Source organism: uncultured Ramlibacter sp. (assembly GCF_936925435.1).
Taxonomy (GTDB): Bacteria; Pseudomonadota; Gammaproteobacteria; order Burkholderiales; family Burkholderiaceae_C; genus Ramlibacter.
Genome location: NZ_CAKZHQ010000050.1, coordinates 55,485 through 113,155 on the forward strand (window position 1 = coordinate 55,485; position 57,671 = coordinate 113,155).

Annotated in this window: 51 protein-coding genes and 1 tRNA gene (2 of these 52 cut by a window edge); 27 read left to right on the plus strand and 25 right to left on the minus strand. The window is 63.3% G+C overall.

Going from position 1 to position 57,671, the window contains the following annotated elements; genetic code table 11:
- The 4 genes from Q0632_RS20555 to Q0632_RS20570 form a co-directional block, all read left to right on the plus strand.
- Positions 1-294, plus strand: partial view of a glycosyltransferase gene (locus Q0632_RS20555; protein WP_298933738.1) — the 3' end only. Its footprint begins 606 nt before the window's first position; 294 of the gene's 900 nt are visible here — the last part of the coding sequence; the start codon falls outside the window, past its left edge; its stop codon occupies positions 292-294.
- Positions 295-359: 65 nt separating this feature from the next.
- Positions 360-1,445, plus strand: a complete 1,086-nt coding sequence (locus Q0632_RS20560; RefSeq protein WP_298933740.1) for a hypothetical protein — start codon at positions 360-362, stop codon at positions 1,443-1,445.
- A 5-nt stretch (positions 1,446-1,450) separates the two neighbouring features.
- Positions 1,451-2,542 carry a glycosyltransferase family 4 protein gene (locus Q0632_RS20565; protein WP_298933742.1) on the plus strand — a complete coding sequence of 364 codons (1,092 nt, stop codon included), beginning with the start codon at positions 1,451-1,453 and terminating at the stop codon, positions 2,540-2,542.
- Between the two features lie 2 nt (positions 2,543-2,544).
- A complete protein-coding gene (locus Q0632_RS20570; protein WP_298933744.1) occupies positions 2,545-3,471 on the plus strand; it encodes a glycosyltransferase family 1 protein in 927 nt (308 codons plus the stop codon).
- A gap of 74 nt (positions 3,472-3,545) precedes the next feature.
- Here Q0632_RS20570 and Q0632_RS20575 read toward each other — a convergent pair whose 3' ends face one another.
- The 9 genes from Q0632_RS20575 to Q0632_RS20615 form a co-directional block, all read right to left on the minus strand.
- Entirely contained in the window at positions 3,546-4,349 is an 804-nt protein-coding gene (locus Q0632_RS20575; protein WP_298933747.1) for a galactosyl transferase, read from the minus strand.
- Positions 4,350-4,358: 9 nt separating this feature from the next.
- Positions 4,359-5,339: a polysaccharide pyruvyl transferase family protein gene (locus tag Q0632_RS20580; RefSeq protein ID WP_298933869.1), complete on the minus strand. Its 981-nt coding sequence runs from the start codon at positions 5,337-5,339 to the stop codon at positions 4,359-4,361.
- Between the two features lie 61 nt (positions 5,340-5,400).
- Positions 5,401-6,879 carry a lipopolysaccharide biosynthesis protein gene (locus Q0632_RS20585; RefSeq protein ID WP_298933749.1) on the minus strand — a complete coding sequence of 493 codons (1,479 nt, stop codon included), beginning with the start codon at positions 6,877-6,879 and terminating at the stop codon, positions 5,401-5,403.
- Complete coding sequence (locus tag Q0632_RS20590; RefSeq protein WP_298933751.1) at positions 6,876-7,757, minus strand: polysaccharide pyruvyl transferase family protein; 882 nt, start codon at positions 7,755-7,757, stop codon at positions 6,876-6,878. The genes Q0632_RS20585 and Q0632_RS20590 overlap by 4 nt, the downstream gene beginning before the upstream one ends.
- A gap of 219 nt (positions 7,758-7,976) precedes the next feature.
- Positions 7,977-8,966, minus strand: coding sequence for a hypothetical protein (locus Q0632_RS20595; RefSeq protein ID WP_298933753.1), 990 nt, complete (start codon positions 8,964-8,966; stop codon positions 7,977-7,979).
- A gap of 190 nt (positions 8,967-9,156) precedes the next feature.
- Positions 9,157-11,400, minus strand: coding sequence for a polysaccharide biosynthesis tyrosine autokinase (locus Q0632_RS20600; RefSeq protein ID WP_298933755.1), 2,244 nt, complete (start codon positions 11,398-11,400; stop codon positions 9,157-9,159).
- A gap of 11 nt (positions 11,401-11,411) precedes the next feature.
- Entirely contained in the window at positions 11,412-11,843 is a 432-nt protein-coding gene (locus Q0632_RS20605; protein WP_298933756.1) for a low molecular weight protein-tyrosine-phosphatase, read from the minus strand.
- Complete coding sequence (locus Q0632_RS20610; RefSeq protein ID WP_298933757.1) at positions 11,843-13,003, minus strand: polysaccharide biosynthesis/export family protein; 1,161 nt, start codon at positions 13,001-13,003, stop codon at positions 11,843-11,845. The genes Q0632_RS20605 and Q0632_RS20610 overlap by 1 nt, the downstream gene beginning before the upstream one ends.
- 150 nt (positions 13,004-13,153) lie before the next feature.
- Complete coding sequence (locus Q0632_RS20615; RefSeq protein ID WP_298933758.1) at positions 13,154-15,481, minus strand: YjbH domain-containing protein; 2,328 nt, start codon at positions 15,479-15,481, stop codon at positions 13,154-13,156.
- On the opposite strand from Q0632_RS20615, the gene Q0632_RS20620 reads away from it, so the two are divergent.
- On the plus strand, positions 15,480-16,121 hold the full coding sequence (locus Q0632_RS20620) for a hypothetical protein (protein WP_298933759.1): 642 nt from the start codon (positions 15,480-15,482) through the stop codon (positions 16,119-16,121). The genes Q0632_RS20615 and Q0632_RS20620 overlap by 2 nt on opposite strands.
- Before the next feature lie 189 nt (positions 16,122-16,310).
- Here Q0632_RS20620 and Q0632_RS20625 read toward each other — a convergent pair.
- Positions 16,311-16,395: transfer RNA gene (locus tag Q0632_RS20625), tRNA-Leu, on the minus strand.
- A gap of 88 nt (positions 16,396-16,483) precedes the next feature.
- On the opposite strand from Q0632_RS20625, the gene Q0632_RS20630 reads away from it, so the two are divergent.
- Positions 16,484-16,888: an acyltransferase gene (locus Q0632_RS20630; protein ID WP_298933760.1), complete on the plus strand. Its 405-nt coding sequence runs from the start codon at positions 16,484-16,486 to the stop codon at positions 16,886-16,888.
- A gap of 1,181 nt (positions 16,889-18,069) precedes the next feature.
- Here Q0632_RS20630 and Q0632_RS20635 read toward each other — a convergent pair.
- The gene (locus Q0632_RS20635; RefSeq protein WP_298933761.1) at positions 18,070-19,950 is read right to left on the minus strand and encodes an acyltransferase family protein; all 1,881 of its coding nucleotides are present in this window, start codon (positions 19,948-19,950) and stop codon (positions 18,070-18,072) included.
- Between the two features lie 134 nt (positions 19,951-20,084).
- On the opposite strand from Q0632_RS20635, the gene cysM reads away from it, so the two are divergent.
- From cysM to Q0632_RS20650, 3 genes are read left to right on the plus strand one after another with little or no spacing between them, the layout of a single operon-like run.
- Positions 20,085-20,987 carry a cysteine synthase CysM gene (gene cysM / locus Q0632_RS20640; protein WP_298933762.1) on the plus strand — a complete coding sequence of 301 codons (903 nt, stop codon included), beginning with the start codon at positions 20,085-20,087 and terminating at the stop codon, positions 20,985-20,987.
- On the plus strand, positions 20,984-21,514 hold the full coding sequence (locus tag Q0632_RS20645) for an NUDIX hydrolase (RefSeq protein ID WP_298933763.1): 531 nt from the start codon (positions 20,984-20,986) through the stop codon (positions 21,512-21,514). The genes cysM and Q0632_RS20645 overlap by 4 nt, the downstream gene beginning before the upstream one ends.
- A 33-nt stretch (positions 21,515-21,547) precedes the next feature.
- On the plus strand, positions 21,548-21,775 hold the full coding sequence (locus Q0632_RS20650) for a sulfurtransferase TusA family protein (protein WP_298933764.1): 228 nt from the start codon (positions 21,548-21,550) through the stop codon (positions 21,773-21,775).
- Positions 21,776-21,779: 4 nt separating this feature from the next.
- Here the strand turns inward: Q0632_RS20650 and galU are convergent, their stop codons facing one another.
- Positions 21,780-22,664, minus strand: coding sequence for a UTP--glucose-1-phosphate uridylyltransferase GalU (gene galU, locus Q0632_RS20655; protein ID WP_298933765.1), 885 nt, complete (start codon positions 22,662-22,664; stop codon positions 21,780-21,782).
- Positions 22,665-22,770: 106 nt separating this feature from the next.
- Here galU and Q0632_RS20660 point away from each other — a divergent pair, with 106 nt between their 5' ends.
- Entirely contained in the window at positions 22,771-23,790 is a 1,020-nt protein-coding gene (locus tag Q0632_RS20660; protein ID WP_298933766.1) for an NAD(P)-dependent oxidoreductase, read from the plus strand.
- A 64-nt stretch (positions 23,791-23,854) separates the two neighbouring features.
- On the opposite strand, the gene Q0632_RS20665 is transcribed toward Q0632_RS20660, so the two are convergent.
- The 8 genes from Q0632_RS20665 to Q0632_RS20700 are packed head-to-tail and all read right to left on the minus strand — an operon-like array spanning position 23,855 to position 32,826.
- Positions 23,855-26,701, minus strand: a complete 2,847-nt coding sequence (locus Q0632_RS20665; protein WP_298933767.1) for a valine--tRNA ligase — start codon at positions 26,699-26,701, stop codon at positions 23,855-23,857.
- A gap of 33 nt (positions 26,702-26,734) precedes the next feature.
- Positions 26,735-27,289, minus strand: a complete 555-nt coding sequence (gene rfbC, locus Q0632_RS20670; protein WP_298933871.1) for a dTDP-4-dehydrorhamnose 3,5-epimerase — start codon at positions 27,287-27,289, stop codon at positions 26,735-26,737.
- The gene (gene rfbA, locus Q0632_RS20675) at positions 27,286-28,185 is read right to left on the minus strand and encodes a glucose-1-phosphate thymidylyltransferase RfbA (protein ID WP_298933768.1); all 900 of its coding nucleotides are present in this window, start codon (positions 28,183-28,185) and stop codon (positions 27,286-27,288) included. The genes rfbC and rfbA overlap by 4 nt, the downstream gene beginning before the upstream one ends.
- Positions 28,186-28,196: 11 nt before the next feature.
- The gene (gene rfbD, locus Q0632_RS20680) at positions 28,197-29,120 is read right to left on the minus strand and encodes a dTDP-4-dehydrorhamnose reductase (protein ID WP_298933769.1); all 924 of its coding nucleotides are present in this window, start codon (positions 29,118-29,120) and stop codon (positions 28,197-28,199) included.
- The gene (gene rfbB, locus Q0632_RS20685) at positions 29,117-30,187 is read right to left on the minus strand and encodes a dTDP-glucose 4,6-dehydratase (RefSeq protein ID WP_298933770.1); all 1,071 of its coding nucleotides are present in this window, start codon (positions 30,185-30,187) and stop codon (positions 29,117-29,119) included. Before rfbB ends, rfbD begins: the two co-directional genes overlap by 4 nt.
- 52 nt (positions 30,188-30,239) lie before the next feature.
- On the minus strand, positions 30,240-30,440 hold the full coding sequence (locus Q0632_RS20690) for a DUF2783 domain-containing protein (RefSeq protein ID WP_298933771.1): 201 nt from the start codon (positions 30,438-30,440) through the stop codon (positions 30,240-30,242).
- Positions 30,437-32,158: an FAD-dependent oxidoreductase gene (locus Q0632_RS20695; protein ID WP_298933772.1), complete on the minus strand. Its 1,722-nt coding sequence runs from the start codon at positions 32,156-32,158 to the stop codon at positions 30,437-30,439. Before Q0632_RS20695 ends, Q0632_RS20690 begins: the two co-directional genes overlap by 4 nt.
- Positions 32,159-32,208: 50 nt before the next feature.
- Entirely contained in the window at positions 32,209-32,826 is a 618-nt protein-coding gene (locus tag Q0632_RS20700; RefSeq protein WP_298933773.1) for a VOC family protein, read from the minus strand.
- 219 nt (positions 32,827-33,045) lie between these two features.
- Here Q0632_RS20700 and Q0632_RS20705 point away from each other — a divergent pair, with 219 nt between their 5' ends.
- The 3 genes from Q0632_RS20705 to Q0632_RS20715 are packed head-to-tail and all read left to right on the plus strand — an operon-like array spanning position 33,046 to position 35,425.
- A complete protein-coding gene (locus Q0632_RS20705; protein ID WP_298933775.1) occupies positions 33,046-33,468 on the plus strand; it encodes a rubrerythrin family protein in 423 nt (140 codons plus the stop codon).
- A 14-nt stretch (positions 33,469-33,482) separates the two neighbouring features.
- Complete coding sequence (locus Q0632_RS20710) at positions 33,483-34,835, plus strand: heterodisulfide reductase-related iron-sulfur binding cluster (protein WP_298933776.1); 1,353 nt, start codon at positions 33,483-33,485, stop codon at positions 34,833-34,835.
- On the plus strand, positions 34,835-35,425 hold the full coding sequence (locus Q0632_RS20715; protein WP_298933777.1) for a DUF3501 family protein: 591 nt from the start codon (positions 34,835-34,837) through the stop codon (positions 35,423-35,425). Before Q0632_RS20710 ends, Q0632_RS20715 begins: the two co-directional genes overlap by 1 nt.
- Before the next feature lie 71 nt (positions 35,426-35,496).
- Here the strand turns inward: Q0632_RS20715 and ugpQ are convergent, their stop codons facing one another.
- The 5 genes from ugpQ to ugpB form a co-directional block, all read right to left on the minus strand.
- Positions 35,497-36,231 (minus strand): glycerophosphodiester phosphodiesterase, encoded by a 735-nt coding sequence (gene ugpQ, locus Q0632_RS20720; RefSeq protein ID WP_298933779.1) that lies wholly within the window; start codon positions 36,229-36,231, stop codon positions 35,497-35,499.
- A gap of 2 nt (positions 36,232-36,233) precedes the next feature.
- Complete coding sequence (locus Q0632_RS20725; protein ID WP_298933781.1) at positions 36,234-37,238, minus strand: sn-glycerol-3-phosphate import ATP-binding protein UgpC; 1,005 nt, start codon at positions 37,236-37,238, stop codon at positions 36,234-36,236.
- A 10-nt stretch (positions 37,239-37,248) separates the two neighbouring features.
- Entirely contained in the window at positions 37,249-38,103 is an 855-nt protein-coding gene (gene ugpE / locus Q0632_RS20730; RefSeq protein WP_298933783.1) for a sn-glycerol-3-phosphate ABC transporter permease UgpE, read from the minus strand.
- Between the two features lies 1 nt (position 38,104).
- Complete coding sequence (gene ugpA, locus Q0632_RS20735; RefSeq protein WP_298933785.1) at positions 38,105-38,986, minus strand: sn-glycerol-3-phosphate ABC transporter permease UgpA; 882 nt, start codon at positions 38,984-38,986, stop codon at positions 38,105-38,107.
- Between the two features lie 63 nt (positions 38,987-39,049).
- On the minus strand, positions 39,050-40,354 hold the full coding sequence (ugpB, locus tag Q0632_RS20740) for a sn-glycerol-3-phosphate ABC transporter substrate-binding protein UgpB (RefSeq protein WP_298933787.1): 1,305 nt from the start codon (positions 40,352-40,354) through the stop codon (positions 39,050-39,052).
- A gap of 183 nt (positions 40,355-40,537) precedes the next feature.
- Between ugpB and Q0632_RS20745 the strand changes: the two genes are divergently transcribed.
- The 14 genes from Q0632_RS20745 to Q0632_RS20810 all read left to right on the plus strand — a co-directional run.
- The gene (locus tag Q0632_RS20745) at positions 40,538-44,422 is read left to right on the plus strand and encodes an FAD/FMN-binding oxidoreductase (RefSeq protein WP_298933789.1); all 3,885 of its coding nucleotides are present in this window, start codon (positions 40,538-40,540) and stop codon (positions 44,420-44,422) included.
- Positions 44,423-44,579: 157 nt separating this feature from the next.
- Positions 44,580-45,956, plus strand: a complete 1,377-nt coding sequence (locus Q0632_RS20750) for a FecR domain-containing protein (protein ID WP_298933792.1) — start codon at positions 44,580-44,582, stop codon at positions 45,954-45,956.
- A gap of 128 nt (positions 45,957-46,084) precedes the next feature.
- Entirely contained in the window at positions 46,085-47,680 is a 1,596-nt protein-coding gene (locus Q0632_RS20755) for a ShlB/FhaC/HecB family hemolysin secretion/activation protein (RefSeq protein WP_298933794.1), read from the plus strand.
- A 20-nt stretch (positions 47,681-47,700) separates the two neighbouring features.
- Complete coding sequence (locus tag Q0632_RS20760; RefSeq protein ID WP_298933796.1) at positions 47,701-48,111, plus strand: DUF971 domain-containing protein; 411 nt, start codon at positions 47,701-47,703, stop codon at positions 48,109-48,111.
- A 145-nt stretch (positions 48,112-48,256) separates the two neighbouring features.
- Complete coding sequence (gene ubiE, locus Q0632_RS20765) at positions 48,257-48,988, plus strand: bifunctional demethylmenaquinone methyltransferase/2-methoxy-6-polyprenyl-1,4-benzoquinol methylase UbiE (protein ID WP_298933798.1); 732 nt, start codon at positions 48,257-48,259, stop codon at positions 48,986-48,988.
- Positions 48,989-49,009: 21 nt separating this feature from the next.
- Positions 49,010-49,996, plus strand: coding sequence for a Tim44 domain-containing protein (locus tag Q0632_RS20770; RefSeq protein ID WP_298933873.1), 987 nt, complete (start codon positions 49,010-49,012; stop codon positions 49,994-49,996).
- A 50-nt stretch (positions 49,997-50,046) separates the two neighbouring features.
- Entirely contained in the window at positions 50,047-50,583 is a 537-nt protein-coding gene (locus tag Q0632_RS20775) for a hypothetical protein (RefSeq protein ID WP_298933800.1), read from the plus strand.
- Positions 50,580-52,148, plus strand: coding sequence for a ubiquinone biosynthesis regulatory protein kinase UbiB (gene ubiB, locus Q0632_RS20780; protein WP_298933802.1), 1,569 nt, complete (start codon positions 50,580-50,582; stop codon positions 52,146-52,148). Before Q0632_RS20775 ends, ubiB begins: the two co-directional genes overlap by 4 nt.
- A gap of 56 nt (positions 52,149-52,204) precedes the next feature.
- Positions 52,205-53,647, plus strand: a complete 1,443-nt coding sequence (locus Q0632_RS20785) for a sodium:solute symporter family protein (RefSeq protein ID WP_298933804.1) — start codon at positions 52,205-52,207, stop codon at positions 53,645-53,647.
- 72 nt (positions 53,648-53,719) lie between these two features.
- Positions 53,720-54,037 (plus strand): FmdB family zinc ribbon protein, encoded by a 318-nt coding sequence (locus tag Q0632_RS20790; RefSeq protein WP_298933876.1) that lies wholly within the window; start codon positions 53,720-53,722, stop codon positions 54,035-54,037.
- An 8-nt stretch (positions 54,038-54,045) separates the two neighbouring features.
- A complete protein-coding gene (locus Q0632_RS20795; protein ID WP_298933807.1) occupies positions 54,046-54,666 on the plus strand; it encodes a DUF502 domain-containing protein in 621 nt (206 codons plus the stop codon).
- A 48-nt stretch (positions 54,667-54,714) separates the two neighbouring features.
- Positions 54,715-56,502 carry an aspartate--tRNA ligase gene (gene aspS / locus Q0632_RS20800; RefSeq protein ID WP_298933809.1) on the plus strand — a complete coding sequence of 596 codons (1,788 nt, stop codon included), beginning with the start codon at positions 54,715-54,717 and terminating at the stop codon, positions 56,500-56,502.
- Positions 56,503-56,550: 48 nt separating this feature from the next.
- Positions 56,551-56,997 carry a dihydroneopterin triphosphate diphosphatase gene (gene nudB / locus Q0632_RS20805; RefSeq protein WP_298933811.1) on the plus strand — a complete coding sequence of 149 codons (447 nt, stop codon included), beginning with the start codon at positions 56,551-56,553 and terminating at the stop codon, positions 56,995-56,997.
- Positions 56,994-57,671, plus strand: the 5' portion of a protein-coding gene (locus Q0632_RS20810; RefSeq protein WP_298933813.1) for an endonuclease/exonuclease/phosphatase family protein. It continues 51 nt past the right edge of the window; the window shows 678 of its 729 coding nt (coding positions 1-678); the start codon lies at positions 56,994-56,996; the stop codon falls past the right edge of the window. The genes nudB and Q0632_RS20810 overlap by 4 nt, the downstream gene beginning before the upstream one ends.

Below are 57,671 nucleotides of genomic sequence, written 5' to 3' on the forward strand. Positions count from 1 at the left end.
ATGCGAAGCGACCTCGATGAGCTGATTTCCAAGGTTCACCGGATCGTGGGGGGGGCCTACCGACTGCGTCATGTGGATGCCGTGTTTCAAGAGCCGTTTCGCCTCAAGGCGATTCTGAAGTCCTTGGTGGCGCCACTCTATTACGTGTTCAAATTCGTGCCGCACTTACTGCGTGGCCAAATGAGTCTCGCGAATTACCTGAAACTGATCTACGCGATACACGCTCTTCGCTTGCACAGCGTGTATGTCAGAATCGCGTACCGCCTTAAACTGAAGAGCGACTTCGTTCGCTAACGATGCGCCTACCCAAGGTCTTTGCCATTTTCGCGCGCGGGAAATCACGTCCGCTGGAAAGAAGTGTGTCCGTCCTGCTCTGGATGGGAACTTTCCTGATGATGTGTATCCTCGCCTTCGTCAAAGAAGGCGTGCTGCCCGCATACTTCTTTTTCGACTCCTATCAGATCAGCACCTTGATTGCGGGTGGCTCAGTCGATGAATTAGCAGCGGGCGAATCTTTTGGCAGCGCGGCCGCGTTCTACAACATTCTCGGGTTGACCGACCGCGACATTGCGGTTCCAGCAATTTCCGTCTTGGTGATTCTGGGATTTTTCCTGCATTTCATCAAGAGGGCGAAGGCAGACGCGATTGCATTCTCCGACTTCGTGATCTTCGGGTATTTCTGCCTGCTGTTGATCGTTTATGCCACGACCTTCAGCAAGGATTTCATCGTCCTGTTCCTGTTGATTGGATTCGTCTTCCTGGAGCGGCGCGGCGTGATCGGTTTGGCGGCGTGGTCTGCTCTGGCATTGGTCTACGCCTATTACTTCCGGGCGTATTGGTCGCTGGTCATCATTGAGTTTTGGGGCTTGTATTTCGTCATGCGGGTGACCCGGAAGCTGAGGTATGTATTCATCGCCATGTTCTTCTCCTTGCTGGTGCTCTCATTTGCAATGCAGGAGTATCTGGGCTTCAGGGTGGACTATTTCCGCTACGCAGTGAACCAAATGAGGTTGCGGGAGGGGAATGTGAATGCGAATACCATGATCATGCCTTGGCTACCCGGCGGCGATGTACTGACGGGATGGGTCAATGTTTCTTTGACATTGATCACCCTGATCCTGCCCATCCCTCTGCTGCTGCTTTTGACTCCATACTACCTGGTGCTCTTTACCTTGACTATTACGGCGTTCGTCAAGTTCTTCCGTGCGATTCGTGCGTTGTTGCGGCAGGGGGTGCGCGGCGGCTTGATCAACTACGCTGTGCTGATCCTGGCCTTTATGACCATTCAGAGCATTTTCGAGCCGGACTACGGCAGCTATGCGCGGCACTTAGCACCGTTTTACCCCCTATTCATCAGCATCTTGTTCAGTAGAGTCACGCTTGGCCGACGTGACACCCAGCCCGTTCCGTTTGAGACGGCGAATTCAGCGAACACGTGGCGATGAGGATTTTGCATATCGCCGAAACCAGCAAGGGCGGGGTTGGTACGGTGATGGGAGAACTGATTCGCGATCAGTGCCAGCGATACGGCCGCGATCAAGTTTCCTATTTGGTGCCTTCCGAACATGCTGAGGATTTAGGTTTGGACAAGCTGCCTGGCGCATATATCTTCCGACGCACCGGTAGAAACGTCAGATCGTTGCTTCTGCTGTGGCGCGAAACCTTGTCTTTGATCCGCATGCTTAGGCCGGAAATCGTGCACCTGCATAGCACTTTTGCGGGCTTGATCGGGCGCTTGGCCGTACTGACGCTGCCTCGAGATCGCCGCCCGGCGATCATCTATTGTCCGCATGCGTTTGCATTCCTTCAGCATGGCAGCCGCAGCAAACTCACAGCGTATCGCCTTGCCGAACGCATGCTGAGTCCGATGGCTGCGAAGATCATTTGCGTAAGCGAATTCGAACGACAGGAAGGGGTCCAGGCCGGAATCGATGCCGATCGCTTGTGCGTCATCTATAACGGTGTACGCAATGAGGCGGGCTCTGGCGAACAACTTGACCCGTACCTTCCGGGTGTGACGAAGAATTTGCTTTTTGTCGGCAGGTTCGATCAGCAGAAGGGCTTTGATGTCCTGTTGCGGGCTATGGGGGAGTTGTATGGCGCCCCTGTGCGGTTGACGGCGATCGGCGCAGCGGTAGTGGGGAGCACGCAGCCTCCAAATCTGCCGAATGTTACATACACTGGGTGGATCGCCTCTCGCAAACTGGCACCCTATTTCATGTTTGCAGATGCTCTGATCATTCCGAGTCGATGGGAGGGGTTCGCGATGGTTCCGTTGGAGGCGATGCAATATGGTTTGTGCGTGATTGCCAGCGATGCGTGCTCACTGCCTGAGCAGGTGATCTCGGGGGTCAATGGGGAGTTGTTCCCTTCGGGTGACTGGCGCGCGTTGGCGGGGACCATCCAGAATGGCGACCCGGGAGCTTGGCGGAAACTCGGCGCTCAAGGGCGACACATGTACCAGGAAAAATTCACCCCCGAAGTGATGAGCGCGCAGACTGCGGCTGTGTATGAGCAACTTTGTCGGGGGGGGACATGCTAAGAGTGGTCTTTATCCACGATGGCCGGGCGAACTATCCAAGTATCGGTGCATTTCGCGAACTGTGGAGGGCGCGCCTGGCGATCGAAGAAATGACGCTCGAAGCGGCGGGCAAGGCGGACCTGTCAGACGCCATCTGTTGGTACATGATGGGGTTTTATCCCAGAAAACTACCGGCCGCCCTGACCGTGCACGACTACAAATCGCTATCACTCGGCAGATTCAGCGCATTCAAGGATTTCCTGAAGTTTCGGTTTAACGCTAAGCCGGACCTGCGCATACTGAAGCAGGAGATCAAGGCGACGCACTCTTTTCGAGATGACGTACCCGAGGTAATTCAGGATATCGGAGTGCCCGACTCCATCCTGTCTTACCGGCAGGCAGTTGCCAGCGCGGCTGAATACGATTTCTGCTACATCGGCGCGATCAGCCGTGAACGCAGGATTCATTTGATGATCGACAGCTTCCTTTCACGGTTCGCACAGAGCAAGACCCTGTTGATGATGGGCGAGGTCGAGCCCATAGTGCGCGAACGTTATCGCGCGAACACCAATATTATTTTCACTGGCAGGCTGACGCAGCCGGCGCTGTTTGAAAACATGAACAAATGCGCGGCTGTGGCCTGCTATTTCCCCAATCACTTTCCTCACATCGTCCAGACGCCGACCAAATTGCTCGAGGCGGCCGCAATTGGCAGTCGTATTCTTGCGAATGAGCAGCCCATGAACCGGGTCAAGGCAAGCGAATTCGGGATGCAGGTGCGATGGGGCGAAGCGGCAGACATGTTCCGCGACTGTCCCGATCAGCTTGACTGGGCAGATAACCGGCAATTCGATCCTGCGCCGATGCTGACCTCGGTCATGTCGAGTCGCTCTGGACTGACCGGGTACATTGAAAACGTCCTCGCGACAGGGGCGCTTACATCGCGCTGATCGCCTGGATCGTTTTCTATACGTTGAGACCAACCGGGGCGTGGTGTGCTCGGTTCAAGTTGATTGAGGCCGGATCAACGGGAGCCGAAGAACTCCTTGCGTACTGCAGTGTCTACCGGCCGCAGCCGTAGCAGGTTCAGCAATTGCTGCGGGCGCCGCAACGCACCCCAATTCCACACATACTTGCGCAGGATCTTCGGCGCCTGGCTGTGCGAGCCGGCGTGTCCCACTCGGTAGATCGCCCCGCGGAACGGAAGCTGGCGCAGCGGCGTCGCGCGCGCGGTCAGGATGTCGTCGATGCGCCGATGGCTACCCAGCATGGTCTTGATGTAGTCCTGCGAAGCGTCCTCGAATCGCTGCGGCAGCCCGTAAAGGTCGGACCGGACAATCAGGGTCGTACCGCAGACGTGGTTCAGCTTGTCGTGTTGCAGCAAGAGGTTGCCACCGTCGTCCCAGATATAACCCAGGTTGACGGTCCAGCCTGGCGCTTCTGTATGCTGGGCGACGAATCCCGCAAGCCGAGAACTGACGAAGTCGTCGTCGTCCACAATCATGAAGAAACGGCTGTCGCGGCTGCTCAGCATGCCTTTGAGTACCCGCCGGCCTTTGTCGATGCGGAAGGCGTCAAGGAAGTCTTCCGTGGAGCCCCCACCCTTCTCATGCATCAGGTTCGGGCCAAACTGAACCCATTCCACACGGAAGCGGTCCGGTAGATCAGGCAAGTCCGCGCCTTCGTTCGCGACGATGACTCCGTTCCAATCACCATCGGCCTGGTTGGAGATGGAGGCGACGGTCTGCGCCAGGTTGGCCTTCAGTCGCGACCAGTCACGTGCATTGTCCTGGTGGCGTACGGGGATGATGAACGTCAGTGTGGTCATCAGAGAGTCCTACTTCATGGGGTGGGCGGCGCCCGCAGCCTCGTTCGCCCATTGAATGGCGTCAGGGAGCGAGGAGGCACGGTAGACCAAGTCGGTTCCGCCGGAAAATGCGTCCATGAACCGGCGAATCTTTCCATACGAGTTGTCAAGTACCGCGTGTGGGCGCCCCAGCAGAATGGAGATGATGTGCACATGCAGCCGGTCTGTCACGATAGCTTGCGCTCGCTGCAACTGCCTCACACCTCGCCCGAAACGCTGATTGGCAGCCGCGTCAAATAAGCCCTGGCGTATAAGCGCGCCGTCCAGCGTGTGTGCTGCACCCAACGCCCCGAGAAGTTTCGATATGCGGATCGGCAGCCAGGGTTCCGTGATCCAGTCTTCGACCGGCACGTCCGGATACGCCGATAAGTTGTGCTCACCCGCCTTCTCTCGGTCCTCCCGTAGCATGGCCAGCAGTGGGATCGTCGGGGGCGCCGCCTCCAAGGGGCCAATCGAGAACGCCATGTCGGGGCACAAGATGACGCGGCAATCGAACCTTTTTTCGGCGAAGTGCTTCGACTCCTCGTCGCGTACGAGCAGGGTGAAGTTGCCATGCTTGCCGATGATACGGGCCGTCTCGTCTGCTCGTCCCGGGTTGCCGAAATGGATTGACTGGGGAAATTGGATGATGGGACGTCCCGGCCAACGCTTCAGGAGTCGTTCGCGAAATTCCTGGTGGCCGAGCCAGATATCACCGAAATTCCCACCCCCATGGATGAAGATCGGGCCCGAGGGCGCATGCCGTTTCAGTGAGGCTTCCGAAAACGTCCAGCCAGTCGAAACATAGGCCGGTTGCCGACCTATGTGCTTGCGGAAGTAGGCGACTTCCCCGAGCCAGATTGCGGAGTCGCCGACATTGCGAATATTCGGAAAATCGAGAAGCGCAAACGGTTCATCTTTCACGAACGGGGCCAAACATTCGTGAATTCGGGCCTGGAGGCCGTCGATCATGGCCAAGCGGGGAGTGGTGGTCACTGGAATAGGTGTAATGGGTTGGAGATTCAAGTTCATGTCACGCGGCCTTGCGTTTCAGAAGCTTTCTCAGAAGTTCCTGGAACTCCCGTTCAGGGCCGGATGGTTTCCCGCTGGCTAACCACAGCAGGATCATGGTGACCAAGTACGTCGCCAGAGAGGCCATTCCAATTGTGGCGATCTTAAAAGCCAGGGACCACGCGTCCCCTGTGGTTAGGTAGGGGTCTATGAGGAGCGCGATCCCTACCATTGCACAGGAGCTGACGAGGGCGCGCCAATTTGCGGCCAGTTGTTCCAGGAGGCCCAGTCCCGTGAAACGCCGCACAAGGCGCAGGTTGAAGTAGATGGCGATGAGACCCGACACCACGCGCGCGAGCACGATCCCCGTGAGCCCGCCTGCGAGCATCCCGACGACGATGAGCGGGACGCGAATCGCCAACATCTGCGTGCTACGGATGAAAAGAAGCCGGGTCTCACCGAGCGCCATTCCGATTGGTTGCGACAAGGAGGCCAAGGTCTGCACGGCGAATATTGATGCGAGCGCTTGCACGATGAAAATCGCAGGTGCCCACTTGTCGCCCATGGTCAATCGGACAAGCGGGTCGGCCACAAGGGCCGCGCCGATGCCTGCGGGCAGGGCGAAGGCGGTAACGAGTCCCTGGGCGCGCTGATAGGCGGTGGCAAGGCGCGAACGGTCTTCGCGGATGCTGGAAAACCCAGGAAAGAGGACCTTCGTCAGGGGCGCCGTCACTTCCCGCGTCGCCAACTGTGCCAGGTTGTTGCCTACCGAATAGTGACCCAGAGCACTCGTGCCGAGCCCCTTGCCCACCAGCAGGAAATCGAACCTCCAATTCAGCGTGTTGACAATCTGCCCCGCGGTGAGCCACCCCGAAAAGCGGAACAGTTCCTTGCCACCGCTGAAGGAGATGCGGGGACGGTAGGGAACGAAAAGGTACGACAAAACCAGGCTCGTCACTTGCATTGCAATCGTGCCGACCACCAGTGCCCAATAGCTCTTGTATGCCATTGCCCAAGTGATTGACGCCAATACGCCAACGAGCTTCTGCGCTACGCTCAGAGCGAAGTCCTGCCAGAAAATAAGATCGCGCTGAAGCAGCGCCACTTTCGGATTGGTCAGCCCGGTAAGTCCGATTCCAATGCCGAGCACCACCATGACCGCCGCGAGTCGTGGATCACCATAGATATCGGCAGCGGGGCCACCAGCCGCAGCGAACACGCCGCCAATCGCCAGGCTGCGCAATGCGCTCAGTGTCCATGCAGTATCGATGTGCGATCGCGAAGGAGACGCATGTTGCACCAGCGCGGACGCCAGGGAGAGCTCGGTCGCGGCATTGACAATCATCAGCATGGTCGTGGCCAACGCCACCAGACCGAAGTCTTCCGGCATCAGAAGTCTGGCCAGAACGATGGTGCTCAGAGCGGCGAGAGCATTGACGAGGGCCCGGGATGCACCGATCCAGATGCTTCCCTTGATCAACCTGCCGCGAATTTCACTCATGGGGCGCTGGTTGACTGCCTGTGGCCTGGCCGAGCCGCGAGCGGTCCCTTCCAGAGATCCCAGGGAAACGCATCCAGCAATGCTTGCGAATCGAAAGTGGGGTGCTCCATCCCGCCCATCTCTAAAGCCTGGTCCACTGTCTTGGCAAAAACGAGCTCGGTCCGTCCAGTTCCCAGTACATAGTCACGGTATTTGAACAGCGACTCTGTCTGGGAGACGCGCAGGTAGCGCGCTGGAATCCCGAAGGCCTCGGCAATGATCAGGCCATGAAGGGAACTGGCGATGACGAGTTCCGCCTGCAGGATCTCCTCGACGCAGCGATTCCAGCTGTCCATCGGCGAGACCACGGTACCGATTGGAAGCTGCGCAAAGTGACGCAAATCGTGGAGATTGGGAACGACCACGTAAGGCTTCGATGCGGATGCCCGGAACCGCCCGGGAAACAGGCGGGGCAGCAACAAGGCCGGATCGCCGTACACCGGTGGAACCTGGATGCCAAGCTCTTGCAGGAAATCCCTGGTCAAGGGGCCCCGCACTGCGCGGACATCCAGCGATGTAAAGCGATGGGCTGCTGGGGCGATCTTGCCGTTCACGCCGGAACCCCAGATGACATCGCCAGTGTTTGCGAAATGCAGGATGGACCCCACGGCCAGCAAGTTGCGCGTCTTCGGCACCTCCTCCTCCAGCACGCGTCCCTTCCCTGCGAGGATGGCATCGACGACGATCTTTGAAAGGTGGTCCCCGAAGTTGTGACTTTGGGTGTCCGGTCGCCAGAACACAAGGTTGACCATGGGGTAGGGCTGGGCCGGGACCTGCAATCCGCCATGGTGTGCCTTGCGCAGTCGACGAAGCGCTGCAGCGAACGGGGGAAATTGCATGGGTGGCTAGTTTCTGCAGGAATGCAAAATGGTCCTTAAGCTTCGGGAGAGACTATGGGAATATCTTACTCGAACCGCTCGGATCAAACTCGCGTAGTCAGCATGCATGAGGGCCGCCGTCTTGGCCTCGACTCGGCACTGATACGGTGCATCGGCGAGCGCAGAAGCTTGGGCCGGAAGCGATAAGCCGCATAAGTTCCAACAGGATGGAACATTCCACTAGACTCCTAATTTGATGAAAGCCTGCTCGATGTAGTGGCGGCAGGAACTGTCCGACAAGTGTGATAGTAGTTCTGCGTTATCGCGCTTCGCCGCCGGCGCTTTGGCGGCTTGGCTAAGAATTCTGGCCAGGGAGGGCGCGTCCGGCGCGGTGAACATGGCAGCCGCAGGAAACCTGTCCGTCAGCCATTGCGAGAAAGCGCTTCCGACGCAGAAGATGGTGGCTCCCATGGAAACTCCATAGATCAAGCTTCCACTGACAATCATGTCGTCGTCGGAGCTTGCGAGAATCAAGCCCTCGGATTCGGCAACCAGCTTGGCCGCTTCGGCCTCAGAAGTAAACTTGGGGATGAAGCGGACATTTGGACCGGCAAGCTCCCGCAGCCGTTGGAGATAGACGGCATCCGAGGCAGGGCCGCAAATTACGAGCCTGAGATTGCGGTCCAGATGCGGAAGCAGATTGTGGATACCTTTGTACGGAAGTATTCTTCCGAATATGACGTAGTAGGGGGAGTCTCCCGCCAGAGCGGCCACGCGGTCGGTCACTACAGGCCATTCGTAGCGCGGATGCGGAACATACTCGTGCCAAGTATTCGCGAGATGGCCTGAATGAATCCATCGCTGGTGAACGAGGCTTTCCAGTTGGTCCACCCATCTCGTGAGCCGCGCTCTATCGGCTTCTTGCACGTCGTGCGGGTAGACGTTGTGCCGTACGAAAACGACTTTGCGGCTCGCCAGGCGGACAAACAAGATGCGCAGGAGAACTAATACCGCGCCACCATACGATGGATGTCCGGTTTTCTTGTCGATCAGTTCGTTTTCAGTCCAATTCAGGATGGCGACGTCCAGCCGCTTCCAGGGCAACAGATTGACAATCTTCCATACCCGAACCACATTGCCGAAGCTGCTGAGAATATTCAGCATGCGGGCACCATAAGCGTTGCCCGACATGGAGAACGGCGTGTACCCGATGCGAAGATTCTCTTTCATCTTCACAAGTTAGGGCGCCTGTCGTCCCGATCTAGCCAAGTTCCGGTGCACGACGTGAGGGTTGTCAAAAACATGGCAGACTGCAAGAGCAGGCGGCCGGCGAGGGCGAGCCTGGGCCAGAGAGCGCTACCTGCAACTACTTCCGAGCAGCGATTGGGTGTAGGCGATTCTGCAGAATATGTTTCTTGCATCATTGCGGCGCTTGATACGAATAGTGCCGATACCGGTAGCCGCCGTATTTGTAGCCGTAAGCTCCATAGTGGCGCTTGGTCAGATTGATCGCGTTGAAAAGGACGCCGTTGACAGTCCCGCCGGTATGCGCGATCCGTTTGGCACTCTCATGGATTTCGCCCAATTGCGTCTGATCTGCTCGTGCGACCAGTAGCAGTGTACCGGCATGATGGGCAACCGCCACGGTGTCGGCCGCCACGAGCACCGGAGGCGTGTCCATGATGACAAGGTCATAACGTGCGGAAAGATCTTCCAGGATGCGCGCAAACTTGCCGCTTTGCATCAGCTCCGCCGGATTGGGCGGCAACACGCCGGTGGTTAGCAGATCAAGGTTGGGCAGCACTTGCGAGCGCACCACCTCCTCGAAAGACGAGCCGCCCGCGATCAGTTCAGAGACTCCGCGCCCCCGCGCGAGACCAAAGTAATTGTTCAGGTAGCCCTTGCGCAGGTCGGCGTCTATCAATAGCACGCGCTTGCCGGCAGACGCCATGATTGCGGCGAGGTTGGAAGATATGAAGCTCTTGCCAACTCCGGGTGTGGCGCCCGTGATCAGGACCCGGTTGTTGGAGGATTCGAGCATTGCAAACTGCAGCGCTGTGCGCAGGCTGCGCAGGCTTTCGATGGCGGGGTCGTGCGGCTGCAACACGGCCAGCAAGTGAATGCCGTCCACCTTGGTGGCGGCGTTGCGGGCCAGCACCGTCTGACTCGCGCTCAACGGGATGGTGCTGTAGACGCTGATGCCGGTGTAGTCTTCGATTTCCTGCGGATCGCGAATGCCACGCATCAAGGCGTTGCGTACCAGGGCGAACAACGCCCCCAGGAGAAGGCCGACGATAAAGGCGATGCCAATCACAGCCGACTTCTTCGGCTTGACCGGCCTCTCGGGCACAATCGCCTCGTCAATCAGGCGGACATTGCCAATCTTGCCTTCGCGCACCAACTGCAGCTGCAGTACGTTGTTGCGCAACTGCTGGTACAGCTCATTGTTGACCCTGACATCGCGCTCCAGGCGAATGGCGTCTTGCTGCACGGTTGGCAACCCGCGCACGCGGCCGTTCATCGCTTCAATTTCCCGGTTGACTGCCGTGACCTGCTCGTCCAGCGTGCGGATGGTTGGATGCTCCGCCGTGAATCGTGACTCGAGCTCGCGCCTGCGCTGCTGGTACTCAAGCAGCTTGGACTGCAGGTCGACGATGCGCTGCAAGATCAGGCGGGATTCCGTGCTCAGGTCGATGGTCCCCTGCTGGCCTCGGAACCTGCTGTAAGCCTCCTCGGCGAGTTCAAGCTGCTTCTTGAACTGTGGCAGTTGAACATCGAGGAAGGCCAAGGTCTTTTGTGCTTCCGCAGCTCTGCGTTCGATGTTCTGGCGCACGTACTGGCGGCCGATTTCATTGAGCACCACGGTCAGGCGGACAGGATCGACGTTCTGCAAGGTCGCATTGATAACGCCAGACTGTCGGCCCACTTCCGTCAGTTTCAAAGCTTCCTGCAGGCTTTCGATCGTGTTCTGCCGCGAACTGCGGCGCACCTCAAATTCGGCGCCGGGCTTGGCCTCGATCGCGGAGACAAGCAAGGTGAGGGTTCCATATGCACCCGATGCGACAAGCGGCTTGCCGACAGTGCCTGTCAGCGGCTTTTGAAGTATCGGGTGCGCCAGCGTGTAGCGGCCGCCATCCAGCGCTGTCAGGACGAATTTCGCCCCCACTAGGTCCTCGGAAACATTGAAATGAGGCACCGAAATCTTCTCGGTGCCGGTGACGAACCCGCCAAAACCCATAAAGCCGGGATTCGACAGGCCTTTTGCGCTTCTAGCCAGCCAGTTCCCAATCAGGGGAAGATAAACCGGGTCAGCTCTAATAAATAAGGCGGTGTTGTCAACAGCTTGCCCGAGGATCATCCGAGAGCGGATGATTTCGATTTCCGCAGCGGAGGGTGTCTTGATGTCGAACAGGCTGGCCGCTTCGCCCAGCGCGCTTTTAGGACTGCTCGAGGAATCTTCGACCTGGATGAGAAGATTGGATTCGAAGGTCGGTGAGGCGAGATGCGCGTAAGCAGCGCCGATGATGACCGAAAGCGCCGTCACCGCAGCAATGATCCACCGGTGATCGACTAGGATGTCCCAATACTCGATCAGATTGAATTCGTTACTGTCCTCGGCCGCAGTGGCCGGTTGCGGGGGCAGGATGGGAGCGGGTGCGTTCATTGGCTATCAGACTATAACTTTTGTATTCGATGAAGCCATTCGTGCACTCCTTCGTCGATTAGGGTGAGCACGTCGCGGAACGCTTCTTGAGACTGCCGGTATGGATCGGGGATGTCCTTTTTGGAGAACTCACCCAGCCGGAATATCTTGCCACATGCCAGGGGATAGGCCTCCTCCAGGTGGCGCCGTTGCTCAGAGTCCATGACCAGGATGAGGTCGGACTGAGTGCACATCCCTTGAGTGACCTGGCGGGCGAAGTGGCCGCCAATGTCAATGCCGCGCATGCGCATGAGACTTTGCGCCTTATCGTCGGCAGGCATGCCCACCAGCGCGCCGATTCCCGCAGACGACACAGAAACTTGAGGCAGCTGCGTTGCCAAAATTCCCTGCGCCATGGGGCTGCGGCAAATATTACCGATGCAGACCACCAAGATGTTTTTCATCAATTCAAGCGGTTGAAGATGGATGTCCCGGTATTGAAAATGGATGCACTCGGTACGATCAGGCTGATGATGCGGTTCCATTGCACCAGAGGGACGGGATCGATATACACCACATCCCGAGCGCGCAGCGGAAAGTTATCGGCCAGAGCCAGGGCTGTTGGCGAACTGGCGTTCAGGTGGAACACCGTGGGCATGCCACCTGCGTCAGTGTTGCGAATGACGTAGATTTGAGCCGTGTTCGCAGTGGTCAAGTGCGGCCCCCCTGCGTCGCCGAGCGCCTCGTTCAAGCTCAACCGGCCATTGCGCATGAGCAGCGCCGACGGACGCAGAATTTCGCCCATGACATAGACCTTGCTCTCGTCACGATTGCGCACGTTGATCATGTCCCCGTTTTGCACCATGATGCTGCTGGGATTGATGCCGAAATCCTGCATCTGCGTCATGTTGATCAAGGTCGTGCGGCTGTTGCGTGTGAGGGTGACGAAAGACCGATCGCCGGAATTTGTGACTCCGCCTGCACGGTTGATTGCCTCAGGCAGCGTCATGGGAACGTCCGTGATGATCTGAACGCCAGGGCTGCGCACGTCCCCATCGACATAGACGCGACGGCTTCGGAAAGAGACGATGCGAACGGTGATCTGCGGGTTTTTGATATAGGTGCTCAGGCGATTCTGGAGAAGCTCCATGGCCCCGATTTCGGTCAACCCGCCGACCTTGACCCGGCCAATGAACGGGAAGCCGATATAGCCATCCGAATTCACGAGAAAACCAGGCGCTCCACTGATCCCGGTCGGATCCGAGCTCTGGATCGTGACGCCGCCGGCCGAGGGCAGTTCCGGGTGGTCATAGACCACAATGCCGAGCACATCGCTTGGACCGATTGTGTAAGGTTGCGGCTCCGCGAAAAGCTGCGTTACCTCGGGAGAGACTCCGCGCGGTTGCGATCGGCGCATGGCCTGGATCAGCTCTGGCGTGATTGGAACGACACTGCCCTCCGGGGGGCGATCCGGGTCAGATGGCACATACTTGCCCAAGGGAACACTGGTACGTTGCACTGGATCGGCGTAATCGAATCCAGGAACCGTGACGACTCCGCATCCCTGCACCAGGATTGCCAGCGCGCACGCCATGAGCGTTCTGGCCACACGTAAATTCACCATCTTCCCCTTTGTTGCGATATCGCCAGACCGTAGCTGCGTACCAAAAATGTAACGGATGGACTTGCCATTTGCGCGGGTATGCCACGTTCAAATCCGGACAAATGCCCAGTTTGCGGGAAATTCGACGCCAACAAGTATCGAATTGCCACACTAGCGAGCCGCATCCCGAATGCGCCGCATGTTGTCCTCGAAATAAAGCAGGCTCGCACGGTCCGAATTGTGGATCGAGTCGAGATCGGGCACATCAGGAAGTACTCCGTAGCCAGGGCTGACCAGATTGGAGCGTCCGACCACCGTTTCCAGGCTATGACCAAAACGAGGCGTCCCCGTGACCTGGACAAGTTTGCCGGGACTCATGTCTTTGCGCGGGCCCAGAGGCAGGGACAGGGTGACGCCGACGAACTGGCGTGCCGGAATTGGGTCCAGCGTGGTGTGCCGATAGTAGACGCTCACCGCCACATCACTGAACCACTGGGTCATACCGAGTTGGACGCCCGTGTCGCGGTTCATGAAGCGGCCGCCAGTTGCCTCGAAGTCGGTGCGCGTACGCATCAAGCTATATCGATAGGAGGCCAATATCGGCGTCGCCACCTTTGGCTCGTACAAGACCCCGGCGCGCTTGACCGGCTGATGGTAGTCGGCCATGGTGAACCATCCGGCCTGCGCGGCGATGCGATAGCGTCCCTCGCCGGGTTCCCATCGCAACTCGCCCATTGCCCCATCATAGTAATCGTTGATGCGGCCGGCATGGACTTGTGCAACCACAGAGGACAAGCCCCATTTGGTGGCCTGCGCTGGGCTGGCGCCAGTCCACATCCCGATCGGGACACGCACCGCCTGACTGAACAACGCGCGATCGATCCTGCTGCGAATCCGACGGCCGGAATAGATCCCCGTGTCGGAGAAATTGCTGGAATTGGCCACCGGCACTACCTGCCGGATTTCGCCGACCGCGCCCTGCCACAACGGTAGCTGGAAAGCCGCTCGCAGGCCCAGGGAGTAATCAAAAACGCCAACCTCCGTCGCCACCGCAGTGCGCAGGACAGGCGACAAGCCCACTCGCACAGTCTTCCAGCTGCCTGCCTGTTCGCGGATGGTCCAGGTCACCCCGGAATGCAACTCGTCCAGGTCGCCGCTGCCGGCGCTGAACAGCTGCCCGGCAGTGCAGGTGGTCGCCCGTCCGTCGATCCAGTCCTTCAGGCAGTTGGTCTGCCCGGTCACTCCAACGAAGGGTAGCTGGCGCTGGGTGAGCACGATGCGGTAACTGAGCGAGCTGCTCCCGAATTGGCGGGATATCAGACCCAATGCCACGCCCATTGCGTCGAGCGCATTCCAGTTGTAAGTGGCGTTGTTGGCGCGCACGGCAATGCCGCCGTCCGGCAGTCGGCCGACGGAGATGTCTTCAAGCCCCTTTTCCTCAAGCGCGATGGCTAGGACGCGGAAATCTTCCTCGGAGGGGGGCGCTTGGGAAGCGGGCGGAGCAGGTGGCGCCAGTTGCTGCAATACCGGCGGCAAGACGGTGGCTGGGTAACTCGGCTCAGCCGCCTGATTTGGCAACAGCGCTATGGGCTCGGCTTTCGGGCCGGCGTCTGGCAGTCTTGGGACGGCATAAAGAGGGATGGTCAGGCCCACTGTGGCCCAGGATTTTTCGGTGTGACGGTTGTCGTTAAGCCGGAAGTTAACGCCGGCAAAAGCATTCCATCCTTGCGGGAGCCAGCCGGTGGGGGCGAGCAACTTCGCGCCGGCCCAAGCATTGTTGTCCGAGTATTCCAGGTGGCCCTGCAGCCAGGGCAGTGGTTGCGCCACGACGTTGCCAAAGACGCCGTTCAGCGGTGAGCCTGGACGCGCGCGTGTTGTATTCCTGCGTTTGGCAGCCCCCGCGCTGGCGTCGAAGAAGTCCGTTGAGTACGTCAGGACGCCATACACCGTGTTCACGAAGTTGATTTCGCCGCCAGCGTCCGTGGCGCCGCCCGCGATGTGCCATTTGCCATTGGCGTCCAAAGGGAGGGCAATTTTGGCGTTGGCGGACAGGTCCCGTGCCTGGCAACCGGGTGGCGCGAAACAGTTCGAATTCAGATCGTTCGATGCGATCCTGCCGCTGATTTCCAGGCCGGGAAACAGGCCTATTCCCGCGACCAGGTTGTGGCCCTTGGGATTGGGAAAGCCAGGGAGCTGATTGTCATAGGCCAAGCCAAGCGTGCCCCACCGTAGAACGCGCGCGTTGGGTGTGATGCCAACACCAGTGAATCCTGCTTGCACAAGAGTGGTGTCGACGGCATGGGCACTTGAAGCCAAGGCAAGCACGGCTGCAGCTGCGAATCGGAGGGGGTATCTGGACACAGCGAGATAGGTCCAAACGGGCTGCACCATTTTGGACGTCGAAGAAAGAGATTTAGTTACGTCTGGATGGTAGCTGCGTTGGAGAGATAGAGCAACAATTGCACTGTGTATCCAGTTTCTGATTTCAGGGGCTTTCATGCCGGTGTCAATTCTGGGATACTCGCGTTATTCAATTTGTTACGAAACGGAAGGGGTCGCAATGATCAAGAGTATTGGCTGGAAGTGGGCGTTGCTGTCTGCGGTGGTCCCGCTGGTGGTTTCTTGTGGTGGCGGTAGCGACTCTGGCGCTGGCGGTATCACGCCAGCGCCCGTGGCGACGACCAATACCACGGTTGCGGTCAATCCTGCAGTCGCGGATGCCGTCGCGAATGTGCCTTTTTCATTCGAATCGGGCGTGCCCGATTTCGGAACGACCGGGCCGACGACCCTGACGTTCCGGGCCGGCTCGGCATTCACGATCGGTGCTGCTGGCGGCGCGGCCACCGGCGCGACGACTTTCGGCTCCTGCATTTTCACTTTCGGGGCATCTTCGTTCACCGAACCTGGAAGTCCGCTGACGGTGGGAAGCAGTGTCAGAATCAACCCCTGCAGCATCACAATCGAAACGGTAGGCACCGCGGCTAACAATGTTGCCGTGCCTGCGGCCGTTCGGCTTCGCCTTGGAACCCTTTTGTCCTTGCCTGCTACGGTGACCATTGCCATCAGCCCCCTTGGCGTGGTGACGGTGAATGGTCAAGTGGTCGGCACGGTGACAATCACTGCCCCCACCGGTAGCTGATCCCGAGGCTTCGCCCTCTCGCAAAAAACCCGCCATCGGCGGGTTTTTTTATGAGGCTGTGTTGCCAAGATGTGGGCGTGATTCCAGGTTGAGCGCCTGATGCCAAGGCGCCACTACAGGACGTGGCATGGTTCGCAATGGGATTTGCACCGGGTGCCGGGAACGCGGTGGCCCCCGTGACAGATGCGGTGGTGCCGGAGGCCGGAATCGAACCGGCACGCCTTGCGGCGGGGGATTTTGAGTCCCCTGCGTCTACCAATTTCACCACTCCGGCCAAGAGTAAGCGCGCGAATTATCGCATGTGTTGTGGCGAGTTTGACTACCTTAAAAGGGCTCGTGCCTTTTAAGGCAGTCTCAAGCAGATGGATACAAATACCAAGCAGATCAGATCACTGCAAATTTTGCGCGCCGTTGCCGCGCTCGCGGTGGTATGTCACCACGCCGTGCTCGAGGGGCTGCACTTCTACGCGTTGAACGATGACAGCTTTCTCAACCGTATCGCCCAAGGGGGCCAAGCTGGGGTTGATCTTTTCTTCATCATCAGTGGCGTCATCATCACTTGGGCGCTGCAAGCGTCCAGGCCGCGAATCTCGGAGTTCATTCGACACCGCGTGGCTCGCATCGTCCCTACTTACTGGTTCTATACGACGCTTGCCCTGGCCATCGCGCTTCTTGTCCCGGCGCAGCGCCGCAATAGTGCCATGACTGTCGAATACATCGTTAAATCCTACGCATTCAGCCGGTGCTGGGCCTGGGATGGACATTGAACTATGAGGTGTTCTTTTATTGCCTCATGGCAGTCGGCCTCTTGTGGTCTCGCGCGAGTTGGCGGATTACGCTACCGCTACCGCTACCGCTACCGCTACTGCTACTGCTACTGCTACTGCTACTGCTACTGCTACTGCTACTGCTACTGCTACTGCTGGTGTGCGTCTTTGCGGGTAGAGTATTCGAATTCAGCGCCCCGCTCGAGTATCTCTTTTCGCTGATCATCCTCGAATTCGCTTTGGGTATTGTGCTCGCGCAACTACGCCTTCGAGAGTTTTTTCTAAGTGCTTTTGCGTCGAAGGCGCTCATCGCCATCAGTGTTTTTTGATGGGTCACGTATGCGGTGCTTCATCCCGATCCGGTTCGCATCTGGGGGTGGGCCATTCCCGCCCTCGGTCTGAACGCCGCGCTCATTCTTGCGAGACCGCAGGAGGGCAAGCAGGGGGGGGCGTACTCAGCGCTATTTGCGTCGATCGGTGATTGCTCCTACAGCCTGTACCTTGTTCATATGTTCATTGTCAGACCAGTGACCATCGTGCTTGGAAAGCTCTCCGTGCCTCTGACGCCGATGGTGTTCGCTCTGTCTTTCATCTGCGTGATCGGCATGTCGCTTGTAGCCGCCCATTTCTCCTATCGATGGGTTGAGCGACGATCGATGAAGTTCATCTTGAAGATCCAGCGAAGCGCTTGAGCCGTTATTTCAACTGCCCAACTTGGTGGATCGCGGTCAAAGGCCGGCCTCTGCGATGCGGCGGCGGAAATGGCATGGCAAGGATGTCTCGCCAAGTCGCTATTGAATGACGCGGAAATGTGACGCTTGCCTCGATGTACCGGAGCGTTGGCAATGACTTGATCGCAGCCTGAATCCGAGTAGAAAAGGCCGAAAGATCAACTGTTGTGTCTCTGCCTCTCTTGAGCGATGGAGCGTCAGCAGCAGAATCCCGGTGTTCTTCGGCAACGCCTCGATCACCACCATTGTCAAAGCATCCCTGGTGGCTCTGCTGCACACTGGCGCAACAGAAAATGCGCAACGCGGCAACGTCATCTTGGGAAAGCCGGCAGGCAACAACCCAGAGGCTCGAGGCCAATTGCCATGCCGTACGAACGGGAATTTTGAGTCCGCTTCGTTTGCCAACTTCACCAAACAGTTTGCAAGCAAGCCCGCGAGTTGTCGCGTGCGTCAACGGCCCAGAGTCGACTGCCCCATCATGCTTCGTACAACGATTCCCGCGCCATAGCGAGTGAGATGCCCATAGTCGAACTGCAATGGCATGCCATTGTGATCGAGGGTGGCGCACTCTCCACCGATGGGGCAAATCTTGTCGTAGACGGAAATGTAGGTTGCCCCAGATCCGGCAAGGGATGCCTCCATTGAATGGTCCAATATTTTCCGGTCGGGCACCAAAAATTCCTTGTGCAAATCGGGATTCTTGAAGTACACGCCCCGGGCCAGAAGGGACGGAAGGGGCAAGTCATATTCGGCAATGGGGCCAAATACATACACGGTGGGGATGCTTTGCCTGATTTGTTGAATTGTCTCGATCAGGCGGGGTCCGTCTGTAGCCTTCCATCGGCCGGACAGGATGACCGCATCGATCTCCCCTTTGTGTTGCGGAATGAATTTGGAAAAAATCTCCTCCATCAGCGCGGTGCATCGAGGTGCACCGCTTGCTCCCACGACAGGAACACATCCGCTGGCTGTTGCTTGAAGAACGTTGGCGTTGGGCAAAGTGTCTGCCAATCCGGCCCAAAAATGAGCCGCATGGCTGTCACCTATCAAAAGTGTATTGACCCGTCCAGGAACGATGCGCAGGCATGGGCCATTCATCAACTTGCGCATGTCATTTGACTCTGACGTCAAGAAGCAGAACCCTCCCCGCATTGGTTCGCGGGTGTCGGCGTTCGTCTGGCTGATGAGCCGCCGCGCTTCTGGTGGCAAAGGCATGAAGCTCTCTTTTGCGAAGACCATTGCCCCTCCTGCGAGGACTAACGCGGCAAAGATGCCGGCAATCGGCGCCGGGCCGATACCTTTGCGCACTCTCGAATCCGATGCTCTTTGCCGCATCGCATGTTGTGTCGGCAGTTCGACAAATCGGTATGACAGCCAGCCTGCAGCGACGGACAGGAAAATTCCCGCGACAACCAACAAGGGATCATGCAGCTTGGAAAAATAGTGGAGGGCGACAACCACTGGCCAATGCCACAGGTACACCGAATAGGAGATGTTCCCGAGCCACTGGAAGGGCATCGATGCGAGCAGCGACCGCTGGCTGGCAGCAGCCAGCACAAGGACGCACCCGACGACGGGGCCGAGCGCGCGCCATCCGGGCCATGCGTGGTTCGGATGGAACAGGGCGATGCTCGCGCCAATAAGCAGGATGCCGGTGACTTCTACAGGCAGTTTCCAGCGCGGCTTCAGTTGCAACGGGTAGAGGCAGACGAGCCCTCCGGCCAGCATCTCCCAGGCGCGGCTCGGAAGAAGGAAGAACGCCGCGGAGGAGGATCGCGGGGTCATTAGTATGCTGCACGCTAACGAAATTACAAAAAGCAGGCATATCCACATCCGCAGGGCCCGCATGTTGCTTTTGAAGAGCTTTACAAGCGCAGCGATCAGCAATGGATATAGCAGGTAGAACTGCCATTCGAGGGACAGCGACCATGTGTGAAGCAGCCATTTCCCATATGCCGTTTCGGCGAAGTAGCTGGCTTCCGACCAATATGCGATGTTGGAGAGGAAGGTCACGCTGCCTAGGGCGTGCTTTGCCAGGAGCTCGTAGTCCTGAGGCATCAAGTAGAACCACGCCCAGCCCAGAACGAAAAGACACATTGCCAATAGAGCCGGCACGATCCGCACGGCACGTGCCCGGTAGAAATCCAGGACGCCGAAATTCCCCTTCTCGATCCGCCCGACAATGATGCGGGTCATCAGGAAGCCGGAGATGACAAAGAAGACATCGACTCCGATGAATCCGCCTTTGAAGCCCGGTATCTTGAAGTGAAACAACAGGACGGCCAAGACTGCGATGGCTCGCAGGCCGTTGATATCTAGACGAAACTGCATTCCGATTCTCTCTTTGCATACAAGAACTGCCGTGACCTTTTTATTCGAGATCGCGACCCGTACCGCTCAGGTCGAGGTTAACCTGAAATAATCTGAACCAGAATCCTTTCGCCAGGTTATGGCAAAGTAGTGCCATGACTTACCCCACCATCGAAGACGCCATCGGCAAGACACCTCTGGTGGCGTTGCAGCGCATCGGCGCGACAGAGAACACGCAGCGCGGCAATGTGATTTTGGGCAAGCTGGAAGGCAACAACCCGGCTGGCTCGGTCAAGGACAGGCCGGCTCTGTCGATGATCCAGCGCGCCGAGGAGCGTGGCGACATCAAGCCGGGCGACACGCTGATCGAGGCCACCTCCGGCAACACCGGCATCGCCCTGGCCATGGCGGCGGCCATCAAGGGCTACCGCATGGTGTTGATCATGCCCGAGGACCTGTCGATCGAGCGGGCCCAGACCATGAAGGCTTTCGGCGCCGAGCTGATGCTCACGCCCAAGAGCGGCGGCATGGAGTACGCCCGCGACCTGGCCGAGAACATGCAGCGCGAGGGCAAGGGCCGAGTGCTGGACCAGTTCGCCAATCCGGACAACCCGCGCATCCACTACGAGACGACCGGGCCGGAGCTGTGGGAGCAGACCGACGGTCGCATCACCCATTTCGTCAGCGCCATGGGCACCACCGGCACCATCACCGGAGTGTCCCGCTTCCTCAAGGAAAACAACCCGGCCGTGCGCATCATCGGTGCAGAGCCCAGCGAAGGTTCGCGCATCCCCGGTATCCGCAAGTGGCCCGAGGAGTACCTGCCCAAGATTTACGATCCCTCGTGCGTGGACGAGATGGTCCCGGTGCGCCAGGACGACGCCGAGGACATGTGCCGCCGGCTGGCGCGCGAGGAAGGCATCTTCGCCGGCATCTCTGCCGCCGGTGCCTGCTGGGTGGCGCAGCAGGTCGCCAAAAAGGTCGAAAACGCGACAATTGTGTTCGTGGTTTGCGACCGCGGCGACCGCTATCTGTCCACCGGGGTGTTCCCGGCGTGACGCAGGCCTACAAGTTTTGCCCGGCCTGCGCCACTGCGCTGGCATGGGTGGCGCAGCTGGAAGACGGCGGCGAGAAGCAGCGCCTGCGCTGCACCGGTTGCGGCTGGACCCACTGGAACAATCCCACGCCGGTGCTGGCGGCCGTCATCCAGTACCGCGACCAGATCCTGCTGGCGCGCAATGCCGCCTGGCCGGGCAAGATGTATGCGTTGATCACCGGCTTCATGGAGGCGGGCGAGTCGCCCAAGGAAGGCATTGCGCGCGAGATCAAGGAAGAAACCAACCTGGACACCAGCGAACTCAACCTGATCGGCGTCTACGACTTCCAACGCATGAACCAGGTCATCATTGCCTACCACGCGGTGGCCGACGGCGAGGTCAAGCTCTCACCGGAGCTGGTGGATTACAAGCTCTATGCCTATGACGCCGTCAAATGCTGGCCGGCAGGCACCGGCTATGCGCTGGCGGACTGGTTGCGCAGCCGGGGCCAGGAGCCCGCCTTCATCGAGTTTCCCAAGCGCGACTGAGCCCTCCTAGAATCAAGGCCCTGAGGACATACGATGCACATCGACAAGGAAATCGACACCCGCGGCCTGAACTGCCCCCTGCCCATCCTCAAGGCCAAGAAGGCCCTGACGGACATGCATGCGGGACAACTGCTCAAAGTGGTGGCCACCGACGCCGGTTCGGTGCGCGACTTCCAGGCCTTTGCCAAGCAGACCGGCAACGAGCTGGTCGAGCAGCAGAGCCTGGGCGAGGAATTCATTCACATCCTGCGCCGCAGGTAGGCACTCAGCTCAGGGTCTTGAGGTAGGCCTGGAAGTCGGGCCCCACTTCAGGGTGCTTCAACGCAAACTCCACGGTCGCCTGCAGGAAGCCCCGCTTGCTGCCGCAGTCATAGCGCTTGCCCTGGTAGCTGTAAGCATGCACGCCTTCCGTGGCCATCAGGCCGGCGATGCCGTCAGTCAGCTGGATTTCCCCGCCCGCGCCACGCGGCTGCTTGCGGATATTTTCGAAAACCCCGGGCGTCAGGATGTAGCGGCCGGCCACGCCCAGGCGTGACGGGGCCTGGTCCGGGTCCGGCTTTTCCACCATCTGGTTGACCTTGACCAGGTTGTCACCGGCCGGCGTGCCGGCTACGATGCCGTAGCGTTTGACATGGTCCAGTGGAACTTCCTGCACCGCCAGCACCGAAGTGCCGACCCGGTCGTATACCTCCACCATCTGGGCCAGCACCGAAGGGCCTCCATCGGCGCCGGTCATCAGGTCGTCGGCCAGCAGCACGGCGAAAGGCTCGTCACCCACCAGGGGCTGGGCACACAGCACCGCATGGCCCAGGCCCAGGGAACGCGGCTGGCGCACGAAGGTGCAAGCCATGCCTTCGGGCTGCAGCGAGCGCACCAGCGCCAGCAATTCGTGCTTCTTGCCGGCCTCCAGTTCGCTCTCCAGTTCGTAGGCCGTGTCGAAGTGGTCTTCGATGGCACGTTTGTTGCGGCCGGTGACGAAGATCATGTGGCGAATGCCGGCCTCGTAAGCCTCTTCCACAGCGTACTGGATCAGAGGCTTGTCGACGATGGGCAGCATCTCTTTGGGCTGCGCCTTGGTGGCTGGGAGGAAACGGGTTCCCAGCCCCGCCACGGGGAAAACGGCCTTGGTAATCTTTGTGACTTTTGTCATCGACGCTCTCTAGGTTTCTAGTTACAGTTTGCCAAGTTTTTCACAGTTTGGCGGCCACGCGTCAGCATAACCGCTCAACCTTTTGTCAGACAAGGACGAATTCAGGGTGGACATCCTCCTTCTCGATCGGCTGGTTCCTGAGGCTCTTGCCTGGTTGGAGTCCCGCCACTCGCTGGAGTACCGTCCGGAGCTCGCCGCCGACCCGGGCTCCCTGCGCAAGGCCATTTACAAGGTGCAGGCAGTGGTGCTGCCGCGCAAGGCCGTCGTGACGCGAGAGTTCCTCGACTTCGCGCCCATGCTCAAGGCCGTGGCACGCATGCATGTGGGTACGGACAACACCGACCTGGAGGCCTGCCGCGAACGCGGGGTGCGCGTCGTCCAGGCGAGCACAGCCAACGTGCGCTCCAACGCCGAGTATTTGCTGGCCGGTTTGCTGTTGATGTTCCGCCGCGGGATCGGCATGGCGCTTAACGGTGAGCGCCATGCCGACATCCGCATGGGCCGCGAACTCAATGGCAGCGTGATCGGCATTCTGGGCCTGGCGCCCACTGCCCACACGCTGGCCCTGATGCTGCATTCCCTGGGCGCCAAGCTGATTGGTTATGACCCGGCGGTGCACCACACGGCACCGATCTGGTCGCGCCTGCAGGTGCAGCCGGTGAGCCTGCAGGAGCTGATGGCCAGTTCCGATGCCATCTCCGCACAGGTGATGTACGCCTCGCGCTACCAGGGCTTCATCAACGACAAGATGCTGGCCCATTGCAAGCCCGGCCAGGTCTGGGTGGGCATCAGCCGCTCGGGCCTGTTCGACCAAGCGGCACTGGCGCGCGCGCTGTCCGATGGCCGCATCGACGCCTGCATGCTCGATGGTGCAGAAGCGGGTTTCGCCTCCAAGGGCACGCCGCTGCACGAGGCCAGCAACCTGTTTCTGACGCCGCGCCTGGGCTCGCACACCCGTGAGTCGCGCCTGCGGGCCAGCTGGTATGTGGCCCACCGCATCCATGAGACGCTGTCGACGCAACGCCATTCCAGCATCGACCAGTTGCCCAGCGGCCCGATGGAGCTGGCATCAGGCGCCGCTGGCGGCGCCGGCCGGCCGGGTGAGCCGCAGTTCATCATTCGCTGAGGAAATCGGCCCCTGGCCCCCGTTCAATGGACCTGGGTTGCTACTGAAACGATAGCAACCGGAGTCAGCCCAGGCGCTGCAGCTGCTCATGCAGCTTGGACAGGGTGGCGCTGAAGTCGGCGATGCGCTTGCGCTCCTGCTCGATCACCGCAGGCGGCGCCTTGGCAACAAAGGCCTCGTTGGCCAGCTTGCCGTTGGCCTTGGCCAGTTCGCCCTGCAGGCGCGCCACTTCCTTGCCCACGCGGGCTTTCTCCGCGGCCACGTCGATCTCCATGTACAGGCACAGCTTGGCCTCGCCCGCCACCGCCACCGGCGCGGCCTGCGCGGCGGCGGCCCAGAGCGCCTCGTCGTCGAACACCTTGACTTCGCTCAGCTTGGCCAGGGCCTGCAGCACCGGCGCCGCCTGGCGCAGAAAGGCCGCATCGCCGACGGCGTACAGCGGCAGGCGGGTCGATGGCGACACGTTCATCTCACCGCGCAGGTTGCGGCAGGCATCGACCATGGCCTTCAGGCGTGCCACGTGGGCTTCGGCATCGGGGTTGATGGCGGCGGCGTTGCTGACGGGGTAGGGCGCGATGCTGATGGAGTCCCCCTCCTTGCCGGCGACCGGCGCCACCTTCTGCCACAGCTCCTCGGTGATGAAGGGGATGATGGGATGGGCCAGGCGCAAGATGGCCTCCAGCACGCGCACCAGGGTGCGGCGGGTGCCGCGCTGCTGGTCAGCGTCACCGGTCTGGATTTGCACCTTGGCGATTTCCAGGTACCAGTCGCAGAAGCTGTCCCAGACGAACTGGTAGAGCGTGTTGGCGACGTTGTCCAGCCGGTATTCGGCAAAGCCCTTGGCCACATCGGCTTCGGCGCGCTGCAGGGCGGAGATGATCCAGTGGTCGGCTTGCGTCAGCGTGGCGCCGGCCTCGGAGAGGTCATGGCCCTCGCAGTTCATCAGGCTGAAGCGGGTGGCGTTCCACAGCTTGTTGCAGAAGTTGCGGTAGCCCTCGCAGCGCTTGACGTCGAAGTTGATGCTGCGGCCCAGCGAGGCCAGCGATGCGAAGGTCAGGCGCAGGGCATCGGCGCCGAATGCCGGGATGCCTTCCGGGAATTCCTTCTCGGTGTTCTTGCGCACCGTGGGTGCGGTCTCGGGCTTGCGCAGGCCGGTGGTGCGCTTGTCCAGTAGCGGCGCCAGCGAGATGCCGTCGATCAGGTCGACCGGGTCCAGCACATTGCCTTCGGACTTGCTCATCTTCTTGCCGTGCGAGTCGCGCACCAGGCCGTGGATGTAGACATGGCGGAAGGGCACGCGGCCGGTGAAGTGCGTGGTCATCATGATCATCCTGGCGACCCAGAAGAAAATGATGTCGTAGCCGGTCACCAGCACGGTCGAAGGCAGGTAGAGATCGTAGTCCTCAGTTCCGCTACTGGAAGGGCGTTCGGCTGCTTCAGGCCAGCCCATGGTGGAAAACGGCACCAGGGCCGAGGAGTACCAGGTGTCCAGCACGTCCTCGTCACGGCGCAGCTGCTTGCCCGGGGCTTTTGCCTGCGCCTCGGCCTCGTTGCGCGCGACGATGACCTTGCCGTCCTCGTCGTACCAGGCCGGGATCTGGTGGCCCCACCAGAGCTGGCGCGAAATGCACCAGTCCTGGATGTTGTTCATCCACTGGTTGTAGGTGTTGACCCAGTTCTCCGGCACAAAGCTCACTTCGCCGGACTGCACGGCATCGATGGCCTTTTGCGCGATCGACTTGCCCGTAGGATCCTGCTCGCTGACCTTGCTCATGGCGACGAACCACTGGTCGGTCAGCATGGGCTCGATCACCTGACCGGTGCGGGCGCAGCGCGGCACCATCAGCTTGTGCTTCTTGGTCTCCACCAGCAGGCCCAGTGCCTCCAGGTCGGCCACAACCGCCTTGCGGGCAACGAAGCGGTCCAGGCCGCGGTACTTGGCCGGCGCGTTGTCGTTGATCCTGGCGTCCAGCGTCAGCACGCCGATCATGGGCAGCTTGTGGCGCTGGCCGACGGCGTAGTCGTTCTGGTCATGGGCCGGCGTCACCTTGACCACACCGGTGCCGAATTCCTTGTCCACGTAGTCGTCGGCGATCACCGGAATGTCGCGGTCGCACAGCGGCAGGCGCACCAGCTTGCCGATCAAATGCTTGTAGCGCTCGTCTTCCGGATGGACCATGACGGCGACGTCGCCCAGCATGGTTTCGGGGCGTGTGGTGGCCACGGTCAGAGAGCCTTCGCCTTCGACCAGGGGGTAGCGGATGTGCCAGAGGAAACCGTCCTCCTCCTCGCTCTCGACTTCCAGGTCGCTGACCGCGGTCTTGAGTTCCGGGTCCCAGTTGACCAGGCGCTTGCCGCGGTAGATCAGGCCCTGCTCGTACAGCTTCACGAAGGTGTCGGTCACCACCGTGGACAGCTTGTCGTCCATGGTGAAGTACTCGTGCGACCAGTCCACGCTGTCGCCCATGCGGCGCATCTGGGTGGTGATGGTGTTGCCCGACTTCTCTTTCCATTCCCACACGCGCGAGACGAAGTTCTTGCGGCCCAGGTCATGGCGCGACTGGCCGTGCTCCTGCAACTGGCGTTCCACCACGATCTGGGTGGCGATGCCGGCATGGTCCGTGCCTGGCACCCACAGGGTGTTGAAGCCGCGCATCCGGTGGTAGCGCGTCAGGCTGTCCATGATGGTCTGGTTGAAGGCATGGCCCATGTGCAGCGTGCCGGTGACATTGGGCGGCGGCAGCTGGATGGAAAAGGCCGGCTCGCCGGCCTGTGGCTTGCCGCTGCCGCGGTGGCCAGCGCGGGCGTAGCCCTTTTCTTCCCATGCGGGACCCCACTGGGCCTCGATGGCTGCGGGTTCAAAGGATTTGGACAGGCTGTTCAGGCCGGGTTGCTGCGGGGCTTCACTCATGCGGCCGATTTTACCGGTCGCCCCTGGCCGGACTCAGTCGTACAGCTCGCAGCTGGCCAGCGGCAGGGCTGCCAGGTCCTTGGCCGACAGCACAGGCGGGCCGTCCAGCCCGGCGAGCGGCCAGGCTACCGCCACCGTGGGGTCGTTCCAGGCCAGTGACCGCTCGTCGGCCGGCAGGTAGTACTCGGTGGTCTTGTAGAGGAAATCCGCGCTGTCCGACAGCACCAGGAAGCCGTGGGCAAAGCCCGGCGGGATCCAAAGCTGGCGCTGGTTCTCGGCGCTCAGTTCGACGCCGGTCCAGCGGCCCAGCCGGGGCGAACTGCGCCGCAGGTCGACCGCCACGTCGAAGACCCGGCCTGCCACCACCCGCACCAGCTTGCCCTGGGGCCGCTGCAGCTGGTAGTGCAGGCCGCGCAGCACGCCGCGGGCCGAGCGGGAGTGGTTGTCCTGCACGAAGTCCACCACCTGGCCGATGGCCTCGTTGAAGGCCTGGCGGTTCCAGCTTTCGGTGAAAAATCCGCGCTCGTCGCCGAAGACGCGGGGTTCCACCACCAGCACCTCGGGCAGTTCGGTGGCCGTGAGCTTCACCATGCGCCGGGACCCCGGACCAGGGCGCTGAGGTAGTCGCCATAGCTGCTCTTGCCCAGCGGGGCGGCCAGGGCGAGCAGTTGGTCGTCCGTGATCCAGCCGTTGCGCCAGGCGATCTCCTCGGGGCAGGCCACCTTCAGGCCCTGGCGCTGCTCCAGGGTGTGGATGAACTGGCCGGCCTCCAGCAGGCTCTCATGCGTGCCCGTGTCCAGCCAGGCGAAGCCGCGGCCCATGGTCTTGACGCGCAGCTGGCCCTGGTTCAGGTAATGCTGGTTGATGCTGGTGATTTCCAGCTCGCCCCGGGCCGAGGGCCGCAAGGACGCGGCGACGTCACAAACCCCGGCGTCGTAGAAATACAGGCCGGTGACCGCGCAGTTGCTCAAGGGCTGCTGCGGCTTTTCCTCGATCGAGGTGGCGTTGCCCTGGGCGTCAAAGGCCACCACGCCATAGCGCTGGGGATCCTTGACGTGGTAGGCGAAGACCGTCGCGTGCTCGCGGTCGGCATCGGCCTCCTGCAGCAGCTTGACCAGGTCGTGCCCGTAAAAGATGTTGTCGCCCAGCACCATGGCCACCGGCGCGCCGGCGAGGAACTCCCGCCCGATCAGGAAGGCCTGGGCCAGGCCCTCGGGCCACGGCTGCACCGCGTAGGAAAAGCGCAGTCCCCACTGGGCGCCGTCGCCCAGCAGCTGCTCGAAGCGGGGCGTGTCCTGGGGCGTGCTGATGACCAGGATGTCGCGAATGCCGGCCAGCATCAGCGTGGCCAGCGGGTAGTAGACCATCGGCTTGTCGAAGACCGGCAGCAGCTGCTTGGAGATGGCCAGGGTGGCCGGATGGAGCCGGGTGCCGGCGCCGCCGGCGAGGATGATGCCTTTGCGCGGCGGGGCTGTGGTGGGCATGCGGTGCGGGGCTAGTGGTGGGGTGATTGTGCCTGCGCGACGATCTGCGCCACAAGCGCGTGAACACCGTCCTGCCAGGCGGGGAGCGCCACGCCAAAGGCCTGGCGCAGGCGCGCGGTGTCAAGGCGCGAATTGGCGGGCCGTGCGGCGCGCACCGGGTAGTCGGCTGCCGCGATGGGCAGCAACTTGTCCGGCGCCGTGCGCAGGGCCATGCCGCAGGCCAGGCCCTCCTGCACGGCCAGCGTTGCATAGGCATGCCAGTTGGTGAAGCCCTCGGGGGCCAGGTGGTAGACGCCGGCAAGCGTTTGCGGGTCTGGTGTGCTGCCCAGCCGCTGCAAGGCCAGCGCGGTGATGTCGGCGATCAAAGCGGCCGGCGTTGGCGCTCCCCACTGGTCGGCGACCACGCTCAGGCTCCCTCTGGCCTGGGCCGCTTTGAGGATGGACAGCAGGAAGTTGCTGCCCCGGCTGTCGCAGACCCAGCTGGTGCGAAACACCAGGTGGCGTGTGCTGTGCGCGGCGATCGCCAGGTCGCCGGCCAGTTTGCTGCGCCCGTAGGTATTGAGGGGGCCTGTGGGGTCGGTTTCGCGCCAGGGACGCTCGCCGCTGCCGTCGTACACATAGTCGCTGGAGTAATGCACCAGCCAGGCGCCCAGCGCCTCGGTTTCGCGCGCCAGCACCTCGCAGGCCGTGGCATTGACGGCGAAGGCCGCGTCGGGCTCGCTCTCGGCCTGGTCGACCGCCGTCCAGGCGGCGGCGTTGACCACCACGTCGGGCCGCAGCTGGCGCACGGTCTGCGCCAGGGCCTCGGGCCGGGACAGGTCGCCGCACAGATCCTGGCTGCTTCTGGAGAGTGCGGTCACCTCGCCCAGTGCCGCCAGGCTGTGGCGTAGCCGCCAGCCGACCTGGCCATCGGCGCCCAGCAGCAGCAGCTTCATGGCGTGGCGGTGGACGGGTACTGCTGCTCCACCCACTGGCGGTAGCTGCCGCTGGTGACCGATGCCACCCAATCCGGGTTGTCCAGATACCAAGCCACGGTCCGGCGGATGCCGTCCTCGAAGCGCACCGTGGGCTGCCAGCCGAGCTCGCTGGCGATCCGGCTGTCATCGATGGCATAGCGCCTGTCATGGCCCGGCCGGTCCGTCACATGGGCGATCAGCTCAGCGTAGGGCTTGGCATCGCTGCGCGGCCGGACTGCATCCAGGCTGGCGCAGATGGCGTGGACCACGGCCAGATTGGTCCGCTCCGAGCGGCCGCCGATGTTGTAGGTCTGGCCGGGCCGGCCCTGCGCCAGCACGGCACGCAGGGCGGCGCAATGGTCGTCCACATGCAGCCAGTCGCGCACCTGCAGGCCGTCGCCGTACACCGGCAGCGGCTTGCCGGCCAGGGCGTTGTGGACCATCAGCGGGATCAGCTTCTCCGGGAACTGGCGCGGGCCGTAGTTGTTGGAGCAATGCGTGGTCAGCACCGGCAGGCCGTAGGTGTGGTGCCAGGCCCGGACAAAGTGGTCGGCCGCCGCCTTGGAGGCGGAGTAGGGGCTGTTCGGCTCGAAGGGATGGCGTTCGGTGAAGCCGGCCGCGCCGGCCTCCAGCGAACCGAAGACCTCGTCGGTGGAGATGTTCAGGAAGCGAAAGGCTTGCGCCTGCTCCGGCGGCAGCGTCCGCCACCAGGCCAGGGTGACTTCCAGCAGCTTGAGCGTGCCCAGCACATTGGTATGGGCAAAAGCCATGGGCCCGGCGATGGAGCGGTCCACATGGCTTTCGGCGGCGAAGTGGACGATGGCGCGGGGCTGATGGGTGCGCAGCAGATCGGCCACCAGGGCGCTGTCGCCGATGTCGCCATGGGTGAAGTGATAGCCGGGACGGCCTTGCACCGCGGCCAGGTTGCCGGGATGGCCGGCGTAGGTCAGCAGGTCCAGATTCAGCACCGGCTCGCCCGATTGCGCCAACCACTGCAAAACGAAGGCCGAGCCGATGAAGCCGCAGCCGCCGGTGATCAACACCATGGTATGTCCGTCCGTGAAAGTTCCCCGAACGATAGCAAAGACGCAGGAGGCCTCAGGCGGCCGGCAGTTCCCGGGTCTGACGCGCGGCGGCCACGCAGTCCTGCAGCACCCGGGCGTCGCCGACCTGGTTGGCCAGCAGCAGGATCAGGCGCGCGTTGAGAAACTCCGACTGTTCGCGGTTCAGGCCCAGGTGGGCGTCGAGCAGCTGCTCGTAAAAGCCGTCGGCATCCTGGAAGTTCAGACCGGTGTTCATGCTGCCTCCGTTTCCATGGCCGCGCCCAGCGCGGTGGCCACGGCCTGCACCAGTTCGCTGTCAATGTCTGCGCCGGTGGCTGCGACATAGCTGTCGGGGCGCAGCAGGGCCCAGGCGTGGCCCGCCACATGGCAGGCGCCGCGCAGGTGGCCTTGCGGGTCGCGCACATGCTCGCGAGCGGCGGCCCGGTCGCCTTGCGCCAGCACCTGCACACAGCGCAGGGGCGCTGCGCCGGCCAAAGCCTGCAGGTGCTGCAAGGCGGCGCGGCCCGGCGCCTCGAACAGCAGCAGCAGCAATCTGCCACCGGCCCAGCGCAACAGATCGTTGACCACGCCGGCCGAGCCATCTGCCCATTCGAAGGCGACGTTCTGCACCGACTGGCCGGCATGCGTGGCGCAGGCCGGCGAGCGGGTGTAGGGGTTGGCGATGGCCATGCGGCCGGTGTTGACCAACTGGCGGGCGAAGACATGCTGGCGCGCCAGGCTGAGCGCGGCGCTGCGAAACAGCTTTTCCACGCCATCGGCAGGGCGCAGGAAGCGGGCCGTCCGCGCCGTCACCAGCACGTTCTGCAGCGCCGCCTCGTGGCGCTCGGCGTGGTAGCTGTCCAGCAAGGCCGGGGCGGCCCGGCCCTGCAGCACGGCGGCGAGTTTCCAGGCCAGGTTGTCGGCGTCGGCGATGCCGGTGTTGCCGCCGCGCGCGCCGAAGGGACTGACCACCTTGGCCGCATCGCCCATGAAAAAGACGTGGCCATGCCGCATGCGGTCGATGCACTCGCTGCGGTAGGCATAGGGGCCGACCCAGACGATCTCGACCTCGCAATCGCTGCCGAACTGGCGGGCCAGGCGCTCACGCACCACGTCCTCCCGGCTGACCTGGTCGGGGTCGGCATTGGGCGCCATCTGGTAGTCGATGCGCCAGACCCCGTCGCCCATCAGGTGCTGCCAGACGGCGCGGTTCTCGTTGAACGGCGCCTCGATCCAGGTGTGGCGCTCCACCGGCGGGCGCTTGCTGAAGCGCACGTCGGCGATGCACCAGCGGTCGTCGCCCTTTTTCGCCGTGACCGTCGCGCCGGCCCATTGGCGCAAGGGGCTGCGCGAGCCGGTGGCGTCGATCACGTGGTCGGCCCGCATCTTGTAGTCGCCGGCCGGCGTGGTGATGGACAGGGTTGCGCCGTCGGCGTCCTGCTCGAGGGCGGTGACACGGTTGCACCAGCGGATGTCCACCTGGCCCAACTCGGCGATGCGCTCGACCAGGAAGCCCTCGATGTAGAACTGCTGGATGTTGACGAAGGGCGGCTGGGCCGACAGGTTGTAGGCGCCCTGGGCGCGCAGGTCGAAGGAATAGACCTCGTCGGCACCGGCGAAGGTGCGGCCCACGCTCCACTGGACGCCCTTGGCGGCGATGCGCTCGTAAACGCCCAGCCGGTGGAAGATCTCCAGTGACTTCTGGGTGTAGCAGATGCCGCGCGAGGACGCGCCCTTGACGCCGACGGTGTTGTCCTCGTCCAGCAGCACGGCCTGCACGCCCTGCGCCGCCAGCGCGCAGGCCAGGGTCAGGCCGGCCAGGCCGCCGCCGACGATGACCACGGAGTGGTGGCTGGTCTCGCCCGCGGCGATCTCGGCCGGCGAGACAAAAGGGTACTCGGGCAGGAAATAGCCCGTGCCCTGGCTGAACTCATAGCCGTTGCTGAAAGCCGTTTGCGCGTAGCTCGCCGCCATTGTTGTGTCTCCTCTCGTGGCCGGTCACGGGCGCTTGCCCGCCAGGCGGGCTACTGCCTGGCCGTGACTTCGGGTCTGTCGTTGCGCTGGGGCTTGAGCGATTCGGTCTTGCCGGCGGCGCGGTCCCTGCGCCACTGCTGCTTGCGCGCCGTCCATTCGTCCAGGCGGGCGTGGGCGGTCTTGCTCTCTTGCAGCATCTGGAATTCATCGGCCAGCTGGGCAGTGAGTTCCAGCCGCACGCCATTGGGGTCGAAGAAATAGATGCTGTGGAAGATGTGGTGGTCGGTGATGCCCAGCACCTCGATGCCGTGCGCTTCCAGCCTGGCCTTCATGTCCTGAAGCGCCTGGATGTTGTCGACCCGGAACGAGATGTGATTGACCCACTTGGGCGTGTTGGGCGAGGGCTCGCAGGCCTGGTCGTCGCCCAGGTCGAAAAAGGCGATGAAGGAGCCGTCCTGCAGGCGGAAGAAGAAGTGTGTGTAGGGGCAGTACTCACCCGTGCTGGGCACGTGGTCGCTCTGGATGATGTGGTACAGCGGCAGGCCCAGGATGTCTTCGTAGAAGTGGCGCGTTTCCTCCGCGTCTTTGGCGCGGTAGGCGTAGTGGTGCAACTGCTGGATGGGCGCGGGCGCGGGCAGGGCGCTGGGGCTGTTGAGGACGGCGGCCATGGGCTCTCCTGGATTTACCAATGCGTAATGAATTTACTATACCGTAATCGACGGGGCGTCCGGCGCGATGCTTTCACAGGCCGGCCAATAGGACATCTTGATGGCCCCTTATTGACGGACCCTATTAGACGGACCTGTCGGCCGGGACTACGCTGGATCTGTCTTGGCCATCGCAGCCAGAGGGCCAAGTCACCCTCAACCACGATGAAGGAGATCTCCATGGCAGCACTCAAAGGCTCCAGGACGGAAGAGAACCTGAAGGCCGCATTCGCCGGCGAATCGCAGGCCAACCGTCGCTACCTCTACTTTGCCAACAAGGCCGACATCGAAGGCCAGAACGACGTGGCGGCTCTGTTTCGCTCCACGGCCGAAGGCGAGACCGGCCACGCCCACGGCCACCTCGAATGGCTGGAGCAGTGCGGCGACCCGGCCACCGGCCTGCCCATCGGCCCGACCCGCGACAACCTCAAGGCCGCTGTGGCCGGCGAGACCCACGAATACACCGACATGTACCCGGGCATGGCCAAGACGGCGCGCGACGAAGGCCACGACGAGGTGGCGGACTGGTTCGAGACCCTGGCCAAGGCCGAGCGCTCGCACGCCAACCGCTACACCAAGGCCTTGAACGAGCTGGTGGACTGATCAGTCCCACCCCCATGGCCATTCGTGAAGGCAGCCTGGAGGCACCCATCCGCCATCCGATCGCCTGGAAGAATCCGGACTTCTACGACGAAGAGGCGGCGTTCACCGAACTGGAGCGGATCTTTGACATCTGCCACGGCTGCCGCCGCTGCGTCAGCCTGTGCGGGGCTTTCCCCACGCTGTTCGACCTGGTCGACGAAGGCAAGAGCGGCGAGGTCGACGGCGTGGCCAAACAGGATTTCTGGAAGGTGGTCGACCAGTGCTACCTGTGCGACCTGTGCTACATGACCAAGTGTCCCTATGTGCCGCCGCACGAATGGAACCTGGACTTTCCCCACGCCATGCTGCGTGCCAAGGCCATCAAGTTTCGCAAGGGCGAGGTCAGCCTGGGCGAGAAATTCCTGGCCTCCACCGATGTGCATGGGCAGTTCGCCGGCATTCCCGTCGTGGTCCAGGTGGCCAACGCGGTCAACCGCACGGCGCCGGCACGCGCCGCGATGGAAAGCCTGCTGCATGTGGACCGCAAGGCCTGGCTGCCGCCGCTGGCGACGCGCAAGTTCCGCTCCGCAGCGCCCAAGTCAGATGACTTCGCCGTGCGTGACGGCGCCAAGACGCCGGGCAAGGTGGCCATCTATGCCACCTGCTACGTCAACTACAACGAGCCGGGCATCGGCCAGGACCTGCTCAAGGTCCTGCAGCACAACGAGGTGCCCTACGTGCTGGTGAGCAAGGAGAAGTGCTGCGGCATGCCCAAGCTGGAGCTGGGCGACCTGGACTCGGTGGACCAGGCCCGGCAGGCCAACATCCCGGTGCTGGCGAAGTACGCGAAGGACGGCTGGGCCATCCTGGCCGCGGTGCCCAGTTGCACCCTGATGTTCAAGCAGGAACTGCCGCTGATGTACCCCGATGACGCCGACGTGCAGGCGGTCAAGGAGGCGATGTGGGACCCCTTCGAGTACATGATGGCGCGCAAGCGTGACGGCCTGCTCAAGACCGACTTCTCGCAACCACTGGGCAAGATCAGCTACCAGATTCCCTGCCACGGCCGGGTCCAGAACATCGGCAGAAAGACCGAGGAGATGCTCAGGATGGTGCCCGGCACATGGGTGAACACCCACGAGCGCTGCTCGGGCCATGCCGGCACCTTCGGCGTGAAGAAGGCCTACCACGAGATGGCGATGAAGATCGGCAAGCCCCTGTTCAAGAAGATGGCCGAGCACCCGCAGGGCGGGGCGCCCGATGCCATCAGTTCGGACTGCCCGCTGGGCGGCCACCACATTGCCCAGGGCTTCGAGCGCAACGGCCTGGGCGCGCCGCCGCTGCACCATCCGCTGACCCTGGTGCGCATGGCTTATGGACTGCGCTGATGCAGCTGACCGGAAAGATCACCGCCGACAGCCTGATGCCGCTGGAGGCCTACAGCAAGTACCGCAAGGCGCACAAGGCGGACGTCATCGCCCACCGCAAGCTGCGCTCGGTCGGCCTGGGCGAGCACCTCACCCTGCAGTTCGAGAGCGAGCTGAGCATCCGCTACCAGATCCAGGAGATGCTGCGCATCGAGAAGATCTTCGAGGCGGACGGCATCGCCCAGGAGATCGAGGCCTACGCCCCGCTGGTGCCCGACGGCAGCAACTGGAAGGCCACCATGCTGATCGAGTACCCCGACGAGAACGAGCGCCGGCGCGAGCTGGCCCGGCTGATCGGGGTGGAAGACCGCATGTTCATCGAGGTCGAGGGCCACGAGCGCGTCTACGCCATCGCCGACGAGGACCTGGACCGCGAAAACGAGGAGAAGACCTCGGCCGTGCACTTCGTGCGCTTCGAGCTCAGTCCTGCCATGGTGGCTGCCGTCAAGGCCGGCGCCGCCGTGAAGCTGGGCTGTGACCACCGCAATTACCCGGCGCACCGGACGATCCCGGCCGAATCCCTGGCATCGCTGGCCGGTGACCTGCGCTAGGCGCTCTGCTTTCGATAGCGCCTCAGGTCCATTTGATGGGGGTTGGGGGCCGATTCGCCTCTCAAGCCGGATCAAACAGGGGCAAAGAGGTCGACCCGGTCGGTGATGATGCCGTCGGTGCCCAGATCGATCAGGCGCTGCGCCGCCCACTCGTCGTTGACGGTGTAGCTCAGGCAGCGCATGCCGGCGCTTTGCACCTGGGTCACGGTGCTGCGGTCCCACAGGGCGTGGTTGCAGACGATGGCGGCGCACTCGAGCGACAGCGCGGTTTCCAGCCAGCCCTTCCACAGCGAATCGAGCAGCAGGCCACGCGGCAGCTGCGGCGCCACCGTCTGTGCGCCTTGCAGCGACTCGGGCCGGAACGACGTCAGCAGCGGCGGCACGGCAGAGCGCGCCCACAGGCGCGCCGCCTCACGTGCCACGACCTCGCCGGTGTGCTGCTCAACGCCCGGCGTGGGCTTGATCTCGATGTTGAAGAAATGGCCGTTGGCCAGGCAAAAGCGCGCCAGGCCCTCCAGCGTGGCCAGTGGCTCGCCGGCGTAGGCCCGCGAATGCCAGCCGCCGGCGTCCAGCTGCGACAGCGCGCTCCAGGGCAGATCGCCTCCCGTACCGCTGCCGTTGGTGGTGCGTTCCAGCGTGGCGTCATGCATCAGGAAAACCACGCCGTCGGCCGACAGCTTGGCGTCGCACTCGAACATCCGGTAGCCGTGCTGCGCGCCCAGGCGAAATGCTGCCAGGGTGTTTTCCGGCGCCAGCTTGCCCGCGCCCCGGTGAGCGACCCAGCGGGGATAGGGCCAATCACGCATTGTTAAATCCGCTTGCCGCTGGCGGCGTCGAACCAGTGCAGGCGGTCTTCGCGCGGCGCCACGTGGATGATGGAATCGGGCGCCGGCGTGGCCGTGTGCTCCTCGGTGCGCACGATGATCTGCTCACCGCCGACGCGGCCGTAGACCAGGCGTTCGGCGCCCAGCAGCTCGGTGGTCTCGACCCGCACTTCCCAGCCGGTGTTGCCGATGTCCAGATGCTCGGGGCGGATGCCCAGGATGATATTGGCGCGGCCGCCGGGGGCGTTCTTGAGCAGGTTCATGGGCGGCGAGCCGATGAAGCTGGCGACGAAGGTCGATGCCGGCGTGTGGTAGACCTGCTCGGGCGTGCCGAACTGCTCCATGTTGCCGGCGTTCATGACGATCATGCGCTGGGCCAGGGTCATGGCCTCGACCTGGTCGTGGGTGACGAACAGCGAGGTGATGCCCAGCTCGCGGTGCAGCTTCTGGATCTCCAGGCGGGTCTGGGCGCGCAGCTTGGCGTCCAGGTTGGACAGCGGCTCGTCGAACAGGAAGACCTGGGGCTGGCGCACGATGGCGCGGCCCATGGCCACGCGCTGGCGCTGGCCGCCCGAGAGCTGGCGCGGCTTGCGGTCCAGCAGGTGGCCCAGCTCCAGAATGCCGGCGGCCTTGTCGACGCGCTGCTTGATCTCCTCGATCGGCATCTTGCGGATCTTCAGGCCGTAGGCCATGTTGTCGAACACGCTCATGTGCGGGTACAGGGCGTAGTTCTGGAACACCATGGCGATGTCGCGCTCGGCCGGCTCCAGCTCGTTAACCACGCGGTCGCCGATCCAGATTTCGCCGCCCGAGACTTCCTCCAGGCCGGCCACCATGCGCAGCAGGGTGGACTTGCCGCAGCCCGAGGGGCCCACGATCACGATGAATTCATGGTCGGCGATATCGGCGTTGACGCCGTGGATCACCTGCAGTTCCTGCTTGCCCTTGCCGTACTTCTTGACGACGTTTTTCAGTTGGATGGAAGCCATTTTTCTTCTCTTACTTTTCGGTATCGACCAGGCCCTTGACGAACCACTTCTGCATCAGCATCACGACGATGGCCGGTGGCAGCATCGCCAGGATGGCGGTGGCCATCACCACGTTCCATTCGATGTAGACCTCGCCGAAGATCAGGCGCTTGATGCCCATCACGATGGGGTACATGGATTCATCGGTGGTCACCAGCAGCGGCCACAGGTACTGGTTCCAGCCATAGATGAACTGGATCACGAACAGCGCCGCCATGGACGTCTTGGACAGCGGCAGCAGCACGTCCTTGAAAAAGCGCATCGGTCCGGCGCCATCGACGCGTGCGGCCTCGACCAGTTCATCGGGCACCGTCATGAAGAACTGCCTGAACAGGAAGGTGGCCGTGGCCGATGCGATCAGCGGCACCGTCAGGCCCGACATGCTGTTGAGCATGCCCAGGTTGGAGACCACCTCATACGTCGGGCCGATGCGCACCTCCACCGGCAGCATCAGTGTGACGAAGATCATCCAGAACACGATGTTCTTGAACGGGAAGCGGAAGTAGACGATGGCAAACGCCGACAGCAGCGAGATCGCGATCTTGCCGATGGCGATGATCAGGGCGCTGGCCAGGCTGATGCCCATCATGGGCAGGGCCGGTGCGACGGTGGCGCCGGCCTCGGTCTTGCCGCCGAACAGGGCAAAGCGGTAGCTTTCCACGATGTTGCTGCCGGGCAGCAGCGAGATCGGGTTGCTGCTCAGGATCTGCTCGGCGGTCTGGGTCGAGCCGATGAAGGTGACGTAGATCGGGAAGAACACGACGACCACCCCCAGGATGAGGATGGCGTGCGAGATGAAGTCGAGGATGGGGTTGCGCTGAATCATTTCAGTAATGGACTTTTTTCTCGACGAACTTGAACTGGACGACGGTCAGCACCACGACGATCACCATCAGCACCACCGACTGCGCGGCCGCGCCGTTGATGTCCAGCGCCTTGAAGCCGTCGTAGTAGACCTTGTAGACCAGGATCGATGTGTCCTTGCCCGGGCCGCCGCTGGTGGCGGCGTCGACGATGGCGAAGGTCTCGAAGAACGCATGGACGACGTTGATGACCAGCAGGAAGAACGTGGTGGGCGACAGCAGCGGGAACACGATGCTCCAGAAGCGTTTCCACGGCGTGGCGCCGTCGATGGTGGCGGCTTCGATCAGCGAATGCGGGATCGACTGCAGGCCGGCCAGGAAGAACAGGAAATTGTAGGAGATGTACTTCCAGATGGACGCCATGACGATCAGCGCCATGGCGTGCTTGCCGTTGAGCACATGGTTCCACTCAAAGCCCATTTCGATCAGGGCATAGCGGATCACGCCATAGGGCGAGGCGAACATCATCAGCCACAGCACGCCGGCCACCACGGGGGCGACCGCATACGGCCAGATCAGCAGGGTCTTGTAAATGCCCGCGGCGCGCACCACGCGGTTGGCCATGACCGCCAGCAGCAGCGCCAGCGACAGGCCGCCGACGGCCACCAGCGCCGAAAAGATCGCTGTGACACGGAACGAGTCCATGTAGGCCGGATCGGCGAACAGCCGGCGGAAGTTGTCCAGGCCGACGAATTCGCGGGTGGCGCCGAAGGCGTCTTCCTGCAGCACGCTCTGGTACAGGGCCTGGCCGGCAGGCCAGAAAAAGAACACCAGGATGATCGCCATCTGCGGCGCGATCAGCGCCCAGGGCAACCAGGTGGATTTGAAAAGAACTCGTTTTTCCATGGGCTTACAAGAAACAAGGCCCCTCTTGGGGGCCTTGTTTCACTTTTTTGACATGCGCGGAGTTTACGACTTGTTTGCTTTCTGGAATCTCTCCAGCTGCTCGTCGCCGCGGCGCACGATATTGTCCAGGGCTTCCTTGGGCTGCTTGCTGCCTTGCCAGACGCCTTCGAGTTCCTCGTCGATGATGGTGCGGATCTGCACGAAGTTGCCCAGGCGCACGCCGCGCGACTTGTCGGTGGTCTTGCGGATCATCTGGTTGACCGAGACGTCGGCGCCGGGGTTCTGCTTGTAGTAGCCGGACTTTTCGGTCAGCTCGAACGAAGCCTTGGTCACGGGCAGGTAGCCGGTGCGCTGGTGGCTGGCAGCCGCCACCTCAGGCTTGGACAGGTAGTTCAGGAACGCGGCCACGGCCTTGTATTCCTCGGGCTTCTTGCCGGCCATCACCCAGAGGCTGGCGCCGCCGATCACGGTGTTCTGGGGCGCGCCCGGAACATCGGGGTAGTAGGGCAGGGTGCCCGTGCCATAGCCGAACTTGCCGTTGCGCTTGACGCTGCCGGCCAGGGCCGACGAGCCGGTCGCCATGGCGCATTCGCCGGAGACGAAGGTGGCGTCGGCCTTGTTCTCGCGGCCCTTGTAGACGAACAGCCCGCTCTTGGCCATGTTGGCCAGGTTTTCGATGTGGCGCACATGCAGCGGCGTGTTGACTGCCAGGCGGGTGTCGGTGCCGCCGAAACCGTTGTTCTTGGTCGAGTACAGCACGTTGTGCCAGGCCGAGAAGGATTCCAGCTGGGTCCAGCTGATCCAGCTGGTGGTGAAGGGGCACTTGTGGCCGGAAGCCTTGAGCTTGGCGGCGGCCAGGGCCACTTCGGGCCAGGTGGTCGGCGGCTTCTCCGGGTCCAGGCCGGCGGCCTTGAAGGCGTCCTTGTTGTAGTGGAAGACGGGCGTGGAGCTGTTGAACGGATAGCTCAGCATCTGGCCGTTGGGAGCCGTGTAGTAGCCGGCGACGGCCGGCACATAGACGCTGGGATCGAACTTCAGGCCGGCGTCGGTCATGACCTTGGCCACCGGGACGGTCGCGCCCTTGGCGGCCATCATGGTGGCGGTGCCCACTTCGAACACCTGGATCATGTGCGGGGCGTTGCCGGCGCGGTAGGCGGCGATGCCGGCTGTCATCGACTCGGCGTAGCTGCCCTTGAAGGTCGGGGTGACCTTGTAGTCTTTCTGGCTGGCATTGAAGTCCTTGGCCAGGTCATTGACCCATTCACCCAGGGCGCCGCCCATGGAGTGCCACCACTGCACCTCGGTCTGGGCCTGGGCCGGCAAGGCGAAAACGGCGGCCAGCGCCACCGCGGAAATCTGTAGCTTCATGAAAACTCCTGGATGAGATGGGTCACAAAGGGCGTGACTCTACATTCGTTTTGTGACGGAATTTAACCTGCTTGCGTCCGATCCCGGCAACCGGGGTTTCCATACCTCGGCACGGGCTTGCTGCGCTGCGGTAACATCCTCCCTCAGCCGAGTAGCTGTCGTTTGGCTGACATTCAGACCACGATGAACGCACCTACAACGCTGAACCACTTGATCGCCGCCGCAGGGGACGATACGCCCCGCCTGCGTGAGATCCCGTACAACTACACCTCGTTCTCCGACCGCGAGATCGTCATTCGCCTGCTGGGCGAGCGCGCCTGGGAGGTGCTCAACCGCCTGCGCGAGGAGCGCCACACCGGCCGCTCCGCCCGCATGCTGTACGAGGTGCTGGGCGACATCTGGGTGGTCCAGCGCAACCCCTACCTGCAGGACGACCTGCTGGACAACCCCAAGCGCCGCCGCCAGCTGGTCGAGGCCTTGCACCACCGGCTGGCCGAGGTGCAGAAGCGCCGCACGCCGGCCAACGACGCCGCCCGGGACGCCGTGGTGGGCGAGCTGCTGGCCGCGGCCGGCCGTACCGTCGACGCCTTCGACGCCAGTTTCCGGGAAGTCGGCGAGCTGCGCCGGCGCACCCAGCGGGCCCTGCGCCGCCTGACGGCCAGGGACAACATCAAGTTCGATGGCCTGTCACGCGTCTCGCACGTGACGGACGCCACCGATTGGCGGGTCGAGTACCCCTTCGTCGTCCTCACGCCGGACACCGAGGCCGAGATGGCCGGCCTGGTCAAGGGCTGCATCGAGCTGGGCCTGACCATCATCCCGCGCGGCGGCGGCACCGGCTACACCGGCGGCGCCATCCCGCTGACCTGGAAGAGCGCGGTGATCAACACCGAAAAGCTCGAGGCCATGACCGAGGTCGAGCAGGTCTTGATCCCCGGCCACACCGCTCCAGTGCCCACGGTCTGGACCGAGGCCGGCGTGGTCACCCAGCGCGTGGCCGATGCGGCCGAACGCGCCGGCTTTGTCTTCGCGGTCGATCCGACCTCGGCCGAGGCCTCCTGCATTGGCGGCAACGTGGCCATGAACGCCGGCGGCAAGAAAGCCGTGCTCTGGGGCACGGCGCTGGACAACCTTGTGTCCTGGCGCATGGTCACGCCCCAGGCCCAGTGGCTGGAAGTCACGCGGCTGGACCACAACATGGGCAAGATCCATGACGCCGAGGTGGCCAGCTTTGAGCTGAAATATTTCGAGGCCGACGGCAAGACGCCGGTGCGCACCGAGCAGCTGGTCATCCCGGGCCGGAGCTTTCGCAAGGAGGGCCTGGGCAAGGACGTCACCGACAAGTTCCTCTCGGGCCTGCCGGGCATCCAGAAGGAAGGCTGCGACGGCCTGATCACCAGCGCCCGCTGGGTGGTGCACCGTATGCCGGCCCATACCCGCACCGTCTGCCTGGAGTTCTTCGGCAATGCCAAGGACGCCGTGCCCAGCATCGTCGAGATCAAGGACTTCATGTTTGCCGAGCAGCTGCGCTCGGGCGTGCTGCTGGCCGGCCTGGAGCACCTGGACGACCGCTACCTCAAGGCGGTGGGCTATTCGACCAAGTCCAAGCGCCCCAACGCGTCCTCCGTGCCCAAGATGGTGCTGTTTGGTGACATTGCCGGCGACGACGCCGATGCAGTGGCCCGCGTCACTTCCGAAGTGGTGCGCATCGCCAATTCGCGCAGCGGTGAGGGTTTCGTTGCCATCAGCCCCGAGGCGCGCAAGAAGTTCTGGCTGGACCGCAAGCGCACGGCCGCCATCAGCAAACACACCAACGCCTTCAAGATCAACGAGGACGTGGTCATTCCGCTGCCGCGGATGGCCGAGTACACCGACGGCATCGAGCGCATCAACATCGAGCTGTCGCTGGCCAACAAGATCAAGCTGGCCGGCGAGCTGGAAGCCTTCTTCAGCCGCGGCAGGCTGCCTTTGGGCAAGCAGGACGACGCCAGCGAAATCCCTTCGGCCGAGCTGCTGGAAGACCGGGTCGGCCAGGCATTGGAGCTGGTGCGCGGGGTGCGCGCCCTCTGGCAGGGTTGGCTGGACAGCGTCGACAGCCTGTTCGCGCAGCTGCAGGACCACACGCTGCGGGCCAGCTGGAAGACCCAGATCCGCGCGCCGCTGCAGCAGATCTTCGCCGGCGAGGCCTTTGACGCCATCCTGGCCGAGACCAGTGCCATCCACAAGCGCGTGCTCAAGGGCCGGGTCTGGGTGGCGCTGCACATGCATGCCGGCGACGGCAACGTCCACACGAACATCCCGGTCAACAGCGACGACTACGAGATGCTGCAATCGGCCCATAACGCGGTCAAGCGCATCATGGTCCTGGCCAGATCGCTCAACGGCGTGATCTCGGGTGAGCACGGCATCGGCATCACCAAGCTGGAGTTTCTGACCGACGAGGAACTGCAGCCCTTCGCCGACTACAAGCAGCGGGTCGACCCCGAGGGCCGCTTCAACAAGGGCAAGCTGCTGCGCCATGCCCAGGCCGATTCGCCGACCTCGGTCTACGCCGACTTGACCAATGCCTACACGCCCAGCTTCGGCCTGATGGGGCACGAGTCGCTGATCATGCAGCAGTCCGACATCGGCGCCATCGCCGATTCGGTCAAGGACTGCCTGCGCTGCGGCAAGTGCAAGCCGGTGTGCGCCACTCACGTGCCGCGCGCCAATCTGCTGTACAGCCCGCGCAACAAGATTCTGGCGACTTCGCTGCTGGTCGAGGCCTTCCTGTACGAGGAACAGACCCGGCGCGGGGTCTCTATCAAGCACTGGGAAGAGTTCGAGGACGTGGCCGACCACTGCACGGTCTGCCACAAGTGCCTGTCGCCCTGCCCGGTGAAGATCGATTTCGGCGACGTCACCATGAACATGCGCAACCTGCTGCGCAAGATGGGGAAAAAGAGCTTCCGCCCCGGCAACGCGGCGGCCATGCTGATGCTCAACGCGACCAGCCCGGAGACCATCAAGTTCATGCGCTCGGCCATGGTCGGCGTGGGCTTCAAGCTCCAGCGCCTGGCCAATGACCTGTTGCGCGGCCTGGCCCGCAAGCAGACTGCCGCGCCGCGGTCGACGCACGAGAAGGCGCCGGTCAAGGAACAGGTCATCCACTTCATTAACAAGAAGCTGCCGGGCGGCCTGCCCAAGAAGACCGCACGCGCCCTGCTGGACATCGAGGACAAGGACTACGTCCCCATCATCCGCAACCCCAGGGACACGACGTCCGAGACCGAGGCGGTGTTCTACTTCCCGGGCTGCGGCTCGGAGCGCCTGTTCTCCCAGGTCGGCCTGGCAACCCAGGCCATGCTCTGGCACGCCGGGGTGCAGACCGTGCTGCCGCCGGGCTACCTGTGCTGCGGCTACCCGCAGCGCGGATCGGGCCAGTTCGACAAGGCCGAGAAGATCATCACCGACAACCGGGTGCTGTTCCACCGCGTGGCCAACACCCTGAACTACCTGGACATCAAGACCGTGGTGGTGTCCTGCGGCACCTGCTACGACCAGTTGCAGGGCTACGAGTTCGACAAGATCTTCCCGGGCTGCCGCATCATCGATATCCACGAGTACCTGCTGGAAAAGGGCATCACCTTGCAGGGCCAGGGCGGCTACCTGTACCACGACCCCTGCCACAGCCCGATGAAGCTGCAGGACCCGATGAAGACGGTCAAGGCCTTGATGGGCGACAACATCCGCAAGTCCGAGCGCTGCTGCGGCGAGTCCGGCACCCTGGGCGTGACCCGGCCCGACATCTCGACCCAGGTGCGCTTTCGCAAGGAAGAAGAGCTGCGCAAGGACGAAGCGGTGCTGCGCGAGTCCGGCTCGGTCGGCGCCAAGGACAACATCAAGATCCTCACCAGCTGCCCCAGCTGCCTGCAAGGGCTTTCGCGCTACGGCAACGACCTGCAAAACGGCCTGCTGGAGGCCGACTACATCGTGGTCGAGATGGCCAACAAGATCCTGGGCGAGAACTGGATGCCAGATTACGTGGAAGCGGCCAACAACGGCGGCATCGAACGGGTGCTGGTCTGAGCGGCCAGGCCGCCCGCGCTGCCTGAAAAGCACGCAAGTCTGTGAAATCTGCACGTTGTGCCGCCAGGGGGCGCCATCGGCATGGCCTGTTTGCGCTTATTTGTATAAGCTTGCAAAAAGAAGAAAGACAAGGGACAGACTAGGTTCTGGAGGTTCGATGGCTCGCCCGACATTCCCGTATTCGCTCGCACGCCTTGCATTGGCTGCGGGCTTGCTGCTGGCCGGCCCAGCCATGGCCCAGGTTGCAGGCCAGGTGGAGTTCTCCCGTGGCGTCGGCTTCGCGCAGTCACCGGGCGAGACGCCCCGCACGCTGGGCAAGGGATTGCCTCTGCGCCAGGGCGACCGCCTGACCACCTCCGAAGGCGCGTCTGCCATCATCAAGCTCGAAGATGGAACCCGCATGACGGTGCGGCCCAATTCCGAAATGGTGTTGCAGACGTACCAGTTCAAGGAGGACGCGGCCGACAACACCATGCTGATGCAACTGGTGCGCGGCGGCTTCCGGGCCGTCACCGGGCTGATTTCCAAGAACGCGCCGGGCGCCGCGAGGATACAGACCAATACCGCCACCATCGGCATCCGCGGCACCGACTTCGACGCTCGCGTCTGCACCCGCGACTGCGCCACCGAGTCGTCGCGTGTGAGCGAGAACTCCCGGCCCAATACCGTGCAGGCCAGCGCCAAGGTGGTCAACGCCCAGGGTGCGCTCAATGCGGTGGACGGTGCCGGCCAGCGCCGGCGGCTGGTCGACGGCGGCAGCGTCTATCCGGGAGACACCGTCGAAACCGGCGCCGGCACCCGTGCCATCCTGGCTTTCCGCGACGACACGCGGATCACGCTGGGTTCGACCACGCGGTTTCGCGTCGACAACTTCGTCTACGACGAAAGCAACGCTGGCGAAGGCCGCTTCCTGGCCTCCCTGCTCAAGGGCTCGGTGCGGGCCCTCACCGGTCTGATCGCCAAGGCCAACAGCCGCAACGTCGGCTTCAGCACCGCCACGGCGACCATCGGCGTGCGCGGCTCCGGCGCCGACCTGGTCTGCACCGGCGCTTGCGCCGGCGAGCCGGGCGACGGCAATTCGGGCCTGAGCATTTTTTCCTGGCTGGGCGGCTGGACCGTCCAGGAAACCGGCCAGACCGCCATCCAGTTGCTGCAGGCCGGCCAGGGCCTGTTCATCACGCCCACGGGCATTCGCACCATCACCAACCAGCCCGATGCCGAGGGGCAGCGGCCCGACGGCGTGACCCTGCCGCCCAAGCTGTTCGAGCGCGAGGAGATGTCCGGCGCCGAGGAGGGCCTGTTCGTCTTTGTCCGCGACGGCCATATCGAGCTGCTGACGGCCAACGACATCCTCCAGCTGGGCAAGGGCGAGGCCGGCTTTGCCGGCGCCAATGGCGAGACCAAGCGTCCGATCGACGTTCCCAAGTTCCTCGACTTCGACAGGCTTCCCCTGCCGAACTCCAGGAACCCCCTGCTGGTGAGCGTCCTGAACGACAACAACGTCAATCGGGACAAGAACAACCAGTGCAAGTAGGGCGCACGGGGCTGGTGACAAGCTCAGCAGGGTGCGACAATCCGCGCTCATTTGACGCCAAAGAGGGCCAAAGGACTATGGTGAACGGGTTTTTGCCACGCTGTTCGAGCCGGGGCCGGGGCAGTCCCTTGACCGCACTGGCCATCGCCATCCTGGCCGCTTGCGGCGCGGTCCATGCCCAGACGGCGCCCAAGCCCGTTGCCACCCCCATGCCCGCGCCAGCGCCGGCTGCCGTCTTCCAGATCAGGGGCTTCAAGGTCACCGGTGACAACCCGCTGGGCGACGGCGAGACATCGCGCATCCTGGCGCCCTTTCTGCGGGCCAACGCCACGATCGAGACGCTGCAGCAGGCCACGGCAGCCCTGGAAGCGCAGCTGCGCAGCAAGGGCTATGGCCTGCACCGTGTGGCCCTGCCGCCGCAGGAGGTGGGCGACACGGTGACGCTCAACATCGTGACCTTCACCATCAGCAAGGTCGCCATCGAGGGCGCTAGCCTGTACGACGAGGGCAATATCCGCCGCTCGCTGCCCGAGCTGCGCGAAGGCCAGACGCCCAACTTCAAGACCCTGGCCATCCAGTCGGCCATTGCCAACGAAAACCCCAACAAGCAGCTGCAGGTGGGTATCCGTGAGGCCGACGAGCCCGATCGCATCGACGCCACCATCACGGTGAAGGAGGCCCGTCCCTGGACCTTCGGCGTCGGCCTGTCCAATGCCGGCTCCGACTCTTCCGGCCACGACCGCCTCACCATCTCTGGCGGCCACACCAACCTGTTCAACCTGGACCACCAGTTCGTCGGCGCCTACACCACCTCGGTGGAGCGTTCGGACGACGTCAGGCAGTTTGGCTTGTCGTACAAGATTCCGCTGTACAGCCTGGGCGGCGTGGTGGGGGCGACCTACACCAAGTCCGACGTGGTCGGCGACTTCGGCACCTTCAATAGCACCGGCGCCGGCCACACCTTCGGCCTGAACTACACCTGGTATCTGCCGCCCGAGGGCGGGCGCCGCAGCTACGTCATGCTGGCGTTCGACGACAAGGTGTTCGACGCCTCCAAGATCAACGACACCGTGGTCCAGGGCCAGACCGACCGGCGCAGCCGTCCGCTGACCGTGGGCTACACGGCGCGCACCGAGTCCGATGCCTCCGTCTGGGGCTACAACCTGGATTTCGCGGCCAATACCAGCAGCGGCGCCAACAACGACCTCGCGTCCTACCAGGCAGAAGATCCTCGCATCACCACCACCCATTGGATGGTGTTGCATGGCGGCGGAGCCTATACGATGCCGTTCGCCACGGGCTGGCAGTTCGGTGCGCGCGGCAGCTTTCAGTACAGCCCCGACGCCCTGATTTCCGGCGAGCAGTTCGGCCTGGGCGGCCTCAGTTCGGTGCGCGGCACCAGCCTGGACCGGCCGATCTCGGGCGACAAGGGGCTGGTGGCCACGGTGGAAGTCACCACGCCCGAGGTGTTTCCAGGCCTGCGCCTGCTGGGTTTCATCGATGCTGGCTGGCTGGGCAGCAACAGCCCGGAGAGTTTTGGCAAGCCCACCAGCGACCACCTGGCCAGCCTGGGCCTGGGCCTGCGCTACGGCAAGGGCCCGCTGATCCTGTCGCTGGACTATGGCCGTCTGGTCCTGGGCAGCAAGGTCCCCCAGGCCGCCAATTCCGCGGCGCCCGAGAAGGGCGACGATAAGCTTTACTTCAATCTCGCGCTGCGTTTCTGACGCGGCGCCAAGGCAGTTCCATGGCAGGCTTGCGCACCGACACGCCCACTCCCGTTTCACTCACGGCGCATGGCCGCTCGCGGGAGCTGGAAATCACTTTTTCCGACGGCGCGCACTTTCGCATCCCGTTCGAGCTGATGCGCGTGTATTCGCCGTCCGCCGAGGTGCAGGGCCACGGCCCGGGCCAGGAGGTGCTGCAAACCGGCAAGCGCGAGGTCGAACTCACCGCCCTCGAGCCGGTGGGCAACTACGCGGTCCAGCCTTCTTTCTCGGACGGCCACGACACTGGCATCTTTTCCTGGGACTACCTGTACCACCTGGGTTCCCAGCAGGGGCAGCTGTGGGGCGACTACGAGCAGCGCCTGGCCAAGGCCGGTGTCAGCCGCGACGCGCCCATGGCCGGCAAGGCCGACCATGCCTGCGGACACTGAACGCGGATCGCTATCAATTCGGTAGCGTCTGAGGCAGCGGGGGCGGGGCTGGTAGCGAAAATGCATCACAAGCCTGAGTGGATTCCCTGCATTGGTGCAGGGTTGTCCTCTGCGCAGCGCTGATTGCCCGTAGCATCAAGGCTTCATGAGCACAACCCATTTCGGCTTCGAATCCGTCGACGAGCGCGAGAAAGCGCGGCGTGTGCGCGGCGTCTTCGATTCGGTCGCCTCCAAGTACGACCTGATGAACGACCTCATGTCGATGGGCCTGCACCGCGCATGGAAGGCCTATACCGTGCTGGTGGCCAACCTCCAGCCAGGCCAGCAGGTGCTGGACATCGCCGGCGGCACCGGCGACCTGGCCCTGGCGTTTGCCGCCAAGGTGGGGCCGACCGGGCGCGTGGTCCACACCGACATCAACGAGGCCATGCTGCGCACCGGCCGCGACCGGCTGCTGGACAAGGGTGTGGTCCTGCCAACCCTGGTCTGCGATGCCGAGAAGCTGCCCTTTGCCAGCGGCAGTTTCGACCTGGTCAGCGTGGCCTTCGGCCTGCGCAACATGACGCACAAGGACGCGGCGCTGGCCGAGATGAACCGTGTGCTCAAGCCCGGCGGCAAGCTGCTGGTGCTCGAATTCTCCAAGGTGGCCCAGCCGCTGACGAAGGCCTACGACTGGTATTCGTTCAAGGTGTTGCCGCAATTGGGAAAACTGGTGGCCGGCGACGACGCCAGCTACCGCTACCTGGCCGAATCCATCCGCATGCATCCCGGCCAGGAAGAACTCAGAACCCTGATGAAAAAAGCTGGTTTCGGCCACGTGGACTATCACAACCTGACGGGCGGCATCGTGGCTTTGCATGTTGGAATCAAGTGCTGAAACATCGGCGATGAAGGACAAATCATGAAACTCTGGTCTTTGGCCCTGGTGGCCGTGCTGGCCCTGGGTGGCCTCAATGCCGAGGCGGCCAAGCGGATGGGTGGCGGCGGCTCGATCGGCCAGCAGTCGGGCAACGTGACGCAGCGCCAGGCGGCGCCCGCCCAACCGGCAGCGCCTGCCGGCGCGCAGACCCAGGCGGTCAAGCCCGCCACGGCAGCGCCGGCGGCGGCGCCCAAGCGCCCCTGGGGTGCCATGCTCGGCGGCCTGGCCGCCGGCCTCGGCCTGGCCTGGTTGGCCAGCTCGCTGGGCCTGGGCGCAGCGTTCGGTCAGTTCCTGACCATCGCCCTGCTGGTGCTGGTGGTCATGGTGGTGATCGGCTTCATCATGCGTGCCCGCCGCGGCGCGGCCAGCCCCACGGCCGGTGGCCGTCCGCTGGCTTTCGAAGGCGCAGGCGCACCGGCCGACACGGCCACGGCGCCACCACAGTACAGCCCGGACAAGGTGGGCAACGACGCATCGGCCCGGCCCTGGGAGCGCAACTCCATGGCCTTCGAGGCCGGCAAATACGGCCAGAACGGCGTGCAGATCGGCTCGGCGCTCGGCGGTTCGCAGTCCTGGGGGATTCCTGCCGGCTTCGACGCCGAGGGCTTCATCAGCGCCGCCAAGCGCAATTTCGTGTCGCTGCAGGATGCCTGGGACAAGTCCGACATCCCGTCGCTGCGGGCCATGATGACCGATGAGATGCTCAGCGAGATCCGCTCCCAGCTGGCCGAGCGCGAGACCCACATCGGCGGCCAGGTGAACAAGACCGACGTGGTCATGCTCGATGCCCAGTTGCTGGGCATCGAGGACCTGGGCGAGCACTACATGGCCAGCGTGGAGTTCTCCGGCATGATCCGCGAGGAGCCGTCGGCCGGCCCGAGCCCGTTCCGCGAGGTCTGGAACATGACCAAGCCGCGCAGCGGCACCAGCGGCTGGCTGGTGGCGGGCGTGCAGGCGCTGCAGTAGTGCGTGTCCGGCGGGCTCCGCCGGCAAAATCTCTTGAATAATGGGGGACTATGGCAACACAGTCCCCCATTCCGTTTCTGGACGGCCTTTTCGACAAGGTCGCCAGCACCCTGCAGCCGCCAGGCTGGGCGATCGATGAGATCCAGAGGCGCCTGGTCCTGCTGCTCAACCACGTGTTGATGCAGGAGCCGCAAGCGCGCGAACGCCTGGCGCGGCAGTCCGGCAGGGTGGTGGAGGCGCAGTGGCGGGTCTTCGTGGTGCGGCTGGCCGCCACCCCGGCCGGCCTGCTGGAACTGGCGCCGGCCGCGGCCGCGCCTGACCTGACCCTGACGCTCACCGACGAATCGCCGCTGGGCCTGGCGCAGGCGGCGGTGCGTGGCGACAAGCCGCCGATCCGCATTGCCGGCGACGTGCAGTTCGCCGCCGAGATCAACTGGCTGGTGGACAACGTGCGCTGGGACCTGGAAGAAGACCTCGCGCGCCTGGTCGGCGACGCGCCGGCCCACGCCGCCGCGCAGGTGGCGCGGCGCGTGGCACAGGCTTTGCGCGGGTTCGCCGCTCCTGCGGCAGGCCCGGGGCCGGCATGACCCGTATCCTGCGCGGCATCTACATCGTCTGGATCATCCTGCGCTACGGGCTGGATGAGTTGGTGCTCAACAGCTTCCGCCAGCCCTGGCTGCACGGCGTGGCGCGGGTGATCAGCTTCGGCCGCAGGCTGGACGCCCCGCGCGGCCAGCGCCTGCGCGAGGCGCTGGAGCAGCTCGGTCCGATCTTCGTCAAGTTCGGCCAGGTCATGTCGACCCGGCGCGACCTGCTGCCGGCCGACATCGCCGACGAACTGGCCCGCCTGCAGGACCGCGTGCCGCCTTTCGACTCTGCGATCGCCATCGCCACCATCGAGCGGGCTTTCCGCCGCCCGGTGGACAGCGTCTTTGCCAGCTTCGAGCGCGAGCCGGTGGCCAGCGCCTCGATCGCCCAGGTGCACTTCGCCACGCTGCTGGACAAGCACGGCGCCACGCGCGAGGTGGCGGTCAAGGTGCTGCGCCCGGGCATGCTGCCGGTGATCGAGAAGGATCTGGGCCTGATGCGCATGATGGCCGGCTGGGTGGAAAACCTGTCGGCCGACGGCAAGCGCCTGAAACCGCGCGAGGTGGTGGCCGAATTCGACAAATACCTGCACGACGAGCTGGACCTGGTGCGCGAAGCCGCCAACGCCGCCCAGCTGCGCCGCAACATGACGGGACTGGACCTGGTGCTGATCCCCGAGATGCACTGGGACTTCTGCCACCCTGAGGTCATCGTGATGGAGCGCATGCACGGCGTTCCCATCAGCCAGACCGAGCGCCTGCGCCAGGCCGGCGTGGACCTGGGCAAGCTGGCGCGCGATGGCGTGACGATCTTTTTCACCCAGGTCTTTCGCGACGGCTTTTTCCACGCCGACATGCACCCGGGCAACATCCAGGTCAGTCTGGATCCGGCCACCTTCGGGCGCTACATCTCGCTGGATTTCGGCATCATTGGCACGCTGACGGAGCACGACAAGGAGTACCTGGCGCAGAACTTCACGGCCTTCTTCCGGCGCGATTACAAGCGGGTGGCGCAGCTGCACATCGAGTCGGGCTGGGTGCCGCCGGAGACCCGGGTCGACGAGCTGGAGGCGGCGGTGCGTACCGTCTGCGAGCCGTACTTCGACCGGCCGCTCAAGGAAATCTCCCTGGGCATGGTGCTGATGCGGCTGTTCCAGACCTCGCGCCGCTTCCATGTGGAGATCCAACCGCAGCTGGTGCTGCTGCAAAAAACCCTGCTCAACATCGAGGGCCTGGGGCGCCAGCTCGACCCGGAGCTGGACCTGTGGCACACGGCCAAGCCCTTCCTGGAGCGCTGGATGATCGAGCAGATCGGCCCGCAAAAGCTGCTGGACGAACTGCGCGACCAGGCGCCGCGCTATGCCAAGCTGCTGCCCGACCTGCCGCGCCTGCTGCACGACTTCCTGCAGCGCGGCGCCGCTGGCAGCGACGACCGGCACGTCAAGGAGCTGCTGGCCGAGCAAAAGCGCACCAACCGCCTGCTGCAGGCCATCATCTACGGCGGCCTGGGTTTTGCTTTGGGTCTGGTCGTGATGCAACTGGTGGTGCGCGTGCGGCTGTTCTGAGGGCGGCTGATTTTCCGGATAATCCGCGGGCGCCGAAAAAACGAGAGGAGTGAGCCGTGCTTTTGACCCTGGTCTTCGTCTACCTGTTGATCACCATCGCCATCGGCCTGTATGCGGCCAAGCGGGTGAAAAACACAGCCGACTTCGCCATCGCCGGGCGCAGCCTGCCCCTGGTGATGATCGTCACCACCACCTTCGCCACCTGGTTCGGCTCGGAGACGGTGCTGGGCATCCCGGCCAAGTTTGTCAGCGGTGGCCTCAACGGCGTCATCGAGGACCCCTTCGGCGCCGGCACCTGCCTGATCCTGGTCGGCCTGTTCTTCGCCGGCAAGCTGTACCGCATGACGCTGCTGACCATCAGCGACTACTACCGCGAGCGCTACGGCCGCACGGTGGAAGTGGCCTGCTCTCTGATCATCATGCTCAGTTACCTGGGCTGGGTATCGGCCCAGGTCACGGCCCTGGGCCTGGTGTTCCACGTGCTGTCCGGCGGCGCCATCAGCGTGCCCGTGGGCATGGTGATCGGCGTGGTCTCCATCCTGGCCTACACCCTGTTCGGCGGCATGTGGTCGGTGGCGATCACCGACTTCATCCAGATGATCGTCCTGGTGGTCGGCCTGGCCGTGCTGGCGGTGTTCGCCGCCGACATGGCCGGCGGCGCCGACAAGGTGATCAGCCTGGCCCTCAGCAAGGATCTGTTCAAGTTCTGGCCCGAACCCAATCTCAAGGACATGATCTTCTTCTTTGCCGCGGGCATCACGATGATGCTGGGCTCCATTCCCCAGCAGGACGTGTTCCAGCGCGTGATGTCGGCCAACAGCGAGAGCGCCGCCCGCAAGGGCCCGGTGATCGGTGGCATCTGCTACATCCTGTTCGCCTTCGTGCCCATGTTCCTGGTGGCCAGCGCCCTGATCATCATGCCGGAGCAGACCGCCGCCCTGCTCAAGGACGACCCGCAGAAGGTGCTGCCCACCCTGGTGCTCGAGAAGATGCCCTTCGTCATGCAGGTGCTGTTTTTCGGCGCGCTGCTGTCGGCCATCAAGTCGACCGCCTCGGCCACCCTGCTGGCGCCCAGCGTGACCTTCACCGAGAACATCTGGCGCCAGTTCCGCCCGCGCACCAGCGACCGCCAGGAGCTGCGGACCATGCGCATCACCGTGCTGGTGTTCAGCTGCTGCGTGCTGGCTTATGCCATCTACATGCAGGGCACGTCGATTTACGAAATGGTCTCCGGCGCCTACCAGGTCACCCTGGTGGGCGCCTTTGTGCCGCTGGTCTTTGGCCTGTACTGGAAGAAGGCCACCACCCAGGGCGCGATCTTCTCCATCGTGCTGGGCCTGCTGGCCTGGCTGCTGTTCATGGTGACGCCGGCTGGCGAGGCCTTCCCGGGCCAGCTGGCTGGCCTGCTGGCCAGCTTGGCGGGCATGCTGATCGGCTCGCTGGGGCCGCAGGCCATTCGCAACAGCCAGGGTTCGCACCACAGGCTGGCCGGCGCCTGAGCGGGCCGGGAGGCGGGGGTCGACCCCCGCCTATAATTGAGGGTTTTGCAGTCGCGAGGCTTCTTCGACGCCATGCCCATTTACGCTTACAAATGCAGCTCCTGCGGCCATGCCAAGGATGTCCTGCAAAAAATGTCCGATGACCCGCTGACCGTTTGCCCGGCCTGCGGCGCTGCTGCTTTCAGCAAGCAGCTGACCGCCGCTGGCTTCCAGCTCAAGGGCTCGGGCTGGTACGCCACCGATTTCCGCAACGGCCCCAGCCCGGCACCGGCAGCTTCGAGCGCGCCCGCCGCGGATGCTGCCAAGCCGGCCGAGACCGCAGCCCCCAAGCCCGCCGACAGCAAGCCGGCGACCAAGACCGACACGCCCTCGGCCTCGGCTGGCGACTGAAAGACCCCATGGCCGCCCTGCGCAAATGGCTGTTCGCCGGCCTCCTGGTCATCGTGCCGGTGGCCATCACCATCTGGGTGCTGCAGTGGATCATCGGCACGTTGGACCAGACCCTGCTGATCCTGCCAGCTGCCTGGCGGCCGGACCGCCTGCTGGGGTTCTATCTGCCGGGCTTCGGCGTGCTGCTGACCTTCGCCATCTTGCTGGTGGTGGGCGCCGTGGCCAGCAATTTCCTGGGCAAGCGCCTGGTGGTCTGGGGCGACGCCATCGTCAGCCGCATCCCGGTGGTGCGCTCCATCTACTCCAGCGTCAAGCAGGTCTCGGACACGCTGTTTTCCGAAAGCGGCAACGCCTTTCGCACCGCGGTGCTGGTGCAATGGCCGCGCGCCGACGTCTGGACCATCGGCTTTGTCACCGGCGTGCCCGGCGGCGAGGTCAGCAAGCACCTGGTGGGCGACTATCTGAGCGTCTACGTGCCGACCACGCCCAACCCCACGGGCGGCTATTTCGTCATGCTTCGCCGCAGCGACTGCATCGAGCTCAAGATGAGCGTCGACGAGGCCCTGCGCTACGTGATTTCCATGGGTGTGGTCGTCCCGGGCGGCCCCGCCAATCCCCTCCTCAAGTAACGCGCCGCCAACAGGGCGCTGGAAGCTGCAGCCATGTCATCCCAAATCATGCGAACGACCTATTGCGGGCTGGTCACCGAGGCCCTTCTGGGCCAGACCATCACCTTGTGCGGCTGGGTCAACCGCCGGCGCGACCACGGCGGCGTGATCTTCGTCGACCTGCGCGACCGTGAAGGCTATGTGCAGGTGGTGTGCGATCCCGACCGCGCCGACATGTTCAAGGCCGCCGAAGGCCTGCGCAATGAGTTCTGCGTGCAGATCAAGGGCCTGGTGCGCGCGCGCCCGGCCGGCACCACCAACGACAAGCTCAAGAGCGGCCAGATCGAAGTGCTGTGCCATGAGCTGACGGTGCTCAACCCGTCGGTGACGCCGCCGTTCCAGCTGGACGACGACAACCTGTCGGAAACCACCCGCCTGATGCACCGGGTGCTGGACCTGCGCCGCCCCTACATGCAGAACAACCTGATGCTGCGCTACAAGGTGACGATGGAGGTGCGCAAGTTCCTCGACGCCAACGGCTTCATCGACATCGAGACGCCCATGCTGACGAAGTCGACGCCCGAAGGCGCGCGCGACTACCTGGTGCCCAGCCGCGTCCATGACGGCATGTTCTTCGCGCTGCCGCAGTCGCCCCAGCTGTTCAAGCAGCTGCTGATGGTGGCCGGCTACGACCGCTACTACCAGATCACCAAGTGCTTCCGCGACGAGGACCTGCGCGCCGACCGCCAGCCCGAATTCACCCAGATCGACGTGGAAACCTCCTTCCTGACCGAGGAAGAGATCCGCACCATGTTCGAGGGCATGATCCGCAGCACCTTCCAGCATGCCATCGGCACCGAGCTGCCGGCCTTCCCGGTGATGAAGCATGCTGAAGCAATGCGCCTGTACGGCTCGGACAAGCCCGACCTGCGGGTCAAGCTGGAGTTCACCGAAATCACCGACGTGATGAAGGACGTGGACTTCAAGGTCTTCTCCGGCCCGGCCAATGCCGAAGACGGCCGCGTGGTCGCCCTGCGCGTGCCCGGCGGCGCCGAGATGAGCCGCGGCGAGATCGACGGCTACACCGAGTTCGTCAAGATCTACGGCGCCAAGGGCCTGGCCTGGATCAAGGTCAATGACGTGGCCACGGGCCGTGAGGGCCTGCAGTCGCCCATCGTCAAGAACATCCATGACGCTGCCATTGCCGAGATCCTCAAGCGCACCGGCGCCGCCAACGGTGACCTGATCTTCTTCGGGGCCGACAAGGCCAAGATCGTCAACGACGCCATCGGTGCCCTGCGGGTGAAGGTCGGCCACAGCGAGTTCGGCAAGGCCCGAGGCCTGATCGACGGCCAGTGGAAGCCGCTGTGGGTGGTCGACTTCCCCATGTTCGAGTTCGACGAGGACGGCCAGCGCTGGAACGCGGTCCACCATCCCTTCACCTCGCCCAAGGACGGCCACGAGGACTGGCTCGAGACCGACCCCGGCCGCTGCATCGCCAAGGCTTACGACGCCGTGCTCAATGGCATCGAACTGGGCGGCGGCTCGGTGCGTATCCACCGCGAGGAGGTGCAGAGCAAGGTGTTCCGGGCGCTCAAGATCGACGCCGAGGAAGCCCAGCTCAAGTTCGGTTTCCTGCTGGACGCGCTGCAGTACGGCGCCCCGCCGCACGGCGGCATCGCCATCGGTCTGGACCGCTTCGTCATGCTGATGACCGGCGCGGAAAGCCTGCGCGACGTCATCGCCTTCCCCAAGACCCAGCGCGCGCAAGACCTGCTGACCCAGGCCCCGGGCCCGGTCGACGAGAAGCAGCTGCGCGAGCTGCACATCCGGTTGCGCAGCACCGAAAAGGCCTGAGCCGGCTGTTCGGGCACAATGAAAAGAGCGCTGCGGCGCTCTTTTTTCATGGATGCCCGCCCCTTCAAGATTCCCCAGTCCGTGCTGGTCGTGGTCCACACGCCGGCCCGTGATGTCCTGTTGCTCAAGCGGGCCGATGCGCCGGACTTCTGGCAATCGGTCACCGGCGCCAAGGACCACGAGGGCGAGGACTTCGCGGCCACGGCCCTGCGCGAGGTGGCCGAGGAAACCGGCATCAGCAGCGGCACGCTGCGTGACTGGGCTCTGGAGAACGTCTACGACATCTACCCGCGCTGGCAGCACCGCTACGCACCCGGCGTCACGCGCAACACCGAGCACGTGTTTGGCCTTCAGGTGCCCGCCGGCACGCCGGTGCGCCTGAGCCCGCGGGAGCACACGGCCTACAGGTGGTTGCCCTGGCGCGATGCGGCGCATGCCTGCTTCTCGCCGTCCAACGCCGAAGCCATCCTCTTGCTGCCACAATTTCTGACATGACAGTTCTGCGGGTCGCCACCTACAACATCCACAAGGGCGTGCAGGGCTTCGGCCCGGCGCGCCGGCTCGAGATCCACAACCTGGGCCACGCGGTGGAGCAGCTCGACGCCGACATCGTCTGCCTGCAGGAGGTGCGCAAGCTCCATCGCCGGGAGGAGCGCTACTTCAACCGCTGGCCCGAGCTGCCGCAGGCCGAGTTCCTCTGCCCCGAAGGCTATGCGGCGGTCTACCAGACCAACGCCACGACGCGCCACGGCGAGCATGGCAACGCGCTGCTCTCGCGCTGGCCTGTGGTCTCGCAGGGCCACGAGGACATGTCGGACCACCGCTTCGAGCAGCGCGGCCTGCTGCACGTGCAGATCAAGGTCGAGCGCAAGCTGGTCCACGTCATCGTCATGCACCTGGGGCTGATCGCCGGCAGCCGGGTGCGCCAGATCGCCCAGCTGCGGCGCTTCATCGAGCGCGAGATTCCGCGGCGTGACGCGGTCATCGTCGCCGGCGACTTCAATGACTGGGGCGGCAAGCTGCGCGCGGCGATGAACGCCATGGACCTGAAGGACTTTGTCGGCGAGCGGGCCCTGACCTATCCCTCGCGGCTGCCACTGACCCAGCTGGACTACGTCTACGCAAGAGGCTTGAAGCCGCTGGGCCTGCAGATCCCGCGCGGTCGCATC

Bases quoted from the DNA above. Each gene is read 5' to 3' on its own strand.
- Q0632_RS20575 (WP_298933747.1), bottom strand. From the start codon at position 4,349: ATGACCACACTGACGTTCATCATCCCCGTACGCCACCAGGACAATGCA.
- Q0632_RS20580 (WP_298933869.1), bottom strand. From the start codon at position 5,339: ATGATCGACGGCCTCCAGGCCCGAATTCACGAATGTTTGGCCCCGTTC.
- Q0632_RS20585 (WP_298933749.1), bottom strand. From the start codon at position 6,879: ATGAGTGAAATTCGCGGCAGGTTGATCAAGGGAAGCATCTGGATCGGT.
- Q0632_RS20590 (WP_298933751.1), bottom strand. From the start codon at position 7,757: ATGCAATTTCCCCCGTTCGCTGCAGCGCTTCGTCGACTGCGCAAGGCA.
- Q0632_RS20595 (WP_298933753.1), bottom strand. From the start codon at position 8,966: ATGAAAGAGAATCTTCGCATCGGGTACACGCCGTTCTCCATGTCGGGC.
- Q0632_RS20600 (WP_298933755.1), bottom strand. From the start codon at position 11,400: ATGAACGCACCCGCTCCCATCCTGCCCCCGCAACCGGCCACTGCGGCC.
- Q0632_RS20605 (WP_298933756.1), bottom strand. From the start codon at position 11,843: ATGAAAAACATCTTGGTGGTCTGCATCGGTAATATTTGCCGCAGCCCC.
- Q0632_RS20610 (WP_298933757.1), bottom strand. From the start codon at position 13,003: ATGGTGAATTTACGTGTGGCCAGAACGCTCATGGCGTGCGCGCTGGCA.
- Q0632_RS20620 (WP_298933759.1), top strand. From the start codon at position 15,480: ATGCCGGTGTCAATTCTGGGATACTCGCGTTATTCAATTTGTTACGAA.
- Q0632_RS20615 (WP_298933758.1), bottom strand. From the start codon at position 15,481: ATGAAAGCCCCTGAAATCAGAAACTGGATACACAGTGCAATTGTTGCT.
- Q0632_RS20630 (WP_298933760.1), top strand. From the start codon at position 16,484: ATGGATACAAATACCAAGCAGATCAGATCACTGCAAATTTTGCGCGCC.
- Q0632_RS20635 (WP_298933761.1), bottom strand. From the start codon at position 19,950: ATGCAGTTTCGTCTAGATATCAACGGCCTGCGAGCCATCGCAGTCTTG.
- cysM (WP_298933762.1), top strand. From the start codon at position 20,085: ATGACTTACCCCACCATCGAAGACGCCATCGGCAAGACACCTCTGGTG.
- Q0632_RS20650 (WP_298933764.1), top strand. From the start codon at position 21,548: ATGCACATCGACAAGGAAATCGACACCCGCGGCCTGAACTGCCCCCTG.
- galU (WP_298933765.1), bottom strand. From the start codon at position 22,664: ATGACAAAAGTCACAAAGATTACCAAGGCCGTTTTCCCCGTGGCGGGG.
- Q0632_RS20665 (WP_298933767.1), bottom strand. From the start codon at position 26,701: ATGAGTGAAGCCCCGCAGCAACCCGGCCTGAACAGCCTGTCCAAATCC.
- rfbA (WP_298933768.1), bottom strand. From the start codon at position 28,185: ATGCCCACCACAGCCCCGCCGCGCAAAGGCATCATCCTCGCCGGCGGC.
- rfbD (WP_298933769.1), bottom strand. From the start codon at position 29,120: ATGAAGCTGCTGCTGCTGGGCGCCGATGGCCAGGTCGGCTGGCGGCTA.
- rfbB (WP_298933770.1), bottom strand. From the start codon at position 30,187: ATGGTGTTGATCACCGGCGGCTGCGGCTTCATCGGCTCGGCCTTCGTT.
- Q0632_RS20690 (WP_298933771.1), bottom strand. From the start codon at position 30,440: ATGAACACCGGTCTGAACTTCCAGGATGCCGACGGCTTTTACGAGCAG.
- Q0632_RS20695 (WP_298933772.1), bottom strand. From the start codon at position 32,158: ATGGCGGCGAGCTACGCGCAAACGGCTTTCAGCAACGGCTATGAGTTC.
- Q0632_RS20700 (WP_298933773.1), bottom strand. From the start codon at position 32,826: ATGGCCGCCGTCCTCAACAGCCCCAGCGCCCTGCCCGCGCCCGCGCCC.
- Q0632_RS20705 (WP_298933775.1), top strand. From the start codon at position 33,046: ATGGCAGCACTCAAAGGCTCCAGGACGGAAGAGAACCTGAAGGCCGCA.
- Q0632_RS20710 (WP_298933776.1), top strand. From the start codon at position 33,483: ATGGCCATTCGTGAAGGCAGCCTGGAGGCACCCATCCGCCATCCGATC.
- Q0632_RS20715 (WP_298933777.1), top strand. From the start codon at position 34,835: ATGCAGCTGACCGGAAAGATCACCGCCGACAGCCTGATGCCGCTGGAG.
- ugpQ (WP_298933779.1), bottom strand. From the start codon at position 36,231: ATGCGTGATTGGCCCTATCCCCGCTGGGTCGCTCACCGGGGCGCGGGC.
- Q0632_RS20725 (WP_298933781.1), bottom strand. From the start codon at position 37,238: ATGGCTTCCATCCAACTGAAAAACGTCGTCAAGAAGTACGGCAAGGGC.
- ugpE (WP_298933783.1), bottom strand. From the start codon at position 38,103: ATGATTCAGCGCAACCCCATCCTCGACTTCATCTCGCACGCCATCCTC.
- ugpA (WP_298933785.1), bottom strand. From the start codon at position 38,986: ATGGAAAAACGAGTTCTTTTCAAATCCACCTGGTTGCCCTGGGCGCTG.
- ugpB (WP_298933787.1), bottom strand. From the start codon at position 40,354: ATGAAGCTACAGATTTCCGCGGTGGCGCTGGCCGCCGTTTTCGCCTTG.
- Q0632_RS20745 (WP_298933789.1), top strand. From the start codon at position 40,538: ATGAACGCACCTACAACGCTGAACCACTTGATCGCCGCCGCAGGGGAC.
- Q0632_RS20750 (WP_298933792.1), top strand. From the start codon at position 44,580: ATGGCTCGCCCGACATTCCCGTATTCGCTCGCACGCCTTGCATTGGCT.
- Q0632_RS20760 (WP_298933796.1), top strand. From the start codon at position 47,701: ATGGCAGGCTTGCGCACCGACACGCCCACTCCCGTTTCACTCACGGCG.
- ubiE (WP_298933798.1), top strand. From the start codon at position 48,257: ATGAGCACAACCCATTTCGGCTTCGAATCCGTCGACGAGCGCGAGAAA.
- Q0632_RS20775 (WP_298933800.1), top strand. From the start codon at position 50,047: ATGGCAACACAGTCCCCCATTCCGTTTCTGGACGGCCTTTTCGACAAG.
- ubiB (WP_298933802.1), top strand. From the start codon at position 50,580: ATGACCCGTATCCTGCGCGGCATCTACATCGTCTGGATCATCCTGCGC.
- Q0632_RS20790 (WP_298933876.1), top strand. From the start codon at position 53,720: ATGCCCATTTACGCTTACAAATGCAGCTCCTGCGGCCATGCCAAGGAT.
- Q0632_RS20795 (WP_298933807.1), top strand. From the start codon at position 54,046: ATGGCCGCCCTGCGCAAATGGCTGTTCGCCGGCCTCCTGGTCATCGTG.
- aspS (WP_298933809.1), top strand. From the start codon at position 54,715: ATGCGAACGACCTATTGCGGGCTGGTCACCGAGGCCCTTCTGGGCCAG.
- nudB (WP_298933811.1), top strand. From the start codon at position 56,551: ATGGATGCCCGCCCCTTCAAGATTCCCCAGTCCGTGCTGGTCGTGGTC.